This window comes from Burkholderia sp. LK4 (genome assembly GCF_001043615.1).
Classification (GTDB): Bacteria; Pseudomonadota; Gammaproteobacteria; order Burkholderiales; family Burkholderiaceae; genus Burkholderia; species Burkholderia cepacia.
Genome location: NZ_LDUL01000020.1, coordinates 55,808 through 104,419, shown reverse-complemented (window position 1 = coordinate 104,419; position 48,612 = coordinate 55,808). Strand labels below are relative to the sequence as shown.

General features: G+C 68.2%; 47 protein-coding genes and 1 tRNA gene (1 of these 48 running past the window's edge). 28 read left to right on the top strand and 20 right to left on the bottom strand.

Features of this window, described 5'->3' with window-relative positions; translation table 11 throughout:
• Nucleotides 1-121: 121 nt before the first annotated feature.
• The 6 genes from VK92_RS11635 to VK92_RS11615 form a co-directional block, all read right to left on the bottom strand.
• A complete protein-coding gene (locus VK92_RS11635) occupies nt 122-2,314 on the bottom strand; it encodes a WD40 repeat domain-containing protein (RefSeq protein WP_048025025.1) in 2,193 nt (730 codons plus the stop codon).
• Between the two features lie 120 nt (nt 2,315-2,434).
• Nucleotides 2,435-2,587: a hypothetical protein gene (locus tag VK92_RS41685; protein WP_155634979.1), complete on the bottom strand. Its 153-nt coding sequence runs from the start codon at nt 2,585-2,587 to the stop codon at nt 2,435-2,437.
• A gap of 71 nt (nt 2,588-2,658) precedes the next feature.
• Nucleotides 2,659-2,735, bottom strand: a tRNA-Met gene (locus tag VK92_RS11630).
• A 155-nt stretch (nt 2,736-2,890) separates the two neighbouring features.
• The gene (locus VK92_RS11625) at nt 2,891-4,549 is read right to left on the bottom strand and encodes an MFS transporter (RefSeq protein ID WP_048025023.1); all 1,659 of its coding nucleotides are present in this window, start codon (nt 4,547-4,549) and stop codon (nt 2,891-2,893) included.
• Nucleotides 4,550-4,774: 225 nt separating this feature from the next.
• Nucleotides 4,775-6,322, bottom strand: coding sequence for a sensor histidine kinase (locus VK92_RS11620; protein ID WP_021160192.1), 1,548 nt, complete (start codon nt 6,320-6,322; stop codon nt 4,775-4,777).
• Between the two features lie 17 nt (nt 6,323-6,339).
• Nucleotides 6,340-7,059, bottom strand: coding sequence for a response regulator transcription factor (locus VK92_RS11615; RefSeq protein WP_048025022.1), 720 nt, complete (start codon nt 7,057-7,059; stop codon nt 6,340-6,342).
• Between VK92_RS11615 and VK92_RS41680 the strand changes: the two genes are divergently transcribed.
• The 10 genes from VK92_RS41680 (at nt 7,058) to VK92_RS11570 (ending at nt 16,423) form a co-directional block, all read left to right on the top strand.
• On the top strand, nt 7,058-7,198 hold the full coding sequence (locus VK92_RS41680) for a hypothetical protein (RefSeq protein ID WP_153488778.1): 141 nt from the start codon (nt 7,058-7,060) through the stop codon (nt 7,196-7,198). The two genes, VK92_RS11615 and VK92_RS41680, sit on opposite strands and share 2 nt — an antisense overlap.
• A 50-nt stretch (nt 7,199-7,248) precedes the next feature.
• Nucleotides 7,249-8,319, top strand: a complete 1,071-nt coding sequence (gene recA / locus VK92_RS11610; protein ID WP_021160193.1) for a recombinase RecA — start codon at nt 7,249-7,251, stop codon at nt 8,317-8,319.
• The gene (gene recX / locus VK92_RS11605) at nt 8,319-9,188 is read left to right on the top strand and encodes a recombination regulator RecX (RefSeq protein ID WP_048025020.1); all 870 of its coding nucleotides are present in this window, start codon (nt 8,319-8,321) and stop codon (nt 9,186-9,188) included. The genes recA and recX overlap by 1 nt, the downstream gene beginning before the upstream one ends.
• Before the next feature lie 146 nt (nt 9,189-9,334).
• Nucleotides 9,335-9,943, top strand: a complete 609-nt coding sequence (locus tag VK92_RS11600) for a DUF2889 domain-containing protein (protein WP_042975512.1) — start codon at nt 9,335-9,337, stop codon at nt 9,941-9,943.
• A 68-nt stretch (nt 9,944-10,011) separates the two neighbouring features.
• On the top strand, nt 10,012-11,178 hold the full coding sequence (sucC, locus tag VK92_RS11595; RefSeq protein WP_006477915.1) for an ADP-forming succinate--CoA ligase subunit beta: 1,167 nt from the start codon (nt 10,012-10,014) through the stop codon (nt 11,176-11,178).
• A 68-nt stretch (nt 11,179-11,246) separates the two neighbouring features.
• Nucleotides 11,247-12,128: a succinate--CoA ligase subunit alpha gene (gene sucD, locus VK92_RS11590; RefSeq protein ID WP_006477916.1), complete on the top strand. Its 882-nt coding sequence runs from the start codon at nt 11,247-11,249 to the stop codon at nt 12,126-12,128.
• Between the two features lie 161 nt (nt 12,129-12,289).
• Entirely contained in the window at nt 12,290-12,994 is a 705-nt protein-coding gene (locus tag VK92_RS11585) for a TerC family protein (protein ID WP_048025015.1), read from the top strand.
• Between the two features lie 97 nt (nt 12,995-13,091).
• On the top strand, nt 13,092-13,688 hold the full coding sequence (locus VK92_RS11580; RefSeq protein WP_048025013.1) for a pilin: 597 nt from the start codon (nt 13,092-13,094) through the stop codon (nt 13,686-13,688).
• Nucleotides 13,689-13,841: 153 nt separating this feature from the next.
• Nucleotides 13,842-15,620 carry a PglL family O-oligosaccharyltransferase gene (locus VK92_RS11575; RefSeq protein WP_048025011.1) on the top strand — a complete coding sequence of 593 codons (1,779 nt, stop codon included), beginning with the start codon at nt 13,842-13,844 and terminating at the stop codon, nt 15,618-15,620.
• Nucleotides 15,621-16,072: 452 nt separating this feature from the next.
• Nucleotides 16,073-16,423 carry a TonB family protein gene (locus VK92_RS11570; RefSeq protein WP_048025009.1) on the top strand — a complete coding sequence of 117 codons (351 nt, stop codon included), beginning with the start codon at nt 16,073-16,075 and terminating at the stop codon, nt 16,421-16,423.
• 32 nt (nt 16,424-16,455) lie between these two features.
• Here the strand turns inward: VK92_RS11570 and VK92_RS11565 are convergent, their stop codons facing one another.
• Nucleotides 16,456-17,661 (bottom strand): hypothetical protein, encoded by a 1,206-nt coding sequence (locus tag VK92_RS11565; RefSeq protein WP_048025007.1) that lies wholly within the window; start codon nt 17,659-17,661, stop codon nt 16,456-16,458.
• A gap of 90 nt (nt 17,662-17,751) precedes the next feature.
• Nucleotides 17,752-18,240: a cyclic pyranopterin monophosphate synthase MoaC gene (gene moaC, locus VK92_RS11560; RefSeq protein ID WP_048025006.1), complete on the bottom strand. Its 489-nt coding sequence runs from the start codon at nt 18,238-18,240 to the stop codon at nt 17,752-17,754.
• A 273-nt stretch (nt 18,241-18,513) separates the two neighbouring features.
• Between moaC and VK92_RS11555 the strand changes: the two genes are divergently transcribed.
• On the top strand, nt 18,514-20,208 hold the full coding sequence (locus tag VK92_RS11555; protein WP_048025004.1) for a M48 family metalloprotease: 1,695 nt from the start codon (nt 18,514-18,516) through the stop codon (nt 20,206-20,208).
• Between the two features lie 39 nt (nt 20,209-20,247).
• Here VK92_RS11555 and VK92_RS11550 read toward each other — a convergent pair whose 3' ends face one another.
• From VK92_RS11550 to VK92_RS11525, 6 genes are all read right to left on the bottom strand, one after another.
• Nucleotides 20,248-20,835, bottom strand: a complete 588-nt coding sequence (locus VK92_RS11550; RefSeq protein WP_048025003.1) for a DUF2946 family protein — start codon at nt 20,833-20,835, stop codon at nt 20,248-20,250.
• Complete coding sequence (locus VK92_RS11545; RefSeq protein WP_021163738.1) at nt 20,828-21,865, bottom strand: hydrolase; 1,038 nt, start codon at nt 21,863-21,865, stop codon at nt 20,828-20,830. Before VK92_RS11545 ends, VK92_RS11550 begins: the two co-directional genes overlap by 8 nt.
• A 33-nt stretch (nt 21,866-21,898) precedes the next feature.
• Entirely contained in the window at nt 21,899-22,345 is a 447-nt protein-coding gene (locus VK92_RS11540) for a nuclear transport factor 2 family protein (protein WP_006749968.1), read from the bottom strand.
• A gap of 115 nt (nt 22,346-22,460) precedes the next feature.
• Nucleotides 22,461-23,498 carry a lipopolysaccharide heptosyltransferase II gene (gene waaF, locus VK92_RS11535; RefSeq protein ID WP_027785312.1) on the bottom strand — a complete coding sequence of 346 codons (1,038 nt, stop codon included), beginning with the start codon at nt 23,496-23,498 and terminating at the stop codon, nt 22,461-22,463.
• 146 nt (nt 23,499-23,644) lie between these two features.
• A complete protein-coding gene (locus tag VK92_RS11530) occupies nt 23,645-23,839 on the bottom strand; it encodes a zinc-finger domain-containing protein (RefSeq protein WP_006749970.1) in 195 nt (64 codons plus the stop codon).
• 50 nt (nt 23,840-23,889) lie between these two features.
• Complete coding sequence (locus VK92_RS11525) at nt 23,890-24,813, bottom strand: branched-chain amino acid transaminase (protein WP_011353071.1); 924 nt, start codon at nt 24,811-24,813, stop codon at nt 23,890-23,892.
• 205 nt (nt 24,814-25,018) lie between these two features.
• On the opposite strand from VK92_RS11525, the gene VK92_RS11520 reads away from it, so the two are divergent.
• From VK92_RS11520 to VK92_RS11510, 3 genes are all read left to right on the top strand, one after another.
• Nucleotides 25,019-25,774: an AzlC family ABC transporter permease gene (locus VK92_RS11520; RefSeq protein ID WP_048025000.1), complete on the top strand. Its 756-nt coding sequence runs from the start codon at nt 25,019-25,021 to the stop codon at nt 25,772-25,774.
• Nucleotides 25,771-26,094 (top strand): AzlD domain-containing protein, encoded by a 324-nt coding sequence (locus VK92_RS11515; RefSeq protein ID WP_021163740.1) that lies wholly within the window; start codon nt 25,771-25,773, stop codon nt 26,092-26,094. Before VK92_RS11520 ends, VK92_RS11515 begins: the two co-directional genes overlap by 4 nt.
• 280 nt (nt 26,095-26,374) lie before the next feature.
• The gene (locus tag VK92_RS11510; RefSeq protein WP_048024998.1) at nt 26,375-27,571 is read left to right on the top strand and encodes a phosphoglycerate kinase; all 1,197 of its coding nucleotides are present in this window, start codon (nt 26,375-26,377) and stop codon (nt 27,569-27,571) included.
• A gap of 157 nt (nt 27,572-27,728) precedes the next feature.
• Here VK92_RS11510 and VK92_RS43305 read toward each other — a convergent pair whose 3' ends face one another.
• On the bottom strand, nt 27,729-27,857 hold the full coding sequence (locus VK92_RS43305) for a hypothetical protein (protein WP_021164118.1): 129 nt from the start codon (nt 27,855-27,857) through the stop codon (nt 27,729-27,731).
• Between VK92_RS43305 and pyk the strand changes: the two genes are divergently transcribed.
• The 6 genes from pyk to VK92_RS11480 all read left to right on the top strand — a co-directional run bounded on the left by pyk (nt 27,856) and on the right by VK92_RS11480 (nt 34,647).
• The gene (gene pyk / locus VK92_RS11505; protein ID WP_021164117.1) at nt 27,856-29,292 is read left to right on the top strand and encodes a pyruvate kinase; all 1,437 of its coding nucleotides are present in this window, start codon (nt 27,856-27,858) and stop codon (nt 29,290-29,292) included. The genes VK92_RS43305 and pyk overlap by 2 nt on opposite strands.
• 304 nt (nt 29,293-29,596) lie before the next feature.
• Nucleotides 29,597-30,661 carry a class II fructose-bisphosphate aldolase gene (gene fba / locus VK92_RS11500; protein ID WP_021164116.1) on the top strand — a complete coding sequence of 355 codons (1,065 nt, stop codon included), beginning with the start codon at nt 29,597-29,599 and terminating at the stop codon, nt 30,659-30,661.
• Between the two features lie 233 nt (nt 30,662-30,894).
• Complete coding sequence (locus tag VK92_RS11495) at nt 30,895-31,785, top strand: phosphoribosylaminoimidazolesuccinocarboxamide synthase (RefSeq protein ID WP_021164115.1); 891 nt, start codon at nt 30,895-30,897, stop codon at nt 31,783-31,785.
• Nucleotides 31,786-31,801: 16 nt separating this feature from the next.
• Nucleotides 31,802-32,323 carry a 5-(carboxyamino)imidazole ribonucleotide mutase gene (purE, locus tag VK92_RS11490; protein ID WP_021164114.1) on the top strand — a complete coding sequence of 174 codons (522 nt, stop codon included), beginning with the start codon at nt 31,802-31,804 and terminating at the stop codon, nt 32,321-32,323.
• Between the two features lie 90 nt (nt 32,324-32,413).
• A complete protein-coding gene (locus tag VK92_RS11485) occupies nt 32,414-33,607 on the top strand; it encodes a 5-(carboxyamino)imidazole ribonucleotide synthase (RefSeq protein WP_048024996.1) in 1,194 nt (397 codons plus the stop codon).
• Between the two features lie 11 nt (nt 33,608-33,618).
• Entirely contained in the window at nt 33,619-34,647 is a 1,029-nt protein-coding gene (locus VK92_RS11480; protein ID WP_048024994.1) for an L-threonylcarbamoyladenylate synthase, read from the top strand.
• Nucleotides 34,648-34,733: 86 nt separating this feature from the next.
• On the opposite strand, the gene VK92_RS11475 is transcribed toward VK92_RS11480, so the two are convergent.
• The 3 genes from VK92_RS11475 to dacB form a co-directional block, all read right to left on the bottom strand.
• Nucleotides 34,734-35,879 (bottom strand): SGNH/GDSL hydrolase family protein, encoded by a 1,146-nt coding sequence (locus tag VK92_RS11475; protein WP_021164111.1) that lies wholly within the window; start codon nt 35,877-35,879, stop codon nt 34,734-34,736.
• 95 nt (nt 35,880-35,974) lie between these two features.
• Complete coding sequence (locus VK92_RS11470) at nt 35,975-36,889, bottom strand: sterol desaturase family protein (RefSeq protein ID WP_048024992.1); 915 nt, start codon at nt 36,887-36,889, stop codon at nt 35,975-35,977.
• 386 nt (nt 36,890-37,275) lie between these two features.
• Nucleotides 37,276-38,808, bottom strand: a complete 1,533-nt coding sequence (dacB, locus tag VK92_RS11465; RefSeq protein ID WP_048024990.1) for a D-alanyl-D-alanine carboxypeptidase/D-alanyl-D-alanine endopeptidase — start codon at nt 38,806-38,808, stop codon at nt 37,276-37,278.
• Between the two features lie 186 nt (nt 38,809-38,994).
• Here dacB and VK92_RS11460 point away from each other — a divergent pair, with 186 nt between their 5' ends.
• The 6 genes from VK92_RS11460 (at nt 38,995) to VK92_RS11435 (ending at nt 44,380) form a co-directional block, all read left to right on the top strand.
• Nucleotides 38,995-39,657, top strand: coding sequence for a response regulator (locus VK92_RS11460; protein ID WP_021164091.1), 663 nt, complete (start codon nt 38,995-38,997; stop codon nt 39,655-39,657).
• Nucleotides 39,658-39,660: 3 nt separating this feature from the next.
• A complete protein-coding gene (locus VK92_RS11455; protein WP_021164092.1) occupies nt 39,661-41,007 on the top strand; it encodes an ATP-binding protein in 1,347 nt (448 codons plus the stop codon).
• Nucleotides 41,008-41,125: 118 nt separating this feature from the next.
• A complete protein-coding gene (locus VK92_RS11450) occupies nt 41,126-42,610 on the top strand; it encodes a DegQ family serine endoprotease (protein WP_011353057.1) in 1,485 nt (494 codons plus the stop codon).
• Between the two features lie 104 nt (nt 42,611-42,714).
• Nucleotides 42,715-43,152: a carboxypeptidase-like regulatory domain-containing protein gene (locus VK92_RS11445; protein WP_048024989.1), complete on the top strand. Its 438-nt coding sequence runs from the start codon at nt 42,715-42,717 to the stop codon at nt 43,150-43,152.
• A gap of 132 nt (nt 43,153-43,284) precedes the next feature.
• On the top strand, nt 43,285-43,644 hold the full coding sequence (locus VK92_RS11440; protein ID WP_021164094.1) for a DUF427 domain-containing protein: 360 nt from the start codon (nt 43,285-43,287) through the stop codon (nt 43,642-43,644).
• 28 nt (nt 43,645-43,672) lie between these two features.
• Nucleotides 43,673-44,380, top strand: a complete 708-nt coding sequence (locus VK92_RS11435) for a CoxG family protein (RefSeq protein ID WP_048024987.1) — start codon at nt 43,673-43,675, stop codon at nt 44,378-44,380.
• A gap of 41 nt (nt 44,381-44,421) precedes the next feature.
• Here VK92_RS11435 and VK92_RS11430 read toward each other — a convergent pair whose 3' ends face one another.
• Nucleotides 44,422-45,435 (bottom strand): helix-turn-helix domain-containing protein, encoded by a 1,014-nt coding sequence (locus VK92_RS11430; RefSeq protein WP_048024985.1) that lies wholly within the window; start codon nt 45,433-45,435, stop codon nt 44,422-44,424.
• A gap of 152 nt (nt 45,436-45,587) precedes the next feature.
• On the opposite strand from VK92_RS11430, the gene VK92_RS11425 reads away from it, so the two are divergent.
• The gene (locus VK92_RS11425) at nt 45,588-46,253 is read left to right on the top strand and encodes a cysteine hydrolase family protein (RefSeq protein WP_048025028.1); all 666 of its coding nucleotides are present in this window, start codon (nt 45,588-45,590) and stop codon (nt 46,251-46,253) included.
• A gap of 100 nt (nt 46,254-46,353) precedes the next feature.
• Here the strand turns inward: VK92_RS11425 and VK92_RS11420 are convergent, their stop codons facing one another.
• Nucleotides 46,354-46,995, bottom strand: coding sequence for a TetR family transcriptional regulator (locus VK92_RS11420; protein WP_021164098.1), 642 nt, complete (start codon nt 46,993-46,995; stop codon nt 46,354-46,356).
• 402 nt (nt 46,996-47,397) lie between these two features.
• On the opposite strand from VK92_RS11420, the gene VK92_RS11415 reads away from it, so the two are divergent.
• Nucleotides 47,398-48,612, top strand: partial view of an efflux RND transporter periplasmic adaptor subunit gene (locus tag VK92_RS11415; RefSeq protein WP_048024983.1) — the 5' portion only. 63 nt of this gene lie beyond the right edge of the window; the window shows 1,215 of its 1,278 coding nt (coding positions 1-1,215); its start codon is at nt 47,398-47,400; its stop codon lies off the right edge, out of view.

Genomic DNA, 48,612 nt, shown 5'->3' with positions numbered 1-48,612 from the left:
GCGGAGAAGTTGCAGCGAGGGGCGGTGGCGGCATGAGGCGCCGGGGCGCGGCCGGGGTGGCCGTGCCGCCGGTCGCCGCGGTGTCGGCGTCCCGGAAAAGCCGCGTGTCGATGCCGCGGTTTCAGTTGCGGGATTGATCCGGAACAGCGCCATGCCCCGCGCGATCGCGCAGTGCGGCGGGCAATTTCCACAGCATCAGTTCGCGCGTGCCGATTGCCCACAGCGCGGAACCGTCCCACGAAAAGGCCAGCGCCTGGATCTCGCTGTTTTTGGGTAGCGACGATGCGTCGAGCTGCACGGGCGTGCGGCCCTGGGCGACATCCCAGAGTGCCACGCGATGTTGCCAGCCGCCCGCCTTGTAGGTCGTACCCATCGCAAGGAAGCGACCGTTTGCCGAACGGGCGGCGGCCTTGAAGGTGTCGGCAGCGCCCAGCAGGGCCGACAGTACGTGCCCGTTCTTGAGATCCACCACGTGCATGCCGACGAAGTGCGCCCGTTTCGGGCCCGGGGCCTGCACGGGAGGTGGCGTGCTGCCGTCGTCGTCGAGCAACAGCTCGAAGCCTGTCGCGATCCATTGACCCTGCGGCGAGCCGAGCGGCTTGGGCGCCCAATGAGCGACGCCGGCGGCGCTGACGGAATCCGGCGAGCCAAAGCGCCGGGGCAACACGATCGTACGCAGCGTGCGGCCGGTGCGGGCGTCCAGCTCGGCGAGCCCTTGCGAATCCTCCGTCCAGTAGCTCCCGGAAGGCCGCCAGCGTACCGGCCAGATCAGCGCATTGCTGCCGTTGCTGATCTCGTCCATCAGCGACTGGCGTACCGACGACAGCGTCGTGACGAACGGCCATGGATCGTCGTTGCCCGGCGGCGGTGACGCCGGGCGCTGCACGGTCAGGAACGCGGAGCCGACCGGATTCGCGTCCTTCTCGCCATGCCGGAGGTCATGCCAGAAATTGGCCGGCAGGTCGTCATCGAGAATCCAGGACATATCGCTCATCTGATGGTCTCGCCAATCGGTTTCGCTCGGCCAGACGACTTCATGACGATCGACCTTGCTGCTCGCGATGTCGTATCGGTACAGGCATGGCTTGCTCTTGGCGTCGGGCTGGCCGTCGAACCAGACGGCGCTGCCGTCGCCGTTGATCATCATCTGTCGCGGCCCCTCCTTGCCGTGCCAGATTTCGTCCGCCTGCAACGCGCCGTTGGCCGCGCGCAGCCGCCACACGTACTCGTTCCAGCCGCGGTTGTCGGCCACCTGGGCGCTGAACAGCAGGCTGCCATCCGGCAGGCCGAGGATGTCGTGCGGGTACAGCAACGTGCGTTGCGACGGATCGGTCACGAAGCTGTCCCAGCGGATGATCGACGGCCTGATTACCGGGGCGCTCGGATCCGGCGCCACCGGCTTGATGGCAGGGGGCGGCATCGACGGTGCCGAGGGCAACTGCCATGCAGCGGGCGACTTGGCGATTTCCAGCCTGGCCGGCAGTGCGGACAATGCGTCGGTCAATGCCGTAAACAAGTCGGCCGGGACGACGGAGATGCCGGTCCTGCTGGATTGCGTCCGGTTGCCGCTGAACACGTCCAGGTCCTGGAGTGTCAATGCCTTCCACAGGCTGTAGTCGGGGTTGGGCCGGGAGTCGACGCGACCGAACTGAACGACCGTCGCCGGATGCCCGAATATGGCGCTCGTGTCCTGCACCCTGACGAACAGCGCGCTGCGGTACTGGCCGGTGATGCCGTCGCTGTGATCCTGGCGGGCCTCCCAGAACGCGTAGGTGGGTTGCAGCGCGGGCAGGCCGGAGCCGCTGAACAGCCGGTCGACGCGGGCCCGGGCCTGATCCATGCGCCAGTCCAGTTCCTGCCGGGTGATTGCGCCTTGTTGCAGCGCCTGCTGCAGTTTCGGCAGGGTCGCATGGTCGGCGATGGCTGCGCGCAGGTCCGGCCGGCGCGACAACAGGACATGGCTCCAGGGGTCCGGCAAACTCTGCAACTGCCAGCTATCGGCACTGGCCTTGACCGGGCTCGTCCGTTGCAGCACGCGCTCCACGAGCGGCTGCACCTGATCATAGGGAGCGGAGACCAGCAGGAACACGGCTCCCGCATAAGCTTGCCGGTTCTTGCCGTTGTCCCAGATCAGCACCTGTTCGCCTCGACGGGCGGCTACTTCGTAATCGTCGTCGTGCCCGGTGTCGTGCAGTTGCTCGAATCTCCAATGCAGGCCGTCGACGGTGGTGTCTGGCAGCGGGTCGGCCCGGCAGGCGAGCGGGAGTGCGATGCCGATCAGAATCGACAGGAAGCATGCGAGGCGTTTTCTCATTGACGTTGTGCCCGGATGCAGCGGGAATTTGGACGTACCGATTCTAAGCGCGGTGTCGTGTGCTTACTGCGGTGTGGCGGGTGGCATTGCGCGGGGTATCGATTCTTGCGCCGTTCGGTATCACCGCGTACAGGCGTTGATGATGCCTTGCTTGAGATTGATGCGAAATTTGTTCAGGTCGCCGGGTGCTGAGCGCAGCTTGAAGAGATTGGGGGCGACCCGGAGATACCAGGTGCCGTGGCGATCGCGTCGGGGGCAGGGAATTTTGATCATCCGTGCCACTTGCCGCGGCATCGGGAAAATGAAAAAGCCGCTGTTCCTTTCGAAACAGCGGCTCTCGCATTTGGTGGCGAATCAGGGACTCGAACCCCGGACCTGCGGATTATGATTCCGTCGCTCTAACCGACTGAGCTAATTCGCCGAAGACTTGAATTATGTAGATCGACGCTTGGGCTGTCAACACCTTTTTTCATCTTCCGCGAAAAAAGTTGCCGGCGGCCCGTGCCGGTCTCGCCGTGGGGCGGGTTGTCGGTCGCCGGAACCCGCGTCCGGCAAACGACAACCCGCCCTTTACCCTCAATCCTGCGCGTAGATGTTCGAGTCCTTCGTCTCCTTGACGAACAGCAGGCCGATCACGAACGTCGCCAGCGCGATCACGATCGGATACCAGAGGCCCGAGTAGATGTCGCCCTTCGCCGCGACAATCGCGAACGCGGTGGCCGGCAGGAAGCCGCCGAACCAGCCGTTGCCGATGTGATAGGGCAGCGACATCGACGTGTAGCGGATCCGCGTCGGGAACATCTCGACCAGCATCGCGGCGATCGGGCCGTAGACCATCGTCACGTAGATCACGAGGATCGTCAGGATCACGATCGTCATCGGCCAGTTGAGCTGCGCCGGGTCCGCCTTGGCCGGGTAGCCGGCCGCCTTCAGCGTCGACGCGAGCGTCTTGTCGAACGCCGCGCCCTGCGCCTTCGCGTCGGCCACCTTGCCTTCGTAGGCCGGGATCACCGTGTCGCCCACCTTGATCTCGGCCGTTGCGCCGGCCGGTGCCGCGACGTTCTCGTAGTTCAGGCCGGCCTTCGCGAGCGCGCTCTTCGCGATGTCGCACGAGTTCGTGAACTTCGACGTACCCACCGGGTTGAACTGGAACGAACAGGCCGCCGGATCGGCGATGACCGTGATCGGCGCCTTCTGCGTGGCGATCTCGAGCTGCGGGTTCGCGTAGTGCGTGAGCGCCTTGAACAGCGGGAAGTAGGTCAGTGCCGCGATCAGGCAGCCCGCGAGGATGATCGGCTTGCGGCCGATCTTGTCCGACAGCGAACCGAAGAACAGGAAGAACGGCGTGCCGATCAGCAGCGCGATCGCGATCAGGATGTTCGCGCTCGCCCCGTCCACCTTCAGCGTCTGCGTGAGGAAGAACAGCGCGTAGAACTGGCCCGTGTACCACACGACGGCCTGGCCGGCGGTCAGGCCGACGAGCGCGAGGATCACGATCTTCAGGTTCTTCCACTGGCCGAACGCTTCGGTCAGCGGCGCCTTCGACGTCTTGCCTTCCGCCTTGATGCGCAGGAACACCGGCGATTCGTTCAACTGCATCCGGATCCACACCGACACCGCGAGCAGCAGGATCGACGCGACGAACGGCACGCGCCAGCCCCAGCTGCCGAACGCTTCCTCGCCGATGAAGGTGCGCACGCCGAGGATCACGAGCAGCGACAGGAACAGGCCGAGCGTCGCGGTCGTCTGGATCCACGCGGTGTAGAAGCCGCGACGATTGGCCGGCGCGTGTTCGGCGACGTAGGTCGCCGCGCCGCCGTACTCGCCGCCGAGCGCGAGACCCTGCAACAGCCGCATCGCGATGAAGATCACCGGCGCGGCGATGCCGATCGACGCGTAGCCGGGCAGGAAGCCGACCACGAAGGTCGAGATACCCATGATCACGATCGTCACGAGGAACGTGTGCTTGCGGCCGACGAGGTCGCCGAGGCGGCCGAACACGATCGCGCCGAACGGCCGCACCGCGAAGCCGGCCGCGAAGCCGAGCAGCGTGAAGATGAAGGCGGCGGTCGGGTTGACGCCGGAGAAGAAGCTCTTGCTGATGTAGGCCGCGAGCGAGCCGGCCAGGTAAAAGTCGTACCACTCGAACACGGTGCCGAGCGACGACGCGAAGATCACCTTCTTCTCTTCGCCCGTCATCGGCGCGTGCGAAATTTGCCCGCCTAACGTTGCCATGAGTCGTCTCCAAGTCCCTTTGTAGGTGTGCGGCCGCCTTGGGTGGGGCGGGCCTGTTGACGATTATTGGTAGGGAAACTTACGGCGGACTGACTCGCGTGTGCAAAGCGGATGTGCGTCGACTTGCGTCCAATTTTCGGCTTTGAGTGCCTATCGCGCTTTCAACGTCGCCAAAATCGTCGATTTTGACGTAATCGGGGCGGGCTGCGGCGGCGTGCGTCAGGGTTAATCCGGGGCAGTTTCGGTCAGCGGCAGGCTGACGCGCACGAGCGTGCCGGCGAGGCGCGGGGCGTGCTGGTAGACGTGATCGTCGAGCGTCAGCGTGCCGCCGTGCTGCGTGGCGATCTCGCGCACGATCGCGAGCCCGAGGCCGCTGCCGTCGCCTTCGCGGCCGAGGATCCGGTAGAAGCGCTCGACGACGCGCTCGCGTTCGGCGGCCGGGATGCCCGGCCCGGTGTCCTCGACTTCGAGATGCACGAGCCGCGCGGCGGGCTCGGCGCGCACGCGCACCGTGATGCGGCCGCCTTCCGGCGTGTAGCGGATCGCGTTGTCGATCAGGTTGCCGAGCATCTCGCGCAGCATCACCGGGTTGCCGTCGACGTCGAGCGGCGTGTCGTCCGGCGGGCCTTCGTAGCCGAGATCCATGCGTTTCGCGAGCGCGGCCTGCACCCAGTCGCGCACCGCGCGCCGCGCGAGCGAGGCGATCTCGACCGGCTCGAACGTCAGCCCGCTCGCGCGGTTCTCGGCGCGCGCGAGCGCGAGCAGTTGAGTGACGAGCCGTGCTGCCTGCTCGGAGCTCGTCGCGATCTGTTCGAGCGAGCGCTGCACGTCGGGCGGGACGGGGTGGCGCAACGCGAACTCGGCCTGCGTGCGCAGGCCCGCGAGCGGCGTCTTCATCTGGTGGGCGGCGTCGGCGATGAAGCGCTTTTGCAGCGCCATGTTCTGTTCGAGACGGGCGAGCAGGTCGTTGAACGACGTGACGAGCGGCTCGATCTCGGGCGGCGCGCGCTGCGCCTCGACCGGCGACAGGTCGTCGGGCCGCCGCGCGCGGATGTGCGCCTGCAGCGCATTGAGCGGTGCGAGCCCGCGCGACAGCCCGAACCAGACCAGCAGGATCGCGAGCGGCAGGATCACGAACTGCGGCAGGATCACGCCCTTGATGATGTCGTTCGCGAGCGCGTTGCGCTTGTCCAGCGTTTCGCCGACCTGCACGAGCACGGGCTGTGTGCTGTCCGATTGCGGCAGCGCGACCGTCGTATACGCGACGCGCACGTCGTTGCCGCGCAGCAGGTCGTCGCGGAACATGACGACGCCCGGCGGCGGGCGGTCCTCGTCGCGCGGCAGCGGCATGTCGGCTTCGCCCGCGACCAGTTCGCCGCGGGTGCCGAGCACCTGGAAATAGACGCTGTCGACGTTGTCCGCGCGCAGGAAGTCGCGCGTCTGCTGCGGCAGCGTCAGCTCGGCGACGCCGTTTACCGGATGGATCTGCCGCGCGAGCACGTACGCGTTGGTCTCGAGCGCGCGATCGAACGGGCCGTTCGCGATCGTCTTCGCGACGAGGTAGGTGACGGCGATGCTCATCGGCCACAGCAACAGCAGCGGCGCGAGCATCCAGTCGAGGATCTCGCCGAACAGCGAGCGCGGGCGCGGCGCCTCGGGCGCATCGGTTTCGTCGGGCGGCGCGAACGGGTTCTCGTAGCGCGCGTCGCGCGCCTCGTCGGCGGCCGACGACGGCGCGCCGGTCGGGTGGCGGGTAGGGGCCGGCGTGGCCATCGCGGCAACGCCCGGGGTCAGCGCAGCGGCGTGCCGGCCACCGCGGGCTGGGGCGCGGCCGAGTCGGCCGGCGCGGCCTTCTCGAGGCAGTAGCCGAGGCCGCGCACGGTCGAGATCCGTACGCCGCTGGGTTCGATCTTCTTGCGCAGCCGGTGCACGTAGACTTCGATCGCGTTGTTGCTGACTTCCTCGCCCCATTCGCACAGATGGTCGACGAGCTGCTCCTTCGACACGAGCCGGCCGATCCGCTGCAGCAGCACCTCGAGCAGGCCGAGCTCGCGCGCGGAGAGGTCGAGCACGCGATCGTTCGCGTACGCGATGCGGCCGACCTGGTCGAACGCGAGCGAGCCGTGGCGCACGACGGTCGGGCCGCCGCCCGCACCGCGCCGGGTCAGCGCGCGCACGCGCGCCTCGAGCTCGTTGAGCGCGAACGGCTTGGCCATGTAGTCGTCGGCGCCGAGGTCGAGCCCCTTCACGCGCTCGTCGACGCTGTCGGCGGCCGTCAGGATCAGCACGGGGAGGTTGGAATTGCGGGCGCGCAGGCGCTTGAGCACGTCGAGCCCGGACATTTTCGGGAGCCCGAGGTCGAGGATCAGCAGGTCGAACGTCTGCATCGACAGTGCCGTATCGGCATCGACGCCGCTCTTCACGTGGTCGACCGCATAGCCCGATTGGCGGAGTGACCGGGTGAGGCCGTCCGCGAGTATGCTGTCGTCTTCCGCGATGAGAATTCGCATGGTGCTGACCGATGGCCGGCAGGGCGTTCGCGCCGGCCGGCTGTCTCCGAAGTTATTCGTGTACAACGCAGCCTGCATTGCGGGCTTGCACAAAACACTGTTTTTTTATACAGTGTCTGCATTCGTGGGCGGCGCTTGAAAGCGGGCGCGCCTCTGACAGACGCTGCTCATCATAGCAAAGGACGATTCATGGAAGATAGCAAGAAGGGCTCCGGGATGACCGCCGAGAAGAGCAAGGCGCTGGCCGCCGCGCTTGCCCAGATCGAGAAGCAGTTCGGCAAGGGCTCGATCATGCGCATGGGCGACGGCGAGGCGGCGGAAGATATCCAGGTCGTCTCCACGGGTTCGCTGGGCCTCGATATCGCGCTTGGCGTCGGCGGCCTGCCGCGCGGCCGGGTGGTCGAGATCTACGGCCCGGAATCGTCCGGTAAAACCACGCTCACGCTGCAGGTCATCGCCGAGCTGCAGAAGCTGGGCGGCACCGCAGCGTTCATCGACGCCGAGCACGCGCTCGACGTCCAGTACGCGTCGAAGCTCGGCGTGAATGTGCCGGAGCTGCTGATTTCGCAGCCGGACACCGGCGAGCAGGCGCTGGAAATCACCGATGCGCTGGTGCGCTCGGGCTCGATCGACATGATCGTCATCGACTCGGTCGCGGCGCTCGTGCCGAAGGCCGAAATCGAAGGCGAGATGGGCGATTCGCTGCCGGGCCTGCAGGCTCGCCTGATGTCGCAGGCGCTGCGCAAGCTGACCGGCACGATCAAGCGCACGAACTGCCTGGTGATCTTCATCAACCAGATTCGTATGAAGATCGGCGTGATGTTCGGCAACCCGGAAACCACGACGGGCGGTAACGCGCTGAAGTTCTATGCGTCGGTGCGTCTCGACATCCGCCGGATCGGCTCGATCAAGAAGAACGACGAGGTGATCGGCAACGAAACCCGTGTGAAGGTCGTCAAGAACAAGGTGTCGCCGCCGTTCCGCGAAGCGATCTTCGACATCCTGTATGGCGAGGGCATTTCGCGTCAGGGCGAGATCATCGATCTCGGCGTGCAGGCGAAGATCGTCGACAAGGCAGGCGCCTGGTACAGCTACAACGGCGAGAAGATTGGCCAGGGCAAGGACAACGCGCGTGAATTCCTGCGCGAGAATCCGGAAATCGCGCGCGAGATCGAGAACCGCATCCGCGAATCGCTCGGCGTCGTCGCAATGCCCGATGGTGCAGGCAACGAAGCCGAGGCGGTGGACGAAGAAGAGTGATGGTCGGGCGCCGAGGTCAGGCTGGCGAGCCGGAGGAGAGCGACGCGCCCGAAGCGGCGGGTCGCCCCGGCCGGCGAGCCGGATCCTCGAGCGCCGATCGGCGGGTCGCGGGCAGCCATGCCGCGAACCGCACCGCGACGAGGGCATCCGGCGATGCCCTCGTTTCGTTTGAGATTGCCGCACCGGACGATCCGTTCGACGACGATGAATCGTTCGACGCACACGACCGCTCCCGTCGTCGCGTGTCCGGTGTCAGTTTCCCTGGCGATCGCGCATCCGGTGCGTCGGAGCCTGCGACGGAAGATGTCTATACGCGCAGCAGCCAGCATCCGCGCCGCACACGCCGTGCGTCGGGCGGTGCTTCAAGCGCTGCTTCCGGCGACGATCCGGGTGCCGGCACGCGCAAGTCGTCGAAGCCGCCGCGTTCGTTGAAAGGCCGTGCGCTCGGCTATCTGTCGAGGCGCGAATACAGCCGCACGGAACTCGCGCGCAAGCTCGCCCCGTATGTCGGCGAAGACGAGTCCGTCGAACCGGTGCTCGACGCGCTGGAGAAGGATGGCTGGCTGTCCGATGCGCGTTTTGCCGAGAGTCTCGTGCATCGCCGCGCGTCGCGTGTCGGCGTCGCGCGCATCGTCAGCGAGCTGAAGCGTCATGCGGTCGGCGACACGCTCGTCGAGGAGGTGAACGCGCAGCTTCGCGAGACCGAATGGGCGCGTGCGCAGGCGGTCTGGCGCAAGAAATTCGGTGCACTGCCGCAAACGCCGGCCGAGCGGGCGAAGCAGGCGCGCTTTCTCGCGGCGCGGGGCTTCTCGAGCGCGACCATCGTGAAGTTGCTGAAGGTCGGCGACGATTTCCCGATCGACGACTGACCGTGCCGATCGCGCGCGTGGCGCGCGATTTTGCTGCAACGCAACTGCTTCCGGACAGGCGGGAATACCCGCCGTCGCGTCAAAGTGTCTCAAATACCCAATATGCTAAAATCCGTGGGTTTTCCTCTTCGGCCTCAACCTCCAGCATGCCGCTATCCGAGCCCGTGCCCCGTCAGTTGCGACATCGACGCGCAATCCGAGCGGAAGCTTACGAGCGCGGCGACGGCTTGTGGGACATCGAAGCCTGCCTGACCGACCACAAGCCGCGCGATGTCGCGCTTGCGTCGGGCATCCGGCCCCAGGGCCTGCCGATCCACGAACTCTGGCTGCGCGTGACTATCGATCGTGACCTCAATGTCGTCGACGCCGAAGCGTCTTCGGAATGGGTTCCCTATCCCGGTCACTGTCAATCCGCCCCTCCTGCCTATCGGGCCCTCATCGGGCTCAATCTCTTCCGCAATTTCCGCCGCAACGCGAACCGGCTGCTCGCCGGCGTCGCAGGCTGTTCCCATCTCACCGAACTGTGCGCCGTGCTGCCGACCGCAGCGATCCAGGCGTTCGCCGGTGACGTGTGGAACGTGCGCGAGGAGGGTGGCGAAGGGCCGGATCAGGGCGACGTGCACGCCGAACCGCCTTTCCAGCTCGGCCGCTGCCGGGCATTGCGGTTCGACGGCGAGGTCGTGCGGCAGTATTACCCGCGGTGGTATGGCCCGCTTCGGCCGGATTTGCCCGGTGATGGCAGCACGAAGGAATGAACGGAAATCATTCGAAGAAGCGTCTAAAGCGACTTTTCATCCAACTCTCAGACTGAAGGGAATCACGCATGAAGATTCACGAGTACCAGGGTAAGGAAATCCTGCGGAAATTCGGAGTCGCGGTACCGCGCGGCAAGCCGGCGTTCTCGGTTGACGAGGCCGTCAAGGTGGCAGAAGAGCTCGGCGGCCCGGTATGGGTCGTGAAGGCTCAGATTCACGCGGGTGGCCGTGGCAAGGGCGGCGGCGTGAAGGTGGCGAAGTCGATCGAGCAGGTCCGCGAATACGCGAACCAGATCCTCGGCATGCAGCTCGTCACGCACCAGACCGGTCCGGAAGGCCAGAAGGTCAACCGCCTGATGATCGAAGAAGGCGCGGACATCAAGCAGGAACTGTATGTCAGCCTCGTCGTCGACCGCATCTCGCAGAAGATCGTCCTGATGGGTTCCAGCGAAGGCGGCATGGACATCGAGGAAGTTGCCGAGAAGCACCCGGAACTGATCCACAAGGTCATCGTCGAGCCGTCGACGGGCCTGCTCGACGCGCAAGCCGACGACCTCGCCGCGAAGATCGGCGTGCCGGCCGCTTCGATCCCGCAAGCGCGCGCGATCCTGCAAGGCCTGTACAAGGCATTCTGGGAAACCGACGCATCGCTGGCTGAAATCAACCCGCTGAACGTCTCCGGCGACGGCAAGGTCACCGCACTCGACGCGAAGTTCAACTTCGACTCGAACGCGCTGTTCCGCCACCCGGAAATCGTCGCGTACCGCGACCTGGACGAAGAAGATCCGGCTGAAATCGAAGCGTCGAAGTTCGACCTCGCGTACATCTCGCTCGACGGCAACATCGGCTGCCTCGTGAACGGCGCAGGCCTCGCGATGGCGACGATGGACACCATCAAGCTGTTCGGCGGCGAACCGGCGAACTTCCTGGACGTCGGCGGTGGCGCGACGACCGAGAAGGTCACGGAAGCGTTCAAGCTGATGCTGAAGAACCCGGACCTGAAGGCGATCCTCGTGAACATCTTCGGCGGCATCATGCGCTGCGACGTGATCGCGGAAGGCGTTATCGCCGGTTCGAAGGCCGTGAACCTGAACGTGCCGCTCGTCGTGCGCATGAAGGGCACGAACGAGGACCTCGGCAAGAAGATGCTGGCCGATTCGGGCCTGCCGATCATCTCGGCGGACAGCATGGAAGAAGCTGCGCAGAAGGTCGTCGCGGCTGCCGCAGGCAAGTAAGCGCGCTCAATGAATAGGTATGGCGGCGCGGCTTGCACGCGACGCCAATCGAACAGAGGTCAAAATACATGTCGATTCTGATCAACAAGGACACGAAGGTCATCACGCAGGGCATTACCGGCAAGACCGGTCAGTTCCATACGCGCGCCTGCCGTGAATACGCAAACGGCCGCGAAGCATTCGTCGCGGGCGTGAACCCGAAGAAGGCCGGCGAAGATTTCGAAGGCATTCCGATCTACGCGAGCGTCAAGGAAGCGAAGGCAGAAACCGGCGCGACCGTGTCGGTCATCTACGTTCCGCCGGCAGGTGCTGCTGCTGCGATCTGGGAAGCGGTCGAAGCCGACCTCGATCTCGCGATCTGCATCACGGAAGGCATCCCCGTGCGCGACATGATCGAAGTGAAGGACCGCATGCGTCGCGAAGGCCGCAAGACGCTGCTGCTCGGGCCGAACTGCCCGGGCACGATCACGCCGGACGAACTGAAGATCGGCATCATGCCGGGTCACATCCACCGCAAGGGCCGCATCGGCGTCGTGTCGCGTTCGGGCACGCTGACGTATGAAGCCGTTGCGCAGCTGACGGCACTGGGCCTCGGCCAGTCGTCGGCAGTCGGTATCGGCGGCGACCCGATCAACGGTCTGAAGCACATCGACGTGATGAAGATGTTCAACGACGATCCGGATACGGATGCGGTCGTGATGATCGGCGAAATCGGCGGTCCGGACGAAGCCAACGCGGCAGAGTGGATCAAGGACAACATGAAGAAGCCGGTCGTCGGCTTCATCGCGGGCGTCACGGCGCCTCCGGGCAAGCGCATGGGCCACGCCGGCGCGCTGATCTCGGGCGGTGCGGATACGGCCGAAGCGAAGCTGGAAATCATGGAAGCGTGCGGCATCACCGTCACGCGCAACCCGTCGGAAATGGGCCGTCTGCTGAAGAAGGCGCTGTAATATTTCCCCCTGGGTTCGTCCTGCAAAAAACGCCGGCCTTGCCGGCGTTTTTTGTTATGCTCGCGCAATGAATTCGTAAGCACCCACCGGACATGCGTCGTGCATGCGCCGGCGATGAACCCGGCCGCCTGCCAGGCCGCCACTGCCCCGCACATCACCCCATGCTCGAATTCCTGACGTCGCTGCACTGGGGCGCCGTGCTCCAGATCGTCATCATCGATATCCTGCTCGGCGGCGACAACGCCGTCGTCATTGCGCTCGCCTGCCGCAACCTGCCCGCGAACCAGCGGCTGCGCGGTGTTGTCTGGGGCACCGCGGGTGCGATCCTGTTGCGCGTCGCGCTGATCACGTTTGCGGTCGCGCTGCTCGACGTGCCGTTCCTGAAGCTCGGCGGCGGGTTGCTGCTGCTGTGGATCGGTATCAAGCTGATGGCGCCGGCCGCCGATGCGCACGACGACATCAAGCCGGCCAGCCGGCTGTGGGACGCCGTGAAGACGATCGTGATCGCCGACGCGGTGATGAGCCTCGACAACGTAATCGCGATCGCCGGTGCGGCCGAGCAGGCCGACCCGTCGCACCGGATCCCGCTCGTGATCTTCGGGCTCGTCGTCAGCGTGCCGATCATCGTGTGGGGCAGCACGCTGGTGCTGAAGCTGCTCGACCGTTTCCCGATCGTCGTGGCGCTCGGCGCCGGGCTGCTCGGCTGGATCGCGGGCGGCTTGATCGTGAACGACCCGGTCGGCGACCGCTGGCCGGTGCTCGATACGCAGCCGGTGCTGTACGGGGCGAGCATCGCGGGCGCGCTGTTCGTGGTGGCGATCGGTTACGCGCTCAGGCGGCGCAGCGGCGCACCGCGCGCGCACTGACACTGGCCATCCGGCCGACTGCCGGATTCACGGCCTGCTGGCTACGATCAAGACGCCTGCCTTTAACGGCAGGCGTTTTTCGTTTCCGGAGCCTGCCATGTTCGAAGCCTTTTCCGTTTCCCTGTTCCGTCGTGTTGCCGCCGACCTGCGGCGCGCAAACCGGTCGTCACCGCGCTCGCGGCCGGCCGGCTTCACGCTGATCGAACTGATGATCGTGCTGGCGATCGTCGGCGTGATCGCCGCCTATGCGATTCCCGCGTACCAGGATTACCTTGCGCGCTCGCGTGTCGGCGAGGGGCTCGCGCTTGCGTCGTCCGCGCGGCTGGCCGTCGCCGACAACGCCGCGAGCGGCGCGGGCCTCGACGGCGGCTACAGCCCGCCGGCCGCGACCCGCAACGTCGAATCCGTCGCGATCGACGGCGAGACCGGCCAGATCACGGTCGCCTTCACCACGCGCGTCGCGGCGGCGGGCGCCAATACGCTGGTGCTCGTGCCGTCCGCGCCCGACAAGGCCGACGCGCCCACCGCACGCGTGCCGCTCAAAAAGGGCGCGATGCAGGCCGGCGCGATCGCGTGGGAATGCTTCGCCGCCGGCAAGGGCGCGTCGTCGCTGCCGGCGCCGGGGGCCGGGCCGTTGCCGGGCGATGCCGCTACGCTGCCTGCGAAATATGCGCCGGCGGAGTGCCGCGCGTAGTGCCGGCAGCGGAGCAGGGCGGCACGGGCAGCATGCCGGCCGCCGCTTCGGTCGGCCGGGGCGGCCGCCCCGCGCCGGGGCGCGGCGCGAAGGCCCCGCACAGAGGGGGGAAAGTTTTGTATAGTGCGCCGGTTGCTGACATCCGGTTCGCTCATGCCTTCTACTTTTTCCCGTTCGTTGCCGCTCGTTGCGCTGGCTGTCGCCCTGATCGTGCCGTACGCGATCACGAATCACACGTATCCGATCCCGACCTTCTATTCCGAGTTTTCCGCGCTGGTGCTGTATCTGCTGGTGGGGGTGTCCGTCGTGCTGCTCGCGCGCACCGGTCGCCCGGCCGAACCGTTCGCCGCACCGGCCGCGTTCGTTGCGCCGCTCGGGTTCGCGGCGGTGCTCATCGCGCAGGTCGTGCTGATCCCGCTCAAGGTGCCGTCGATGAACTGGCTCGCGGTCGGCTATCTCGCCGCCGCGCTGGTCGCGATGCAGGCAGGCTTTACGCTCGCGCGCGACGGGCTGGCCGAGGCCGTGTCTCGGATGATGGCCGGCGCGCTGCTCGTCGGCGGCGTGTTCGCGGTCGGCACCCAGATCGTGCAGTTGTTCCACCTCGAGTCGGCGCTGTCGCCTTTCGTCGTGGTGTACAACGTCGCGGTCGATCGCCGTCCGTACGGCAACATGGCACAGGCGAACCATCTGGCCAGCTACATCGCGTTCGCGCTTGCGGGCGCGCTGTATCTCGTGCAGACGCGCCGGCTCGCGGTATGGGCGTGGCTCGCGTTGTCGCTCGTGCTGTCGGTCGGTCTTGCGCTGACGGTGTCGCGCGGGCCGTGGCTGCAGGTCGCGGTGATGGTCGTCGCCGGCTTCTGGATGGCGTGGCTCGAATCGCGCCGCGCGCCGGGCAATGCGCGCGCGTGGCTGATCCCCGTCGTGCTTGCGGTGGCGTTCATCGCGGTGAACGTCGCGGTACGCTGGGCCAACGTGCACTATCACCTGAACCTCGCGGAATCCGCGGCCGACCGGATGCGTGACGCGGGGCAGATCGCGCCGCGCCTCGCACTGTGGAAGTACGGGCTCGCGATGTTCCGCGAGCACCCGCTGCTCGGCGTCGGCTGGGGCGAATTCCCGTCACACCAGTTCGCGCTCGTGCGCTCGCTGGGCGGCGTCGAGATCGCGAACAACTCGCACGACATCTTCATCGACCTGCTCGCGAAGTCCGGCCTCGTCGGCCTGGGCGTGCTCGTCGTTGCGCTCGTGACGTGGTTCGTGCGTGCGGTGCGCGCGCCGCAGTCGAGCATGCGCGTGTTCGGCTTCGCGCTGATCGGCATCCTGCTGATGCATGCGCTGGTCGAGTATCCGCAGCAGTACATGTTCTTCCTGTTGCCGGCGATGTTCGTGATCGGGCTGCTCGACGTGAAGCCGCTGCGTTTCCTGCCGGGGCGCGCAGCCTTCGGGCTGTTCGCGGTGCTGTCGGTGGGCGGCGTGCTGGCGGCGGTGCCCGTGCTGCGCGACTACCAGCGCGCGGAAGTGCTGTATTACGGCAGCGATCCGGCCGCGCAATACCGCGACGCGCCGTCGTTGCTGTTCGGCGCCTGGGGCGAATACGGCGCGGCCACGCTGCTCCCGATTTCGGCGGACGACCTGCCGGCCAAGCTCGCCGCGCACGAGCGCGCGATCGCGCTGCTGCCCGGCGAAACGGTGCTGCGCCGCTATGCGGTGCTGCAGGCACTGGCCGGCCGCGAAGCCGATGCGCTCGACACCGTCGCGCGCCTGCACGTGTTCGCCAAGGAGCTGAAGGACTGGCCGCAACAGCTGGCGGCGCTGTACAAGCTGTGCGACCAGCAGCCGGCGCTGAAGACGTTCAAGGCGGCGGTCGTCGCGAAATACGGCGAAGTTCCGGCCGACGCGGCCGACGACGAGGACGACGACGATTCGGATTGATACGCGCGGCCCCTGCCGGAACGGGGAATGCCGGCAGGGGCCGTGCCGTGCGGGAGCTGCGGCGCGTGCCGAACGCAGCCGCGCGGAGTGAACCGGGCGAATCCGGCGCGTATCGATTACCTCGTGGATTGCGCGGATTCCGGCTGAAGGCGCGGCGATTCGCGTCAACCATTGTCAAATCGCCGCCGCTCGCCGGGCGGCGCGTGCACAATGCGCGAAAGCGCTCGCGTGCCGGCCCGTGTGAGGCAGGGGCGGCGCGAACACCGGCAACACCGGGCTACCCGGGAAGTCCGCCACGCAGGATCGCGGCCGAGCATCGATCGGCCGTGCGGCCGTAACGGGGCGCCGGTCCGATGGCCGCGGCGCGGTGTGACGCATGCGATGCGGCCGGGCGATGTTCCCCGGCGCGCGGCGCGTTCGTCCGCAACAGTGCTGAAGAACGATATTCGACCATGGCTATTCGCTCGACCTACCTGATCCTGCCCGCCGTCGCGATGCTGTTTTCCGGCTGCGCGATGCTGTCGTCGTCGCAGGAAAGCAAGCTGACCTGCCACATCCCGCGCGCCGTTTATCCGGATACCGCGAAGCCGCTCACGCGCCAGGCGACCGTGCTCGTGCGCGCGCTGATGACGACGTCCGGCGAAGCGCAGAACGTCACCGTGACGACGAGCAGCCGTAATGCGGCGGCCGATCGCGCGGCCGCCGACGCGATGACGCACGCAACCTGCGTGCAGACGGGCGCGACCGCGAATCCGTTCCTGCTGACCCAACCGTTCGTGTTCGAGCCGCAGCGCGGCAAGTGATGCGCGGGCGGCGCGCCGCGCGTGCCCGACGTTCAGTGCCGCGGCATCAGGTTCGCGCCGCGGCAAGTCGGCTCGGCCGCCGTGCTCAGCCCGAGCAGCGTGAACCCGTTGCGTTCCTGGCGTATCTGCGCATAGTGCCGCGCAACCGTTTCCCCGGTATTGCCCGTCAGATCGAGTTCGACCTGAAAGCGGTCCTTGCTGTCCGAGCAACTGCGCACCGGGCCGTACTCGAACCCGGTGCCGGGCGCCTTGCGGGCCTTGTCGAACGCCTGCCGGCCCTTTAGCGCGGCAGCCGCGGCGGCGGGTTCGCTCCATTCGCGCGCCTGCGCATCGTTCACATTCAGCCATTCGTCGACGAAATCGCGGCCGTTGAGCGCGACGGGTTGTACGCGCTGCACGGTGCCGCCGTCGACGCGATAGCGGAAGACGCCTGGCCGCGTCAACAGTTCGCTGTCCATCGAGCTGACCGTCGCGCGCACCTCGAAGCCGTCGGGGCGCACCTTGAACCGGATCGGGTTTTCGTCGAGCACGTAGCTGTTCTCTGCATGGAACAGCACGCGTTGCGCGGTCGGGCCGTTGGCCGGTGCGACCACATCCGCGGCGAACTGGCTCCAGCGCGACGCGCACCACGGCGTGCCGTGGACGACCGCGACCTGCCCGCCGGGCAGCGCCGAGAACCAGAAGCCGCTGCCATACGCGCCGCCGATGTCCTTGTAGTCGTCGGCCTGCCAGCGCAGCACGCGCCGCCAGCCGCCGTTTTCCCATGCGTAGGCGGTCAGCAGGTTGTCGTCGCCGCATGCGATGTCGAAGCCGGCGCGCACGAAGAGCAACGGGCGGGACGTGCCGCCGCGTTCGACGTCGACGTTTGGATTGCGGCCGAACGCCGATTCGCCGTCTTTCGGCTGGACGGGCCGGGCCGGCACGCCGAGCGCGGCTGCGAGCGTGCGTTTCAGCGCGGCCGGGTCGACCTGTTCGTCACTGCAGGCGAGCCGCGCATCGATCGCGCCGGCGAGCGCCTGCTTGTACGCACGCAGCGCGTCGCGCAGCGGCGGCGAAATCTCGACGCCGGGCCCGTCGCTCGGCGGATTGCGGACCTGCTGTACACGGTGTTGCGCGTCGATGGCCGCGCGTGCGGCGGTGTCGGCGGCGGGGCAGGCGCCGGCGGCCGATGCGGCGTCCGGCAGCAGGAGGAGCGCGCACAGCAGCGGCGCGGCGCATTTCAGCGTGAGATTCTTCATGAGTGAGGCGTTTTTCTGGTTTTTATCGTTCGAACGGGGCATCGCTACGGCCGGCGCTGCCCCGTGAAAGGCTGCTCTTACCGCTGGCGGTCAATCCGCGACGTCTTCGGCTTTCCAGTCTCCTGACTTCCCGCCGCGTTTCTCGCGCACGCTCACGTCGGTGATCACCATCCCGCGATCCACCGCCTTGCACATGTCGTAGACGGTCAGCAACCCGACCTGCACGGCGGTCAGCGCTTCCATCTCGACGCCGGTCCGGCCGAACGTCTCGACCTGCGCGACGCAGTGGACGCCCGGCAGCGTGTCGTCGAGCTCGAAATCGACGGCCACGCGCGTCAGCGCGAGCGGGTGGCACAGCGGGATGAGGTCGGCCGTGCGCTTGGCGCCCTGGATGGCGGCGATGCGCGCGACGCCGAGCACGTCGCCCTTCTTGGCCTTGCCGTCGCGGATCAGCGCGAACGTGGCCGGCAGCATCCGGATCGTGCCGCGCGCGATCGCGATGCGTTGGGTTTCCTGCTTGCCGCCGACGTCGACCATGTGCGCATGGCCGGCGGCGTCGAAATGGGTGAGTCCTGACATGTCATGCTCCAGTGGAACGGCGTGCTCGCACGAGCACGTCCGTCGATCCTGCTTCGCGATCGGGCGGCGCGCGGCATCCGAAACCGGCTCCCCGACCCGATACGACGCTTCAACGGGCGCTTATCATAGCAGCGGCGTTCGCGTCGCCGGAGCGCAGATGGCACCGGCGCGGCACGGGACAGTCATCGCGGCGCCGGTACAATGGCCCGAATATTCAGACCAAACGCCGCGATGCGCGCCCGGCGCGCGGGACGGCGTCGTTTTCATCCTGCCATGCGTGTCAAACAGTTGCTTGCCGTGTCGCTGTCGATGGCGCTCGCATTGCCGCCGAGCGGCCATGCGCAGCGTGCGTCCGCACCGCCGCTCGAAGCGGCGGCCGACGGCGCCCGGTCGATTTCCACCGTGCCGTCCGGCATCGCGGCTGGCGTATTCGGTACGTACGGCGGCGCGGAGAGCCGGTTCTCCGACGCGGGCGGCGCATCGGCACCGGCCGCGAGCCTGCGCGCGCCGCTGCGCGCGCTCGAGCTGCCCGACCTGGGCGACGGTTCCGGCGGTTCGCTGACGCCGCAGGCCGAGCGCCGGCTCGGCGAGCGGGTGATGCGCGAAGTGCGGCGCGATCCCGACTATCTCGACGACTGGCTCGTGCGCGACTACCTGAATGCGATGGCGGCGCGGCTCGCGGCCGCGGCGGCCGCGCGCTTCATCGGCGGCTACACGCCGGACTTCGACCTGTTCCCGGTGCGCGATCCGCAGATCAACGCGTTCTCGATGCCGGGCGGCTTCATCGGGATCAACAGCGGGCTCGTCGTCACGACGCAGACGGAGTCGGAGCTCGCGTCGGTGGTCGGCCACGAGATGGGCCACGTGCTGCAGCGGCACATCGCGCGGATGATCGGCGCGAACGAGAAGACCGGCTATACGGCGCTCGCGACGATGCTGCTCGGCGTGCTGGCCGGCGTGCTCGCGAGAAGCGGCGACCTCGGCAGCGCAATCGCGGTGGGCGGGCAGGCGTACGCGGTGGACAACCAGCTGCGCTTCTCGCGTTCGGCCGAGCGGGAGGCCGATCGCGTCGGCTTCCAGTTGCTCGCGGGCGCGGGCTACGACCCGTACGGGATGCCGGGTTTCTTCGAGCGGCTCGATCGCGCGTCGATGGGCGATGCGGGCGTGCCCGCGTATGCGCGCACGCACCCGCTGACCGGCGAGCGGATCGCCGACATGGAGGATCGCGCGCGCCGCGCGCCGTACCGGCAGCCGCGCCAGTCGCCCGAATACGGGTTCGTGCGCGCGCGGCTGCGGGTCCTGCAGAACCGCGCGCCGACCGACATCGCGGCCGAAGCGCGCCGGATGCAGTCCGAGATCGACGATCGCACGGCGCCGAACGTCGCGGCGAACTGGTACGGCATTGCGCTCGCGAACGCGCAGCTCGGCGAGTACGACGCGGCCGGCAAGGCGCTCGCGTCGGCACGCACTGAGTTCGACGCGCGCGAGCGGCGCGAGGACGATCCGGCGACGAGTTCGCCGAGCCTCGACGTGCTGGCCGCCGACATCGCGCGCCGTGCGGGGCGCACCGACGAAGCGGTGCGGCTCGCGGCGCTCGCGCAGCGGCGCTGGCCGGCATCGCACGCGGCGATCGTCGGGCATCTTCAGGCACTGATCGCGGCGCGCCGTTTCGCCGACGCGCAGGCGCAGGCGCGCGCGCAGGCGAAGGCCGACCCCGAGCAGCCGGACTGGTGGGACTATCTCGCGAAGGCGAGCGACGGCAAGGGCGACGTGCTGGCGCGGCGCCGCGCGCTCGCGGAGAAGCTTGCACTCGACGGCGCGTGGCCGTCTGCGATTCGTCAGTTGAAGGAAGCGCGCGACGCGAAAGATGTCTCGTTCTACGAGCAGTCGATGATCGGCGCGCGGCTGCTGGAATTCGAGGCGCGCTACAAGGAAGAGCGCGACGACGAGAAGAACGGCCGCGGTTAGCGTCCGGCGCGCGCCGGGCGCGCGCGCAGCCGCTGCGGGTCAGGCGTCGCCGCCGGCCGCGTCGCGGGCCTGTCGTGCCGGGCTGGCGACGTAGCCGAACCGCGCAGGCACGTCCGCGCAGACGATGCTGCCGAGCGGCAGCGTGCGGCCGTCGCGCCAGCGCAGTACCGGCGGTGCAGCGTCGAAATCCGCGTGATCGGCGAACAGCCCGAGATCGTGATCGTGCAGCGCCGCGAGGCGCGGCGCCGTGCCGGCCGAGCGAAACAGCACGCCGCCCGCGTCGTCGAGCCATGCTTCGTCCGGTTCGAACGGCGTACCGGTCTGATCGGTGAGCACGAGTTGCCCGTCGCGATCGGCCAGGCGGACGACCCACGGCGTATAGGCAAGTTCGACGTACACGCGCTGCGGTCCGTTCTGGAAGAACCACTGGCCCTGCGCGTCGCATTCGTAGTTGCGGCCGATGAACGCGTTCAGCGCCGCATGCCGGATCGGCGAGCCGAGCTCGCCGGCCGCCTGGGCCGCGTCGTCGCGCAGCCGCCATTCGCCGCGCCGGTCGAGCAGCAGCCAGCCGGTGCAGTGCGGCACGTTCGGCCATTTGGCGAGGGCCTGCCTGACGATGTCATCCATGGTCGACGAATTTGGAGCAATAGCCGAACACCCGCGCCGACAGCCAGTCGAGACGGCCGGGGAACGGCCCGGTCATGAATCCCGCGTGACCGCCGTCCGCGGGCTGGTCGAGCTCGACGGCCGGCGATACGTCGGCCGGGCCGGGCAGCGCGGACTCGGGCAGGAACGGGTCGTTGCGGGCGTTGAGGATCAGCGTCGGCACGTCGATCTCCGGCAGCAGCGGCCGGGTCGTCGCCTTCGTCCAGTAGTCGTCCGCGTTCGCGAAACCGTGCAGCGGGGCGGTCACGACTTCGTCGAAGTCGCGCATCGTCACGGCCTGCAGCATCGCTTCACGGTCGAACAACCCTGGATACTGGTCGAGCTTCGCGAGTGCCTTGCGCTTGAGCGTCTTCAGGAAGCTGCGCGTGTAGACCATCGCGAAGCCCTGCGACAGCGCGCGCCCGCCCGCGTGCACGTCGATCGGCGTCGAGATCGCGGCGGCGGCCCGCAGGATCGACGTGTCGCTGCGATGCTCGCCGAGCCAGCGCAGCAGCACGTTGCCGCCGAGCGACACGCCGGCCGCAACCAGCGGCCCGCGATGCTGCGTGGCGAGCCGGCGCAGGATCCAGTCGACTTCGGCGCTGTCGGCGAGATGGTAGAAGCGCGGCTGGCGGTTGATCTCGCCGCTGCAACTGCGAAAGTGCGGGACGACCGCGTGCCAGCCCTTCGCGCGCGCGGCGGCCATCATCGCGAGCGCGTAGTGCGAGCCCGAGCTGCCTTCGAGGCCGTGGAACAGCACGAACAGCGGCGCATCGGGCGGCGGCGCCGCGCTGTCGAGATGCGCGACCCAGTCGAGATCGATGAAATCGTGGTCGGGGGTTTCCCATCGCTCTCGTCGGTAAGCGACGGCCGGGCGCCGTGCGAACAGCGCGGGCACGATGGTCTGGGCATGGCTGTTCGGCAGCCAGCGCGGTGCGCGATAGCGCGATGAATCGTCGTTGGGGGCCGGGGCCCCGGTCAGCGGCGAGGTGGGCGGAGAAGCCGTACTCATGATCGCCCCGCTAATGCGTTGCTTCGTTCTTCGTCAGTGCAGCGGACCCTGCCCGTGACGGATTTTCGCGGCGAACTGTCCGGCCGCCTGTTCGGGAATCGGGCTCGCGTGAATATGCGCGATGCGCCACTCGCCGCGCTCGTGAATCATCACGTACGTGGCGAAAACCATGTCGGGTTCGGCCGTCAGGTCGGCCTGCTGATGCGCTTCGGCGATCGTATAGACGACCGTGCCGAGGCTGTCGTACACACGGATGTCGAGCGGCTCGATCGTCACGGGGCGCGTGGCGAGCCGGTTGGCGAGCCCGCTGCGGATCTGGTCGAGGCCGTGCAGATGCTCGCCGTCCGCCCATACGCAGCTGGCGAAATCCTCGTCGATCCACAATCCCAGCAGCGCGTCGAGATTGGCATCGGCGACGGCCTGGTAGTAGGCGTTCAGCGTATCGGCGGCGGCTTCGAAGAGGCGGGCAAAACGTGGCATCGGGGTTATCTCTCGCGCGCGTCGCGCGCCGTATTCAGCACGGCGGCCCGGATGGAGCCGCCGTACACCGGTGAATCGGATTGCCCGGCGCGTCGTGCGACGCTGCCGGCCAGGGTCAGCGTTGCCCGACGAGCATGCCGCGCAAATCGCCGAATACCTGCTCGGGACCGAGTTCGCGCAGGCACTTCAGGTGGCCGAGCGGGCACTCGCGTTCGAAGCAGGGACTGCATTCGAGATGAAGCCATTGTACCTTCGCCAGGTCCGACAGCGGAGGGGTGTGGCGCGGATCCGTCGAGCCGTACAGCGCGACGAGCGGCCGGCGCAGCGCGGCGGCGACGTGCATCAGCCCCGAATCGTTGGTGACCACCGCGTTCGCGCGCGCGATCAGCGCACATGCCTCCGACAGCGATGTCTGCCCGCACAGGTTGCGCACGTTCGGCGCGTGGTCGGCGATCGCCTGCGCGGCCGCGGCGTCCTTCTGCGAGCCGAGCGCGACGATCTGCGTGTACGGGAACGACTGGTGGACGATGGTGGCGAGCGACGCGAAGTGCTCGGGCGGCCAGCGCTTGGCCGGGCCGTATTCCGCGCCGGGGCAGAACACGACGAGCGGCTTGCGCGTATCGAGGTTGAAGCGCGCGGACACGCGCGCCGTCTCGTTCAGGTCCGCGTCGAGGCGCGGCGCGGGCAGCGTCTTCATCGACTCGGGCAGCTTCGCACCCGGCGCGTACGCAAGCGCCGCGTAGTGGGTCGTCATCGGCGGCCGCTCGCCCGACTTGGTCGGGTTCGCGTGCCGCACGTTCAGCAGCCCGTAGCGGTGCTCGCCCGTGTAGCCGATCCGCAGCGGGATGTTCGCGAGCCACGGGATCACCGCGGACTTCAGCGAATTCGGCAGCACGTACGCCGCGTCGTAGCCGACGTCGCGCAGGTCGCTCGCGAGCTGCCAGCGGCGCAGCAGCTGCAGCTTGCCGTGCGCGAGATCGGTCGCGTAGACATCGTGGATCTCGGGCATCCGCTCGAGCACGGGCGCGACCCACGAGGGCGCGACGGCATCGATCGCGATGCGGGGATGGAGTTTCTTCAGCAGCGCAAAAAGCGGCTGCGCCATCAATGCGTCACCGATCCAGTTCGGTGCGATAACCAGCGCTCGACGCATCAGGTCGACTTCCGATGTCTTGATGAAGCGCGGCGCCCAGGCGCCGCGTTCGGGTTGCCAGAATGGAGAACGGCGGCGCGCCGGAAGCCCGGCTGCGCCGCCTTGGGTCGGCGGGCCTGCAAGCCTGCAGGCCCGGCCGCCGGGGCTCAGTGGCCCTTGACGACCTCGCCGTCGCGCAGCTTGTAGCGCGTGCCGCAGTACGGGCAGCGTGCTTCGCCGTGCGAGACGTCGATGAAGACGCGCGGGTGCGCGCTCCAGCGCGCCATGGCCGGGTTCGGGCAGTACGCGGGAAGATCCTTGGCCGTCAGCTCGACCAGCGGCATTTCCTTGATTTCACTCATGAGACTTTCTCTTATCACTCTTTTGTGGGGCGGTCGGTGGCGCGGCGCGCTCAGACCTTCGTCAGCCAGTGCGCGTACTTCGCGTTCTTGCCCGACACGATATCGAAAAACGCCGACTGGAGCTTTTCCGTGACGGGGCCGCGCGCGCCGCTGCCGATCGTGCGGTTGTCGAGCTCGCGGATCGGCGTGACTTCAGCGGCCGTGCCGGTGAAGAACGCCTCGTCGGCCGTGTAGACCTCGTCGCGCGTGATGCGCTTCTCGATCACCTCGATGCCGGCGTCCTTCGCGAGCGTGATGACCGTGTCGCGCGTGATGCCGTCGAGGCACGACGACAGGTCGGGCGTGTACAGCTTGCCGTTGTTCACGAGGAAGAAGTTTTCGCCGGAGCCTTCCGACACGTAGCCGTCGACGTCGAGCAGCAGCGCCTCGTCGTAGCCGTCGGCCGTTGCTTCCTGGTTCGCCAGGATCGAGTTCACGTACCAGCCCGACGCCTTCGCGCGCACCATCGACACGTTCACGTGGTGGCGCGTGAACGACGACGTCTTCACGCGGATGCCCTTCGCGAGGCCTTCCTCGCCGAGGTACGCGCCCCACGGCCAGGCGGCGATCGCGACGTGGATCGTGTTGCCCTTCGCGGCCACGCCGAGCTTTTCGGAGCCGACCCAGATGATCGGGCGCAGGTAGCACGACTCGAGCTTGTTCTCGCGCACGACTTCCAGCTGCGCGGCTTCGAGCGTTTCCCGGTCGAACGGCACGTCCATCTGGAAGATCTTCGCCGAATTCAGCAGACGTTTCGTGTGCTCGTACAGCCGGAAGATCGCGGTGCTGCCGTCAGCCGACTTGTACGCGCGCACGCCCTCGAAGACACCCATGCCGTAGTGCAGCGTGTGGGTCAGGACGTGGATCTTGGCGTCGCGCCAGTCGATCAGCTTGCCGTCCATCCAGATCTTGCCGTCGCGGTCGGCCATTGACATAGGATTCTCCTGGGAAGCAGTTGTACAGCGGGTTGTATGCAGCGTTGAGCCGGAAAGACGCTTATTTTAGCGTCATTTGCCGGCGATCCGGTCGGTCGGCACGGGGCCGGCGCTATAATCGCCCGGTACCGATTCCAATAACGACGGGTCGTACCGGCAGGAGGCGCCGGCGGCCCGACGAACCGCCCGCCGCGGCCCGCTTCCCATGCTCGCTCGATTGTCCGCCACCGACCGCTTCGCGCTGATCCAGGGCGCGCGCGACTATTCCCCGACGCTGATGGCGATTCTCTCGTGGGGGCTCGTCACCGGCATCGCGATGAGCAAGTCGGTCATGACACTCGCGCAGGCGAGCGCGATGTCGCTGCTGGTCTACGCGGGCTCGTCGCAGCTCGCGGTGCTGCCGCTCCTCGCGGCGAAGCTGCCGATCTGGACCATCCTGCTCACGGCCGCGATGGTCAACACGCGCTTCGTGATCTTCAGCGCCGGGCTTGCGCCCCATTTTTCCTACCTGCCGCTGTGGCGGCGCCTGGCGATCGGCTATTTCAACGGCGACGTAATCTACCTGCTGTTCCAGAAACAGGGCTTCGCCTACGGTCATGTGCCCGGCAAGGAAGCGTATTTCTGGGGGATGGCGCTCGCGAGCTGGCTGTCGTGGCAGGTGTCGTCGCTCGCCGGCATCCTGCTCGCGAGCTTCTTCCCCGCGAGCTGGGGGCTGGAGCTGGCCGGCACGCTCGCGCTGATCCCGATCATGGTGTCGGCCGTCGCGAACCGCTCGACGCTCGCGGCCGTTGCGGTCGCGGGCATCGTGGCGCTGGTCGCGTTCGACCTGCCGTACCGGCTTGCGCTGCCGCTCGCGGTGCTCGCCGCGCTCGCGGCCGGCTGCACGGCCGACTTCTTCGTCGAACGGGCCGACTGGCGGCGCATCCGCACCGAAACCGTGCACGAGAAGGAGATCGAATGAGCGCGACGGAGATCTGGATCGTCATCATCGGGATGACGATCGTCACGGCGGTCACGCGCGCGCTGTTCCTGATCGGCGGCGAGCGCACCGTGCTGCCCGAACGCGCGCAGCGCGCGCTGCGCTACGCGCCGGCGGCCGCGCTCGTCGCCGTCGTGCTGCCCGACGTGCTCGAAACGCCGGCCGGGCTGTCGTTCGCGCTGTCCAACCATCCGTTCTACGCGGCGCTTGCCGGCCTCGGCTGGTTTTTGTGGCGCCGCAGCATGCTCGGCACGATCGTCGTCGGGATGCTCGTGTTCACCGCGCTGCGCGTGATCTTCTGATGAGCCGCCGTTCAGGCCCGCCGGGCTCCGGCCGCTCGCGCAGGTGCATTGCTGCGTTGCGGCAATGTGTCCGTTCCCGCGCGCGATCCCAAATAGGCGGAATTCGCCGCCGCACGGGTCAGTCTGCCAGGTGGATCGGCTAGAATGCCCGTTCGAGATTTTTTACCCGTGCGCGTCATGCGAACCGCCAGCCACGGCCGCATCCGGCGCCCTTTCGCGGCAGCCCGCGCACGTCCAGCGTGAACCCCCTTTCCCCATCCACTACTTCAATCTGTTCAACATGAGCCAAGTCAAGCGTCTTACCGACCTGATCGCCGCCGGCCAGCTCGCCGGCAAGCGGGTATTCATCCGCGCCGACCTGAACGTCCCGCAGGACGACCAGGGCAACATCACCGAGGACACGCGCGTGCGCGCGTCCGTGCCGGCCATCCAGGCCGCGCTCGACGCCGGCGCGGCCGTGATGGTCACGTCGCACCTGGGCCGCCCGACCGAAGGCGAATTCAAGCCGGAGGATTCGCTCGCGCCGGTCGCGAAGCGCCTCGCCGAGCTGCTCGGCCGCGACGTGCCGCTCGTCTCGAACTGGGTCGAGAACGGCGTGAACGTCGCGCCGGGGCAGGTCGTGCTGCTCGAGAACTGCCGCGTGAACAAGGGCGAGAAGAAGAATTCGGACGAGCTCGCGCAGAAGATGGCGAAGCTCTGCGACGTGTACGTGAACGACGCGTTCGGCACCGCGCACCGCGCGGAAGCGACCACGCACGGGATCGCGAAGTACGCGCCGGTCGCGTGCGCGGGCCCGCTGCTGGCCGCCGAACTCGACGCGCTCGGCAAGGCGCTCGGCAACCCGGCCCGCCCGCTGGTGGCGATCGTCGCCGGCTCGAAGGTGTCGACCAAGCTCACCATCCTGAAGTCGCTGGCCGGCAAGGTCGACCAGCTGATCGTCGGCGGCGGCATCGCGAACACGTTCATGCTCGCGGCCGGCCTGTCGATCGGCAAGTCGCTCGCGGAAGCCGACCTCGTCGCCGAGGCGAAGGCGATCATCGACGAAGCGCGCGAGCGCGGCGCGTCGGTGCCGATCCCGACCGACGTCGTGACGGCCAAGGAATTCTCGCCGACGGCCGTGGCCACGGTGAAGCAGGTCGCCGACATCGAAGCGGACGACATGATCCTCGACATCGGCCCCGATACGGCGAAGGCGCTCGCGAGCCAGCTCGAGAAGGCCGGCACGATCGTGTGGAACGGCCCGGTCGGCGTGTTCGAGTTCGACCAGTTCGGCAACGGCACCAGGACGCTCGCGGAAGCGATCGCCAAATCGTCCGCGTTCTCGATCGCGGGCGGCGGCGACACGCTCGCGGCCATCGCGAAGTACGGCATCCACGACCAGGTCAGCTACATCTCGACGGGCGGCGGCGCCTTCCTCGAGTTCCTCGAGGGGAAGAAGCTGCCGGCGGTGGAAGTGCTCGAAACGCGGGCGGCCTGAGCGTGGCGGCGCGCGCAGGGGTGACGAAGGCCGTGCGCTCCGCGAAAGCGGAGCAGCCGGCCGGCGCGGGCAAGCGCAAACGCGCGCCCGCGCGGGCGAACACCGCCCCGCGCGCACCGGCGGCCGCCGGCGACGCGGCCGAGCAGCACCACGAGATTCAGAACAAAGCGATGCCGGGCGCAAGCACCGGCACGCCCCCCGGAACGGCCGCCGCTGGGCCTGCCGCTTCCGGCTCTCGCAGCGTTTCACCCAGCGCATCCACCTTGATCCAGATGAGGAGTTTCATGCAGCGCGCCACCAAGATAGTCGCCACGATCGGCCCGGCTTCCAGTTCGCCGGAGATTCTGCTGCAGATGATGCAGGCGGGCCTCGACGTCGTGCGGCTCAATTTTTCGCACGGCACGGCCGACGATCACCGCCAGCGCGCCGAGATGGTGCGCGAGGCCGCCCGCAAGGTCGGCCGCGAGATCGCGATCATGGCCGACCTCCAGGGCCCGAAGATCCGCGTCGGCAAGTTCGAGAACGGCAAGACGACGCTGACGCCGGGGCAGCCCTTCATCCTCGATGCCGGTTGCGAGCTCGGCAACGACGAGCGCGTCGGGCTCGACTACAAGGAACTGCCGCGCGACCTGAAGCCGGGCGACCTGCTGCTGCTGAACGACGGCCTGATCGTGCTGACCGTCGAGCGCGTGCTCGGCGACGAGATCCACACGATCGTCAAGGTGGGCGGCGAGCTGTCGAACAACAAGGGCATCAACCGCCAGGGCGGCGGCCTGTCGGCCCCCGCGCTGACCGCGAAGGACATGGAAGACATCCGCACCGCGATGTCGCTTGGCGCGGACCTGGTGGCGGTGTCGTTCCCGAAGAACGCGACCGACATGGAAATGGCGCGCCAGCTCGCGAACATCGCGGGCGCGCCGTACGGCATCAAGCCGAAGATGATCGCGAAGATCGAGCGTGCGGAAGCGATTCCGGCGCTGCAGAGCATCCTCGACGCGTCCGACGGCATCATGGTCGCGCGCGGCGACCTCGCGGTGGAAGTGGGCAACGCGGCCGTGCCGGCGCTGCAGAAGCGCATGATCCGGATGGCGCGCGAGTCGAACAAGCTCGTGATCACCGCGACGCAGATGATGGAGTCGATGATCCACGCGCCCGTGCCGACCCGCGCGGAAGTGTCGGACGTCGCGAACGCGGTGCTCGACGGCACCGACGCGGTGATGCTGTCGGCCGAGACGGCTGCCGGCAAGTACCCGGTCGTCACGATCGAGACGATGGCGGCCGTGTGCGTCGAGGCGGAGAAGTCGGAAGAGGTCGAGCTCGACAAGGATTTCCTCGACCGTACGTTCACGCGGATCGACCAGTCGATCGCGATGGGCGCGCTGTTCACCGCGTACCACCTCGGCGCGAAGGCGATCATCGCGCTGACCGAATCGGGCGCGACCGCGCTGTGGATGTCGCGTCACTACACGCACGTGCCGATCTTCGCGCTGACGCCGCGCGTCGGCAGCGAGCGCACGATGGCGCTGTACCGCAACGTGACGCCGCTGCACGTCGACTTCAACAGCGACCGCGACTCGGCGCTGCAGGCGGCGCTCGAGATCGTCGTCAAGCAAGGCTACGTGCAGCACGGCGACATGGTCGTGCTGACCGTCGGCGAGCCGATGGGGCAGGCGGGCGGCACCAACACGCTGAAGATCGTGCGGGTCGGCGAGCACTATTGAGCACCGACTGAGCATCGCGCCGGCCGCCCGGATCGGCTGAAAAATCGATCCGGCACCGTTTTATACGCGAAAGCCGCGTGGGGTCCGAAGCCCCACGCGGCTTTTTTTCTCTTTTTTGCCCGCATTGTGCCGTGCGAACGTAACAAATTGCGAGTCGGCGCCACCGGGCGGTCGGAATCGGAGGCGCTTCGCGATAAAATGCGGCTATTCGACGCTCAGCCGCGCCGCGCCACCCCGGTTCGAACGGGAGCGAGCGCCGCGCCGGCGTCAGGGCGCACCGGTTTTCATTCCAAGGAGTTCCACAATGCCTCTCGTATCAATGCGTCAATTGCTGGACCACGCGGCAGAGCACGGTTACGGCCTGCCGGCCTTCAACGTGAACAACCTGGAGCAGGTCCAGGCGATCATGGCGGCGGCGGACCAGGTCGGCGCGCCCGTGATCATGCAGGCATCGGCCGGCGCGCGTAAGTATGCGGGCGAGCCGTTCCTGCGCCACCTGATCGAAGCGGCGGTCGAATCGTACCCGCACATCCCGGTCGTGATGCACCAGGATCACGGCCAGTCGCCGGCGGTCTGCACGGCCGCGATCCGCAGCGGCTTCACCAGCGTGATGATGGACGGTTCGCTGGAAGCCGACGGCAAGACGGTCGCGTCGTACGAGTACAACGTCGACGTGTCGCGCAAGGTCGTCGAGATGGCGCACTCGATCGGCGTGACGGTCGAGGCCGAACTCGGCGTGCTCGGCTCGCTCGAGACGATGAAGGGCGACAAGGAAGACGGCCACGGCGCGGAAGGCACGATGACCCGCGAGCAGCTGCTGACCGATCCGGAGCAGGCCGCCGACTTCGTGAAGCTCACGCAGTGCGATGCGCTCGCGATCGCGATCGGCACGTCGCACGGCGCGTACAAGTTCTCGAAGAAGCCGACGGGCGACATCCTGTCGATCCAGCGCATCAAGGAAATCCACGCGCGCATCCCGAACACCCACCTCGTGATGCACGGTTCGTCGTCGGTGCCGCAGGAACTGCTGGCCGAGATCCGCGAATTCGGCGGCGACATGAAGGAAACCTACGGCGTGCCGGTCGAGGAAATCCAGGAAGGCATCAAGCACGGCGTGCGCAAGATCAACATCGACACCGACCTGCGTCTCGCGATCACCGGCGCGATCCGCCGCTACCTGTTCGAGAACCCGGGCAAGTTCGATCCGCGCGACTACCTGAAGCCCGCGCGCGAAGCGGCGAAGAAGGTGTGCGTCGACCGCTACCTCGCGTTCGGCTGCGAAGGCCAGGCCGGCAAGATCAAGCCGCTGTCGCTCGACAAGATCGCCGAGCAGTACAAGTCCGGCGCGCTCGCGCAGGTCGTGCGCTGAGACTGTAGTACGATTGCCCCCGCCCGGTACTGCCGCCGGGCAAGGGCTGGCCGCCCGGTTGCCGGATCCGATCCGGCCCCGGTAGCCGCTCCGTCCGGCCGAACAAGGGCCGGCCGGCAACCGCCGGGCGCCGTCGCCCGCCGGTTCGCCGACGTATTGCAAGACCGCCGTTCCCGCCTGCCGCGGGGAACGGCGTTTCCCTTTTTGTTTGGCTCCTTATCTGCGAAAAGACGATGTCTACCCTTTACGAATCCACGCTCCGCTCGCTGCCGCTCCTCGGTCGCGGCAAGGTCCGCGATAACTACGCGGTCGGCAACGACAAGCTCCTGATCGTCACGACCGACCGCCTGTCGGCATTCGACGTGGTGATGGGCGAGCCGATTCCGAACAAGGGCCGCGTGCTGAACCAGATGGCGAACTTCTGGTTCGACAAGCTCGCGCACATCGTGCCGAACCACCTGACGGGCGACGCGCCGGAAGCGGTCGTCGCGGCCGACGAGGTCGAGCAGGTGAAGGGCCGCGGCGTGGTCGTCAAGCGCCTCGAGCCGATCATGATCGAAGCGGTCGTGCGCGGCTACCTGGCCGGCAGCGGCTGGAAGGAATACCAGGCATCGGGCGCCGTGTGCGGCGTGCAGCTGCCGGAAGGCCTGCAGAACGCGCAGAAGCTGCCCGAGCCGATCTTCACGCCGGCCGCGAAGGCCGAGATGGGCGAGCACGACGAGAACATCACGTTCGAGGAAACCGAGCGCCGCATCGGCACCGAGCTGGCCGCAACCATTCGCGACATCTCGATCAAGCTGTACAAGGAAGCGGCCGATTACGCGGCGACGCGCGGCATCATCATCGCCGACACGAAGTTCGAATTCGGCCTCGACAACCACGGCAAGCTGTACCTGATGGACGAAGTGCTGACCGCCGATTCGTCGCGCTTCTGGCCGGCCGACCAGTACGAAGTCGGCACCAACCCGCCGTCGTTCGACAAGCAGTTCGTGCGCGACTGGCTCGAGGCGCAGCCGTGGGGCAAGACGGCGCCGGCACCGGCGCTGCCGGCCGACGTCGTCGAGAAGACGGCCGCGAAGTACCAGGAAGCGCTCGAGCGCATCACCGGCCAGGCGCTCGCCTGATCGAGGTCCATACGACATGAGCGAAATCCAGACTGCCCACACGCACAGCGCGCCGCTCGTCGGCGTGCTGATGGGTTCGAGTTCCGACTGGGACGTGATGAAGCACGCGGTCGCCATCCTGCAGGAGTTCGGCGTGCCGTACGAGGCGAAGGTCGTGTCCGCGCACCGGATGCCCGACGAGATGTTCGACTATGCGGAGAAGGCGCGCGAGCGCGGGCTGCGCGCGATCATCGCGGGCGCCGGCGGCGCAGCGCACCTGCCCGGCATGCTGGCCGCGAAAACCACGGTGCCGGTGCTCGGCGTGCCGGTCGCGAGCAAGTACCTGAAGGGTGTCGATTCGCTGCACTCGATTGTGCAGATGCCGAAGGGCGTGCCCGTCGCGACGTTCGCGATCGGCGAGGCCGGCGCCGCGAATGCCGCGTTGTTCGCGGTGTCGATCCTGTCCGGCACGTCGACCGACTACGCGAACCGGCTCGCCGCGTTCCGCGTGCGCCAGAACGAAGCCGCGCACGCGATGGTGCTGCCGCCGCTGGAATGACGGCATGGCGCGCGGCCGCACGACGCGGCCGGCGCCGGATTTTTCCACTGCGGCGGGCATTTTCGCGTTCCGCCGCGACCGACCACTGACATGACCGCAACTCCTGATTCCGTTTCCCCGATCCTGCCCGGCGCGTGGCTGGGCATGGTCGGCGGTGGCCAGCTCGGCCGCATGTTCTGCTTTGCCGCCCAGTCGATGGGCTATCGCGTCGCCGTGCTCGATCCCGATCCGACGAGCCCCGCCGGCGCGGTCGCCGACCGCCACCTGCGCGCGGCGTACGACGACGAAGCCGCGCTCGCCGAACTGGCCGACCTGTGCGACGCGGTGTCGACGGAGTTCGAGAACGTGCCGGCCGCAAGCCTCGATTTCCTCGCGCGCACGACGTTCGTCGCGCCGGCCGGCCGCTGCGTCGCGGTCGCGCAGGACCGGATCGCGGAGAAGCGCTTCATCGAGGCGTCGGGCGTGCCCGTCGCGCCGCACGTCGTGATCGAATCGTCGGCGGCACTCGCCGCGCTCGACGATGCCGCGCTCGACGCGGTGCTGCCGGGCATCCTGAAGACGGCGCGCCTCGGCTACGACGGCAAGGGCCAGGTGCGCGTCGCCACCGCGCAGGAAGCGCGCGACGCGCATGCCGCGCTCGGCGGCGTACCGTGCGTGCTGGAGAAGCGCCTGCCGCTGAAATACGAAGTGTCGGCGCTGATCGCGCGCGGCGCGGACGGCCGCTCGGCCGCGTTCCCGCTCGCGCAGAACGTGCATCACAACGGCATCCTCGCGCTGACGGTCGTGCCCGCGCCGGCCGCCGATGCCGCGCGCGTCGAAGAGGCGCAACAGGCCGCCGTGCGGATCGCCGATACGCTCGGCTACGTCGGCGTGCTGTGCGTCGAATTCTTCGTGCTGGAAGACGGTTCGTTCGTCGCGAACGAGATGGCGCCGCGCCCGCACAACTCCGGCCACTACACGGTCGATGCGTGCGCAACGAGCCAGTTCGAGCAGCAGGTGCGCGCGATGACGCGCATGCCGCTCGGCAACCCGCGCCAGCATTCGCCGGCCGCGATGCTGAACATCCTCGGCGACGTGTGGTTCCCGAACGGTGCGGCCGATGCCGTCACGCCGCCCTGGGACACGGTCGCCGCGATGCCGGCCGCGCACCTGCACCTGTACGGCAAGGAAGACGCGCGCGTCGGTCGCAAGATGGGCCACGTGAACTTCACGGCCGAAACGCGCGACGAAGCCGTTGCCGCGGCCACCGCGTGCGCGCAGCTGCTGCGCGTGCCGCTCGACTGAGGCGCCGGCCGATGTCCATCGATCTCCCGAACGCCGTGACGGCCGCGCAGATCGACGCGGCCGCCGCGTTGCTCGACGCGGGCCAGCTCGTCGCCTTTCCGACCGAAACCGTCTACGGGCTCGGCGGCGACGCGGCGAATCCCGAGGCCGTCGCGCGCATCTACGCGGCGAAGGGGCGGCCGGCGAATCATCCGGTGATCGTGCACCTGCCGCCGGGCGGTGATCCCGGTTACTGGGCCGACGATCTGCCGGCCGATGCGCAGGCGTTGATCGATGCATTCTGGCCGGGCCCGCTGACCCTGATCCTGAAGCGTCATGCGCGCATTCCGGACGCCGTGAGCGGCGGCCAGGATTCGGTCGGGCTGCGCTGCCCGTCGCATCCGGTCGCGCAGGCGCTGCTGGCCGCGTTCAGCGCGCGGCGCGGCGGGCATGGCGGCGTGGCTGCGCCGTCCGCGAACCGGTTCGGCCATGTGAGCCCGACCACCGCGCAGCACGTACGCGACGAATTCGGCGACACCGTGCACGTGCTCGACGGCGGTGCGTCCGAAGTCGGCATCGAATCGACGATCCTCGACCTGTCGCGCGGTTTCCCGGCGCTGCTGCGCCCGGGCCACGTGACGCCGCAGCAGATCGCCGACGTGCTCGGCCGCGCGCCGAAGCTGCCGGACGGCAGAGACGCGACCGCGCCGCGCGCATCGGGCACGCTGAAGGCGCATTACGCGCCGCGCACGCCGCTCGCGCTGCTGCCGTTCGACACGCTCGAGCCGCTGCTCGCGGCCGCGCAAGCCGACGGCGAGCGTGTCGCGCTCGTCGCCCGTGCGTCGCGCGCGGGACGCTGGGCGCAGGCCGACGGCGTGCATTTCGTCGCGGCGCCGGAAGATCCGCAGGCGTATGCACGCGACCTGTACGGGATGCTGCGCGCGCTCGACCGCGCGCAGGTCGCACGCATCCTCGTCGAGAAGCTGCCCGAGACCGTCGAATGGATCGCGGTCAACGATCGTCTCGGCCGTGCGGCGGCCGCGTTCGAAGCGCGCGACTGACACGCTCGACGGCTGATCCAGGAATGAAAAAAACGCCCGACCGGCGAACCGGTCGGGCGTTTCTGTTTGGGCGCGTGGCCGGCGGCTTACTTGCCGACGCCCGACTTCGCGATCTGCTGTTCGACGAACTGCGCGAACAGCGCGTGCAGGTGCGTCGTCGGGTGGACCGTGTCGGCGAACATGTAGGTCTGGTCCGCGTTCGCGACCGTGTAGGTCTGCGGCGAGCAGAACAGAGACGAGCCGAATGCGGTCGCGTTCGCGACGCCGTACTGCGTGGCGGCCTGGACCATCGCCTTCAGGTTGCACGCGGTATCGGTGTTCGACACGCTGAAGCCGTTCGCCTTGTAGTTCGCCGCGATGCCGTCCTGCCACGTGAACGTGTCGAGCAGCGCGACCTTCGTCGTGTCGACCTTCAGCGCGGCCAGCGTGCCGGCGAGCGTCTGGTTGAACAGCCCCGACAGTTGCGTGAACGCGGCCTGCGTCGGCGCGCCGCCCTGCAGCGCGAGCGGCGTGCCGCCGATGTCCGGCACGTTCGATACGTACACGTGCGTCGCGCCTGCCGCGACGATCTGCTGGACGATGCCGCCGAGCTGCTGCGCGGCCAGGCCGATCGCCTGCGCCGCCGCGAGTTGCGCGGCCGGCGTGTTGCCTTGCGCCTGCGCGACCTGCGCCTGGTAGAAGATGTCGTTCGCGCCGCCGTTGACCAGCACGATCTGGCCGGCGTTGAAGCTGCCGTGCTGCGACAGGTATTGCTTGACCTGGTCGGCGATCGGCGTCGTGGTGGCCTGCGCGTAGTCGGCGTTCGGCACGCTCGCGTCCGCGTGACCGATACCCGGCTGCAGCGTCACGCGCGAGCCGCCCTGTGCGTAGCCGAGACCGCCGGTGGCCTGCAGCGGAATGCCGAACCCGCCCTGGTTCGCGGGCTGCAGCGTGTCGCCGTAGTACTGCGCGACGTTCTGCGTCCATACCTGGCCCGGGTTGGTCGTGAAGCGGCCGCCGCCGAAGCCGAGCTTGATCTGCGAGTAGGTGCCCACGTCGGACAGGCTGTCGCCGAACGACACGACCTGCATCTTCACGCCCGACGGCGGCGTGTTCGACGCGCTGTTGTTGTTGTCGTCACCGCCGCCGCCGCATGCGGCGAGCAGCGCAAGCGCGGCGCCGGCGATCGCGACCTGCGCGGTACGCAGCATGCGCTGCCGGGTGCGGGAAGCTGCGTGTTGTTGTGTCTGCATCGTTCGATCTCCTCGTAGATATGGCCTGATGTGTTTCTCATCTGCCGCGTGCCTGCTCGGTTCCGGGCTGCGCGGCGGCCGTTGGCTGAAACGGTTTATTGGTGACGCGCAGCCGCCGGCGGCACGGTGCGCGGATCGGGGTTCGCGGCCTCGGCAATCTGCGCATGATAAGCGCTCGCCCATTCGGGCGGGCCGAAAATCGCGCGCAGCTTGTTGCGCCATCCGTCGACGCGCAATGCGTCGCCGGCCATCGATATCCATTCGTGGAACGTCGCGACGAGCGGGTTGTTCGAGCCGAGCCGCTCGACGATCCCGTACCGCGGCGGATCGTCGGGCGTTTCCTCGACATAACTCCCGAACAGGCGATCCCAGATCACAAGGACGCCTGCGTAATTGCGGTCGATGTAGCGCGGATTGCGCGCATGGTGCGCACGGTGGATCGACGGCGTGTTCAGCACGTATTCGAGCCAGCCGAGCTTGCCGATCGCCTGGGTGTGCACGAAGAACTGGAACGCGAGGTTGATCAGCACGATGCCGACGACCTGCTGCGGCGGAAAGCCGGCGAACGCGAGCGGCAGCCAGAACACCCACATGCCCGCGACGGGGTACATCAGGCTCTGGCGGAACGCGGTCGAGAAATTCATCCGCTCGGACGAGTGATGCACGACGTGCGCGGCCCACAGCCAGCGCACGCGATGGCTCGCGCGGTGGAACACGTAGTAGAGGAAATCCTGCGCAACGAACAGCACCGCGAACGACAGCCAGCCGTCGTGCCACGTGAACAGGCGGTAGTGCCGGTAGCAATACGCGTAGACGGGGATCACGAACAGCCACGCGATCTTGTCGGCGCCCTGGTGCATCAGCGCGAGCGCCGCGTTGCACAGCGTGTCGCGCCACGCATAGACATGGTCCTGCGCACGGGTGCGGGCGAGGTGCCAGGCCTCCCACGCGATGCAGAGCAGGAAGACGGGCGCCAGCGCGAGCAGAAGCAATTCGACGTCGAATCGCATGGGCGTGTCTCCTTCTTTCCCCTGCAAGCCTTGAGGCCGGGCGTATGGCCCGTTGTAGATATCGGTCAGGCCAACAGCCTACGCAATCGCCACGCGCTAGGCGAGGGGGCAGCGTAGAGGGTTCCCTCTGAGGACAGGGTTTCTACGGAAGCCGCGCGGCACGGGGCCGGGCGGTGTGGCCCTGTTTTGTGGGTGCGATCGGTGCGCGGTGTGTCGCGCGCGGGCGGCGGCTGCCGTTTCAAACCGGGGAGGGCGGGATTCCGTGCGCGGGGGCCGCCCCGATTGTCCGCCGGAGGGTCCCGCTGCGCGGTGCGGCCCCGTGGCCGGTGCAAGCCGGCGCGGGCCGCCGGCCGGCGGCGCCGCGCCATGCCGCGGCGCGCGGATCGTCATTGCGCGCCGGCGTAGATCCATTCGAGCAGCGTGTCGTGCGCGGCGCGCGCGGCTTCCGCGTGATCGTTGTTGATGAAACTGACGACGATGTAGCTCTGGCCGTCGGCGCCGGCAACGTAGCCGGCGATCGCGCGCACGTCGCGCAGCGTGCCGGTCTTGATGTGCGCGTTGCCGAGCACGCCGGCGTTGGTGAGGCGGTTCTTCATCGTGCCGTCGATGCCCGCGATCGGCAGCGAATCGATGAAGGCCTGCGCGACGGGGCTCGCGTTCGCGGCCTGCAGCAGCGCGGCGAGCGACAGTGCGCTCACATGCTCTTCGCGCGACAGGCCCGAGCCGTTTTCGAGCACGAGGTCGGGCATCGCGATGCCGTTCTTCTGCAGGAACGCCTGGATCACGCGGCTCGACTGCTCGGGCGTTGCGGGCGGCCTGCCGCCGACCGCGCCGATCGTCAGGAACAGGTTGCGCGCCATCACGTTGTTGCTGAACTTGTTGATGTCGTAGACGATGCTGCCGAGCACCGGGCTGTGATGCACGGCGAGCGGCCGCGCGGTGGTCGGCACCTTGCCTTCGCTCACGGGCCCCGTGATCGTGCCGCCGTCCTGCTGCCACAGCGCGAGGAAGCCGCGGGCGAAGAACGTCGTGTGATCGAGGATCGCGAGGTTGGTCGTGTGCGCGCCGCAACGCAGCGGGTAGTCGCCGGCGAACGAAGCGGTCATGATCCCGCCGCCGGCCGTCAGCGTCGGTCGCGCGGCCGCGGCGGCCGCGCTGCACGAGCCCGAGCCTTCGACCAGCTGGTTGTCGATCGACAGGTCCGCGAGCGGCGGCAGCACGTCGACGGCCACCTTGCCGTCGTCGCCCGGCGTGACGGTGAACGACACGGCCTTGAACGCGTACAGCAGCGGATCGGGGCCGACGTTGTACGGCGCGCTCGCATCGTCGTCGAACGAAGGGAGATCGCGCGTCGTCGCCGCGAAGTAGCTCTTGTCGAGCACGAGGCCGCCCGCCACGCGCTTGACGCCGGCCTTGCGGAGCTTGTCGACGAGGTCGATCAGCTCTTCGGGCACGAGCTTCGGATCGCCGGTGCCCTTGATGTACAGGTTGCCCTGCAGCGTGCCGTCGGGGTCGACCGTGCCGTCCGTGTAGGCGGTCGTGCGCCAGCGGTAGTCGGGGCCGAGGATCGACAGGCCCGAGAAGGTCGTTACGAGCTTCATCGTCGAGGCGGGCAGCATCGGCCGGCTCGCATTCCACGCGATCAGCGGTTCCGGATCGCCGACGCGCTCGACGACGACGCTCATCGCCGACGCCGGCACCTTCGCGCGCTGCAGCGCGACGAGCACGGACGCCGGCAGGCCGGCCGCGCGCGCGGCCGGCGACACGACCGTGGTCTTGCGCGCTTCCTTGTGGGATTTCTTGCGGGCCTGCGCGGCAGGCGCGAAGGCGAGGGCCGTGCAGGTGGCGACGATGGCGACCGCCCGCAGGCAGACGCGGGCGCGGGGGGCAAACCGGTTGGAAAGATCGGAAATCGGCATGAGCGAATACGGGGAAAGCACGACGTTCGGGCAGGGCGCGCGCGGCGCCAAAGCGCACATTGTAGAGACAAGTCCGGACAGCCCCCTTGCAATCCGCCTTTCTGTTGCATTGCACGGTGCCGCGCGCCGGGTTCGCGGCGCTACAATGGTCGGCGTGTTTGACTCGCCCCATGGATGCCTGTCCCGATGCGGATTCTGCTTGTCGAAGATGATCGAATGATTGCCGAAGGCGTGCGCAAGGCGCTGCGCTCGGACGGCTTTGCAGTCGACTGGGTGCAGGACGGCGACGCCGCACTGACGGCGCTCGGCGGCGAGACGTACGACCTGCTGCTGCTCGATCTCGGGCTGCCGAAGCGCGACGGCATCGACGTGCTGCGCACGCTGCGCGCGCGCGGGCTGGCGCTGCCGGTGCTGATCGTCACCGCGCGCGACGCGGTGGCCGATCGCGTGAAGGGCCTCGACGCGGGCGCCGACGACTACCTCGTCAAGCCGTTCGACCTCGACGAGCTCGGCGCGCGAATGCGCGCGCTGATCCGCCGCCAGGCGGGGCGCAGCGAATCGCTGATCCGCCACGGCGCGCTGACGCTCGATCCCGCCTCGCACCAGGTGACGCTCGACGGCGCGCCGGTCGCGCTGTCCGCGCGCGAGTTCGCGCTGCTCGAGGCGCTGCTCGCGCGGCCCGGCGCGGTGCTGTCGAAGAGCCAGCTCGAGGAGAAGATGTACGGCTGGGGCGAGGAGATCGGCAGCAACACGGTCGAGGTCTACATCCACGCGCTGCGCAAGAAGCTCGGCTCCGACCTGATCCGCAACGTGCGCGGGCTTGGCTACATGGTCGTCAAGGAAAGCTGACGCGTGAGGTCGATTCGTCATCAATTGCTGATCTGGCTGCTCGCGATCGTCGTCGCGGGCGTGGGCATCGCGGGCTGGCTGATCTACCGGCAGGCGCTCGCGGAGGCGAACGAACTGTTCGACTACCAGTTGCAGGAAATCGCCGCGGCGCTGCCGTCGGAACCGTTCTCGCAGGTATTCGGCTCGCGTACCAACGGCGACGAAGGCATCGTGATCCAGATCTGGAACCGCAACGGCGTGCTGATGTACTTCTCGCATCCGCGTGCGCCGATCGCGCCGCGCGCGGAGCTCGGTTTCTCGACCGAGCGCACCGATCGCGGCGAATGGCGCGTGTACGGGGCGATCGTCGGCGACAACGTCGTGCAGCTCGCGCAGCCGCTGTCGGTGCGCAACCGGCTCGCGGCGAACGTCGCGCTGCGTACGCTGTGGCCGCTGATCGTGCTGCTGCCGTTCCTCGGCGCGGCCGTGTGGGTGATCGTCGGGCGCGGGCTCGCGCCGCTCGGCCGCGTGACGCGCGCAGTCGAGGCGCGCCGGCCGGAAGCGCTCGATCCGCTGCCCGATGCGCGTCTGCCGCTCGAGGTGCAGCCGCTCGTGCGGGCGCTGAACGGGCTGCTCGCGCGGCTGTCGGCCGCGCTCGACACGCAGAAGGCGTTCGTGGCCGACGCCGCGCACGAACTGCGCACGCCGCTCGCGGCCGTGCAGATTCAGGCGCAACTCGTCGCCCGCGCGAAGGACGATGCATCGCGCCGCGAGGCGGTCGCGGATCTCCAGGATGGCGTGTCGCGCGCGACGCGTCTCACGGAGCAACTGCTCGCGCTGGCACGCGCCGAACCCGACGGCGCGACGATGCGCGAACCCGTCGACCTGCAGGCACTGCTCGCCGAATGCGTGGCTGCGCTTGCGCCGCTCGCGCAGCGGCGCGACATCGATCTCGGCTTCGAGGAGACGCACGCGGCGAGCGTCGTCGCGGACGTCGGCGCGCTGCGCGTGATGTTCGGCAACCTGCTCGACAACGCGGTGAAGTACACGCCCGACGGCGGCCGCATCGACGTGTCGCTCACCCGCGACGCGGCCGGCCGCGCGTGCGTGCAGATCGGCGACAGCGGGCCCGGCATCCCGGCCGACGAGCGCGAGCGCGTGTTCGACCGTTTCTACCGCGACAGCTCCGCGCGGGCGCGCACCGATGTGTCGGGCAGCGGGCTCGGGCTCGCGATCGTCAAGCGCGTGGCGGCGCAGCAGGGGGCGACGGTGTCGCTCGGCGACGCGGCCGCGGGCGGCCTGCTCGTCAGCGTCGTGTTCCGCGACGCCGAGATGCCGGCCGAGGCGCCGCAGCCTTCCGAATCCGTGTGACGCGTGCCGCGTGCCGCCGGGCGAGCGCCGGCGGCCGCTTAAGCCCCGCTTAAGGCTGATTAAGCCTCCTTTAAGTCAGGGTCGTTACGCTGCGTCCTAACAAAGAGGAGGTCCTACGATGAATACCCGATTCCTTGCGCGCGGCGCCGTCGCGGTCGCCGTGGCGGCCGCCCTGTCCGCCGGTTATGTCGCCGGCACCCGCCGCGCCGATCCGCAGATCATCACGCCCGCGCAGGCTGCCGCGCTGATGCCGGCCGAAGCGGCTGCCAAGACCGGCATTCCCGATTTCTCCGGGCTCGTCGAGACTTACGGCCCGGCGGTGGTGAACATCAGCGCGAAGCACGTCGTGAAGCAGGTGTCGCGGCGCGTGCCGCAGCCGCAGCTGCCGATCGATCCGAGCGATCCGTTCTACCAGTTCTTCAAGCACTTCTACGGCCAGGTGCCGGGCATGGGCGGCGACGCGCAACCGGACGACCAGCCGAGCGCGAGCCTCGGTTCCGGGTTCGTCATCAGCTCCGACGGGTACATCCTCACCAATGCGCACGTGATCGACGGCGCGAACGTCGTCACGGTCAAGCTGACCGACAAGCGCGAATACAAGGCGAAGGTCGTCGGCTCGGATAAGCAGTCGGACGTCGCGGTGCTGAAGATCGATGCGAGCGGCCTGCCGACCGTGAAGATCGGCGACCCGGCGCAGAGCAAGGTCGGCCAGTGGGTCGTCGCGATCGGCTCGCCGTACGGCTTCGACAACACGGTCACGTCGGGCATCATCAGCGCGAAGTCGCGCGCGCTGCCGGACGAGAACTACACGCCGTTCATCCAGACCGACGTGCCGGTGAACCCCGGCAACTCGGGCGGCCCGCTGTTCAACCTGCAGGGCGAGGTGATCGGCATCAACTCGATGATCTATTCGCAGACGGGCGGCTTCCAGGGCCTGTCGTTCGCGATCCCGATCAACGAGGCGATCAAGGTGAAGGACGAACTCGTGAAGACGGGCCACGTGAGCCGCGGCCGCCTCGGCGTCGCCGTGCAGGGGCTGAACCAGACGCTCGCGAGCTCGTTCGGACTGCAGAAGCCGGACGGCGCGCTCGTCAGCTCGGTCGATCCGAACGGCCCGGCCGCGAAGGCCGGCCTGCAGCCGGGTGACGTGATCCTGTCGGTCAACGGCTCGCCGGTTGCCGATTCGACGTCGCTGCCCGCGCAGATCGCGAACCTGAAGCCGGGTTCGAAGGCCGACCTGCAGATCTGGCGCGACAAGTCGAAGAAGTCGATCAGCGTGACGCTCGGCGCGATGGCCGATGCGAAGCTCGCGTCGAACGACGGCGGGCCCGTCGAGCAGGGGCGCCTGGGCGTCGCGGTGCGTCCGCTGTCGCCGCAGGAGCGCAGCGCCGACAACCTGTCGCACGGCCTGATCGTGCAGCAGGCCGGCGGGCCGGCCGCCAACGCGGGCATCCAGCCCGGCGACGTGATCCTCGCGGTCAACGGCCGCCCGGTCACGAGCCCCGAGCAGTTGCGCGACGCAGTCAAGGGCGCGGGCAACAGTCTTGCTCTGCTGATCCAGCGCGATAATGCCCAGATCTTCGTGCCGGTCGACCTGAGCTGACCGGCCACGGCCGACGGCCGGCCAGGCCGGCCGCGGCGGGCGCCGCCGCCGCTCGAATGCGTGACGCCGCGCCCTGTATGTGTTCCGACCCCAAGGAGAGAGCCATGCAATATCTACGCAACGTGTCCCGATTTGCCGTCGCCGCGGCGCTGGCCGCCGGCCTCGCGGCCGGAGCGTCCGGCGCGTACGCGCAGTCGGACGGTTTGCCCGCCGCGGGCCAGCAGGGCGACGTCACCTTCGTGTCCGGCGGCGTTGGGCAGGACGAGTCGACGGCGTTCCAGCGCAACGAGCCGAAATGGCCGCTGGCGCTGCGCTTCACCGGCAAGGGCGGCGAGTTCCTGGCCGACGTTCATGTGCGGATCGTCGACGGCAAGGGCGACGAGGTGCTGAAGACCGACGCACGCGGGCCGTACATGCTCGTGAAGGTGCCGCCGGGCCGCTATACGGTGCATGCGTCGTACCAGGGCAACGAGGAATCCCGTGCCGTCACGGTCGGCGCGAAGGGCGGCGCGAAGACGGCGTTCCAGTGGAGCGCGCAGTAGCCTGCCGCGCGCGGCGCCGGCCCGGGTCGCGCATTCGGCTGCGGTTTCGCCCATAATGAAAGCCACGGCACCTGTGCCGTGGCTTTTTTCGTTTCCTGAGCCCGGCCTGCCGGGTCGTCCCAAGGAGAAACGATGTCCGACGCAGCCGACCCTCGTCTCGAAATCGTGCCGAACCGTCATCGCGTGCGCGTGATCCATCGCGGCATCACGTATGCCGATTCGCACGGCGCGCTGACCGTGCGCGAAACGGGCCTGCCGGACATCCACTACCTGCCGCGCCGCGACGTCAACATGCGCCGGCTCGTGAAATCCGGTGTCACGTCGGTCTGCCCGTTCAGGGGCGAGGCCGTGCACTTCGACTTGCAGACGGAAGACGGCGTGATCGAGAACGCCGCATGGAGTTACGAGGAACCGAAGGAGGCGGCGTCGGCGCTCGCGCTCTACGTCGCCTTCGACGCCGCACGGATCGACAGCCTCGTCGAGACATCCTGATGCGGTGCGTGTTCACCGGGGAGGCGTCATGGAACTGAACGACACATTGCGCATACCGCTCGCGCCGCCCGTCGTACGGGAGGCATTCGAGGATCTCGCGCTGCTGCGCGCGAGCTTCGATCATTGCGAATCGTTCGTGAAGCTTGCGGACGGCGAATTCGCGCTGACGATCACGGTGCCGCTCGGCCCGCTGCGCGCCCGCTACGACGTGCGTGCGCATGCGGCCGCCGAGCAGGGCGATGCGGAAGGCCAGCCGCGCCGCGTGCTCAATTTCAAGGCGCGGGCCGACGGGCTCGGCGCGCTGCGCGGCCAGGTCGAACTCGTGCTGATGCCGGATGACGACGCGGACGCAACGCGTATCGAGTACGTGGTCTGGGCGACGGCGAGCGGCCCGCTCACCGAGCTGCCGGGGCGGCAGATCGAAAATACGCTGCGCGAATGGACCGACGATTTCTTCCGTGAATTCTGCGCGGTCGTACAGGCGAAGCACGGCCTCGCACCGAATCGCGCGCGCTCGGCCGAGCCGCGGCGCCAGCACGTGTTCCTGCGGCCGGCGTCGCTGGTGGCCGCGACGAAGCGGGCGCTGCCGCCGCACCTCGGCGGCGCGCTGACCGGGCGTGCCGCCAGCGCACTCCCGCATCGCGGCTCCGGCACGGTGCCCGTGTGGGCGTGGGCCGCGATGATCGTCTTCGTCGCGCTGCTGCTCTACGCGGCACGCTGGATCAACGGCGGCTGAGCGGCCGGCCGTTTCCGCTGCGAGGCTCGCCCGCCGCGCGCCTACCGCGCGGCATCGGCGCCGGCTCCGGCGCCGCGAAATTCCCTTCGATACGCCGACGGCGACGTGCCGAGCGCGCCCGCGAAATGCTGGCGCAGCGACACGCTCGACCCGTAGCCGGCCGCCTGCGCGATCGCATCGATCGACTGCCCGGTGGTTTCCAGCAGATGCTGCGCACGCGCCAGCCGCTCGGCCTGCAGCCACGCGGTGACGGTCGTGCCGGTCGCCTGGCGGAAGTGGCGCGTGAACGTGCGCCGGCTCATCAGCACGCGTTCGGCAAGCGAATCGACGCTGTGCGCGGCGTCGAGATGCGCGCGCACCCAGTCGAGCAGGCCCGCGAGCCGCGCATCGCGCGGGTGCGCGGCGACCGGCTGCGGCACGTATTGCGCCTGCCCGCCCTGACGGTGCGGCGGGATCACGAGGCGGCGCGCGATCTGGTTCGCGGCGTCCGAGCCGAAGCGCCGCCGCACGACGTGCAGGCAGCAGTCGAGCCCCGCGGCCGTGCCGGCCGACGTCATCAGGTTGCCGTCGTCCACGTACAGCACGTCCGGATCGAGCTTCACGCGCGGGAAGCGTTGTGCGAAGTCGTCGGCCCATGCCCAGTGCGTGGTGGCCGGGCGGCCGTCGAGCAAGCCGGCCGCGGCGAGCACGTATGCGCCGAGGCACAGCCCGACGAGCTGCGCGCCGCGCGCGGCGACCGCGCGGACGGCGTCGAGCAGCACATCGGGCGGCGCTTCGTCCGGGTCGCGCCACGCCGGCACGATGACGATGTCCGCATCGTCGAGCCCGTCGAGGCCGTAGGGCGCGGTGATCGTGAAACCGCCCGTCGTCGACAGCGGGCCGCGCTCCGCCGAGCAGACGCGAAACTCGAACGCGGGCGACGCGGCCGCGTCGCGCTCCTTGCCGAACACGACGGACGGCACCGACAGGTGGAACGGGCTGATGCCGTCGTACGCGATCACGGCAACGACGGTCGGAGCGGTCGGGGCAGGCCGGGTGGACGAGGCGGCGGTCATGGCGGGCTCCGGATGGGTGATGGCCCGATTCTATCGAAGAATGGCTATCGGGCCACTGTCCACGTGAGCGACGCGCCCCGACAATGCATCGCATCGCGCCGCTGACCACCCCGTTCCGGGGCGGGGCCGCGCCCCTGGACCAGGAGCCCGCCATGTCGAACGCCGTCCCGCATTCCGTTTCCCATTCTGCTTCCCGCCGCGCACTGATCGTGATCGACGTCCAGAACGAGTACGTGACCGGCAACCTGCCGATCGAATATCCGCCGCTCGACGTGTCGCTCGCGAACATTGGCCGCGCGATCGATGCCGCGCATGCGGCCGGCGTGCCCGTGATCGTCGTCCAGCACGTCGCGCCGGCCGGCGCGCCGATCTTCGCGCCCGGCACCGACGGCGTCGCGCTGCACGCGGTCGTCGCCGGCCGGCCGTACGCACACCTGATCGAGAAGACGCACGCAAGCTCGTTTGCCGGGACCGACCTTGCAGCGTGGCTCGATGCGCACGGGATCGACACGCTCGCGGTGGCCGGCTACATGACGCACAACTGCAATGCGTCGACGGTCTATCACGCGGCGCATGCGGGGCTGAATGTCGAATACCTGAACGACGCGACGGGCGCGCTGCCTTACGAGAACGAAGCAGGCGCGGCGAGCGCCGAGGAGATTCACCGCGCGTACGCGGTGGTGTTCCAGTCGAATTTCGCGGCCGTGATGTCCACCGATGCGTGGATCGCGGGGCTGGCAGGTGCGCCGATGCCGAAGCGCGATTCGGTCGCCGCATCGAACCGGCGGGCCCGCGCGCAGCGCGCGAAGGCCGCCTGAACCGGGCGGGGAGAAGGGACGGCGGGTTGGGCGTCGGCGCGATGGGCGGCCCGCCCGATGAAACGAAGACCCGAATCGCTGGCGAACGCGCGTCGCGCGATCATTCGCCGTCCTTCAGCATCGCCGGGCTGTAGCGCAGCATGTCGAAACAGCCGTCGACGAGCTTTTCCGCATGCTGCTCGGCGTCGATCTCGTCGGGCAGCATCAGCATGTCGCGCACGAAACCGCTGACGAGCGTGTGCAGCATCAGCGTCGCGCGCCACGTATCGAGCCGCTCGGGCAGCAGCTTGAGTTGCACGGCCACCGCGAGATCGGCGTCGATCGCGTGCAGGGCCTCGCTCATCCCCGCGCGGTTGCGCTGCAGCAGCGGCTCCAGGTCCGCGACGTATTCGCACTTCATGAACAGGATGCTGAACACGCGGCGCAACTGCGCGTCGCGCTGCACGCCGAGCAGGCACCAGATCAGGATCTGGCGGATCTTGTCGAGCGGATTGCCGCCCGGCGCGTCGAGCGGCATCCGCTTCAACTCGTCGATCGGCAGAAACACGCGGTCGAACATCGCGTCGAACAGTTCGCTCTTGTTCGCGAAATGCCAGTAGATTGCGCCGCGCGTCACGCCGGCATGTTGCGCGATGTCGGCGAGCGACGTGTGCGACACGCCTTTCTCGAAGAACACGTGCTCGGCGGCGTCGAGAATGCGATTGCGCGTCTCGAGCGCCTCCTCCTTGGTACGTCTGACCATGTGCAGGCCTGATTGGATCGATCGTAGGTGAATATAGGGTCTGCAACCCTCTGCGCGGTCATATAGACTGGCTATGATCGCGGCTGGTAACAATCCGTAAGACTGGACAGCCGGTCGCGCACAAGCGGGCTTTTTACATACATTCATGAATGTATATACAATACCACCCTACGATCGAATGACCCAAGTGGCAATCAGTTAATATCCCACTCTGCTGATTCCCGCCAAAGTACCAGTCCGCAGTTGCGGGGCATCCTGTCGGCACGGAGGTTTCGTGCCGCTTGCTGTATCTAGCAGTCCAGTAATTCAGGTGTTCGATCTGCGCCGTGAGGCGCATCCGTGTTGCGCTCGCTCCGGTCGGGTGTGGCACTTATTCCATTGGTTATACACAGAGGTCGCTCCATGCGCGTCGAACGGGTTCCATACCGCTTAATCACTGTCGCGACGGCCGCCGTTTTCCTGGCCGCGTGCGGGAAAAAAGAATCGGCACCGCCGCCGCAAACGCCGGAAGTCGGCGTCGTCACCGTCCAACCGCAAGCCGTACCGGTCTTCAGCGAACTGCCGGGCCGCACCAGCGCATTCCTCGTCGCGCAGGTGCGCGCACGAGTCGACGGCATCGTGCTGCGCCGCGAATTCACCGAAGGCACCGACGTCAAGGCCGGCCAGCGCCTGTACAAGATCGATCCGGCGCCGTACATCGCCGCACTGAACAGCGCGAAGGCAACGCTCGCGAAGGCGCAGGCGAACCTCGTCACGCAGAACGCACTGGTCGCGCGCTACAAGGTGCTGGTGGCCGCGAACGCGGTCAGCAAGCAGGACTACGACAACGCAGTGGCCACGCAGGGCCAGGCCGCGGCGGACGTCGCGGCCGGCAAGGCGGCGGTCGATACCGCGCAGATCAACCTCGGCTACACCGACGTCGTGTCGCCGATCACCGGCCGCGTCGGCATTTCGCAAGTGACGCCGGGCGCCTACGTGCAGGCGAGCCAGGCGACGCTGATGTCGACGGTGCAGCAGCTCGATCCGGTGTACGTCGACCTCACGCAGTCGAGCCTCGAAGGCCTGAAGCTGCGGCAGGACGTGCAGAGCGGCCGCCTGAAGACGAGCGGCCCGGGCGCCGCGAAGGTGTCGCTGATCCTGGAAGACGGCAAGACCTACTCGGAAGCCGGCAAGCTGCAGTTCTCGGACGTGACGGTCGACCAGGCCACCGGCTCGGTGACGATCCGCGCGGTGTTCCCGAACCCGGGCCGCGTGCTGCTGCCGGGCATGTTCGTGCGCGCACGGATCGAGGAAGGCGTGAACGAGAACGCGTTCCTGGTGCCGCAGATCGGCGTCACGCATGACCAGAAGGGCCAGGCGATCGCGATGGTGGTGAACGCCAGCAACAAGGTCGAGCCGCGTCCGCTGAAGACCACCGGCATGCAGGGCCCGAACTGGATCGTCGAAGGCGGTCTGCAGGCGGGCGACCACGTGATCGTGCAGGGCGGCGAGAAGGTGCGCCCGGGTGCGACCGTGAAGTCGGTACCGGCACAGCTCGCACCGGCGGCCGGAGCCGCATCGGGCGCGGCTGCCGCCACCGCCGCGCCGGCTGCCGCCGGTTCCGGCGCCGCTGCCGCT

Coding starts and splice junctions, on each gene's coding strand:
- VK92_RS11575 (WP_048025011.1), top strand. CDS start 13,842: ATGCCTTCTACTTTTTCCCGTTCGTTGCCGCTCGTTGCGCTGGCTGTC.
- dacB (WP_048024990.1), bottom strand. CDS start 38,808: ATGCCGATTTCCGATCTTTCCAACCGGTTTGCCCCCCGCGCCCGCGTC.
- VK92_RS11450 (WP_011353057.1), top strand. CDS start 41,126: ATGAATACCCGATTCCTTGCGCGCGGCGCCGTCGCGGTCGCCGTGGCG.
- VK92_RS11425 (WP_048025028.1), top strand. CDS start 45,588: ATGTCGAACGCCGTCCCGCATTCCGTTTCCCATTCTGCTTCCCGCCGC.
- VK92_RS11615 (WP_048025022.1), bottom strand. CDS start 7,059: ATGCGAATTCTCATCGCGGAAGACGACAGCATACTCGCGGACGGCCTC.
- VK92_RS43305 (WP_021164118.1), bottom strand. CDS start 27,857: ATGAAACTCCTCATCTGGATCAAGGTGGATGCGCTGGGTGAAACGCTG.
- VK92_RS11510 (WP_048024998.1), top strand. CDS start 26,375: ATGAGCCAAGTCAAGCGTCTTACCGACCTGATCGCCGCCGGCCAGCTC.
- VK92_RS11570 (WP_048025009.1), top strand. CDS start 16,073: ATGGCTATTCGCTCGACCTACCTGATCCTGCCCGCCGTCGCGATGCTG.
- VK92_RS11600 (WP_042975512.1), top strand. CDS start 9,335: ATGCCGCTATCCGAGCCCGTGCCCCGTCAGTTGCGACATCGACGCGCA.
- VK92_RS11470 (WP_048024992.1), bottom strand. CDS start 36,889: ATGCGATTCGACGTCGAATTGCTTCTGCTCGCGCTGGCGCCCGTCTTC.
- VK92_RS11435 (WP_048024987.1), top strand. CDS start 43,673: ATGGAACTGAACGACACATTGCGCATACCGCTCGCGCCGCCCGTCGTA.
- fba (WP_021164116.1), top strand. CDS start 29,597: ATGCCTCTCGTATCAATGCGTCAATTGCTGGACCACGCGGCAGAGCAC.
- waaF (WP_027785312.1), bottom strand. CDS start 23,498: ATGCGTCGAGCGCTGGTTATCGCACCGAACTGGATCGGTGACGCATTG.
- VK92_RS11540 (WP_006749968.1), bottom strand. CDS start 22,345: ATGCCACGTTTTGCCCGCCTCTTCGAAGCCGCCGCCGATACGCTGAAC.
- sucD (WP_006477916.1), top strand. CDS start 11,247: ATGTCGATTCTGATCAACAAGGACACGAAGGTCATCACGCAGGGCATT.
- VK92_RS11440 (WP_021164094.1), top strand. CDS start 43,285: ATGTCCGACGCAGCCGACCCTCGTCTCGAAATCGTGCCGAACCGTCAT.
- VK92_RS11420 (WP_021164098.1), bottom strand. CDS start 46,995: ATGGTCAGACGTACCAAGGAGGAGGCGCTCGAGACGCGCAATCGCATT.
- recX (WP_048025020.1), top strand. CDS start 8,319: ATGGTCGGGCGCCGAGGTCAGGCTGGCGAGCCGGAGGAGAGCGACGCG.
- VK92_RS11550 (WP_048025003.1), bottom strand. CDS start 20,835: ATGGATGACATCGTCAGGCAGGCCCTCGCCAAATGGCCGAACGTGCCG.
- VK92_RS11545 (WP_021163738.1), bottom strand. CDS start 21,865: ATGAGTACGGCTTCTCCGCCCACCTCGCCGCTGACCGGGGCCCCGGCC.
- pyk (WP_021164117.1), top strand. CDS start 27,856: ATGCAGCGCGCCACCAAGATAGTCGCCACGATCGGCCCGGCTTCCAGT.
- VK92_RS11485 (WP_048024996.1), top strand. CDS start 32,414: ATGACCGCAACTCCTGATTCCGTTTCCCCGATCCTGCCCGGCGCGTGG.
- moaC (WP_048025006.1), bottom strand. CDS start 18,240: ATGTCAGGACTCACCCATTTCGACGCCGCCGGCCATGCGCACATGGTC.
- VK92_RS11585 (WP_048025015.1), top strand. CDS start 12,290: ATGCTCGAATTCCTGACGTCGCTGCACTGGGGCGCCGTGCTCCAGATC.
- VK92_RS11565 (WP_048025007.1), bottom strand. CDS start 17,661: ATGAAGAATCTCACGCTGAAATGCGCCGCGCCGCTGCTGTGCGCGCTC.
- VK92_RS11515 (WP_021163740.1), top strand. CDS start 25,771: ATGAGCGCGACGGAGATCTGGATCGTCATCATCGGGATGACGATCGTC.
- VK92_RS11620 (WP_021160192.1), bottom strand. CDS start 6,322: ATGGCCACGCCGGCCCCTACCCGCCACCCGACCGGCGCGCCGTCGTCG.
- VK92_RS11525 (WP_011353071.1), bottom strand. CDS start 24,813: ATGTCAATGGCCGACCGCGACGGCAAGATCTGGATGGACGGCAAGCTG.
- VK92_RS11480 (WP_048024994.1), top strand. CDS start 33,619: ATGTCCATCGATCTCCCGAACGCCGTGACGGCCGCGCAGATCGACGCG.
- VK92_RS11530 (WP_006749970.1), bottom strand. CDS start 23,839: ATGAGTGAAATCAAGGAAATGCCGCTGGTCGAGCTGACGGCCAAGGAT.
- VK92_RS11475 (WP_021164111.1), bottom strand. CDS start 35,879: ATGCAGACACAACAACACGCAGCTTCCCGCACCCGGCAGCGCATGCTG.
- VK92_RS11460 (WP_021164091.1), top strand. CDS start 38,995: ATGCGGATTCTGCTTGTCGAAGATGATCGAATGATTGCCGAAGGCGTG.
- sucC (WP_006477915.1), top strand. CDS start 10,012: ATGAAGATTCACGAGTACCAGGGTAAGGAAATCCTGCGGAAATTCGGA.
- VK92_RS11635 (WP_048025025.1), bottom strand. CDS start 2,314: ATGAGAAAACGCCTCGCATGCTTCCTGTCGATTCTGATCGGCATCGCA.
- recA (WP_021160193.1), top strand. CDS start 7,249: ATGGAAGATAGCAAGAAGGGCTCCGGGATGACCGCCGAGAAGAGCAAG.
- VK92_RS11520 (WP_048025000.1), top strand. CDS start 25,019: ATGCTCGCTCGATTGTCCGCCACCGACCGCTTCGCGCTGATCCAGGGC.
- purE (WP_021164114.1), top strand. CDS start 31,802: ATGAGCGAAATCCAGACTGCCCACACGCACAGCGCGCCGCTCGTCGGC.
- VK92_RS41680 (WP_153488778.1), top strand. CDS start 7,058: ATGGTGCTGACCGATGGCCGGCAGGGCGTTCGCGCCGGCCGGCTGTCT.
- VK92_RS11430 (WP_048024985.1), bottom strand. CDS start 45,435: ATGACCGCCGCCTCGTCCACCCGGCCTGCCCCGACCGCTCCGACCGTC.
- VK92_RS41685 (WP_155634979.1), bottom strand. CDS start 2,587: ATGATCAAAATTCCCTGCCCCCGACGCGATCGCCACGGCACCTGGTAT.
- VK92_RS11445 (WP_048024989.1), top strand. CDS start 42,715: ATGCAATATCTACGCAACGTGTCCCGATTTGCCGTCGCCGCGGCGCTG.
- VK92_RS11625 (WP_048025023.1), bottom strand. CDS start 4,549: ATGGCAACGTTAGGCGGGCAAATTTCGCACGCGCCGATGACGGGCGAA.
- VK92_RS11495 (WP_021164115.1), top strand. CDS start 30,895: ATGTCTACCCTTTACGAATCCACGCTCCGCTCGCTGCCGCTCCTCGGT.
- VK92_RS11580 (WP_048025013.1), top strand. CDS start 13,092: ATGTTCGAAGCCTTTTCCGTTTCCCTGTTCCGTCGTGTTGCCGCCGAC.
- VK92_RS11555 (WP_048025004.1), top strand. CDS start 18,514: ATGCGTGTCAAACAGTTGCTTGCCGTGTCGCTGTCGATGGCGCTCGCA.